The organism is Proteus sp. NMG38-2 (genome assembly GCF_020640995.1).
Classification (GTDB): Bacteria; Pseudomonadota; Gammaproteobacteria; order Enterobacterales; family Enterobacteriaceae; genus Proteus.
Genome location: NZ_CP085481.1, coordinates 1,211,102 through 1,268,772, shown reverse-complemented (window position 1 = coordinate 1,268,772; position 57,671 = coordinate 1,211,102). Strand labels below are relative to the sequence as shown.

56 protein-coding genes, 1 pseudogene and 1 riboswitch (2 of these 58 running past the window's edge) are annotated in these 57,671 nt (G+C 36.0%); of the genes and pseudogenes, 20 read left to right on the top strand and 37 right to left on the bottom strand.

The window, feature by feature from the left end:
• Positions 1 to 995: the 5' portion of an adenylosuccinate lyase gene (gene purB, locus LG402_RS05985; protein WP_166541075.1), read on the bottom strand. 373 nt of this gene lie to the left of the window's left edge; only the first 995 of its 1,368 coding nucleotides appear in the window; it begins with the start codon at positions 993 to 995; its stop codon lies beyond the left edge, outside the window.
• Positions 996 to 1,398: 403 nt separating this feature from the next.
• Between purB and metC the strand changes: the two genes are divergently transcribed.
• The 4 genes from metC to sseA all read left to right on the top strand — a co-directional run bounded on the left by metC (position 1,399) and on the right by sseA (position 5,283).
• Positions 1,399 to 2,574, top strand: coding sequence for a cystathionine beta-lyase (gene metC / locus LG402_RS05980; protein ID WP_166541074.1), 1,176 nt, complete (start codon positions 1,399 to 1,401; stop codon positions 2,572 to 2,574).
• Positions 2,575 to 2,608: 34 nt separating this feature from the next.
• Positions 2,609 to 3,976 (top strand): C4-dicarboxylate transporter DcuC, encoded by a 1,368-nt coding sequence (gene dcuC, locus LG402_RS05975; protein WP_072070545.1) that lies wholly within the window; start codon positions 2,609 to 2,611, stop codon positions 3,974 to 3,976.
• 265 nt (positions 3,977 to 4,241) lie between these two features.
• A complete protein-coding gene (locus LG402_RS05970; RefSeq protein WP_109409697.1) occupies positions 4,242 to 4,427 on the top strand; it encodes a hypothetical protein in 186 nt (61 codons plus the stop codon).
• A gap of 13 nt (positions 4,428 to 4,440) precedes the next feature.
• Entirely contained in the window at positions 4,441 to 5,283 is an 843-nt protein-coding gene (gene sseA, locus LG402_RS05965; protein ID WP_227336599.1) for a 3-mercaptopyruvate sulfurtransferase, read from the top strand.
• Positions 5,284 to 5,359: 76 nt separating this feature from the next.
• Here the strand turns inward: sseA and LG402_RS05960 are convergent, their stop codons facing one another.
• From LG402_RS05960 to rhlE, 3 genes are all read right to left on the bottom strand, one after another.
• The gene (locus LG402_RS05960; protein ID WP_036938310.1) at positions 5,360 to 5,608 is read right to left on the bottom strand and encodes a GlsB/YeaQ/YmgE family stress response membrane protein; all 249 of its coding nucleotides are present in this window, start codon (positions 5,606 to 5,608) and stop codon (positions 5,360 to 5,362) included.
• A gap of 203 nt (positions 5,609 to 5,811) precedes the next feature.
• On the bottom strand, positions 5,812 to 6,744 hold the full coding sequence (gene dusC, locus LG402_RS05955; protein WP_227336598.1) for a tRNA dihydrouridine(16) synthase DusC: 933 nt from the start codon (positions 6,742 to 6,744) through the stop codon (positions 5,812 to 5,814).
• A gap of 9 nt (positions 6,745 to 6,753) precedes the next feature.
• Entirely contained in the window at positions 6,754 to 8,169 is a 1,416-nt protein-coding gene (rhlE, locus tag LG402_RS05950) for an ATP-dependent RNA helicase RhlE (protein WP_227336597.1), read from the bottom strand.
• Between the two features lie 386 nt (positions 8,170 to 8,555).
• Between rhlE and cecR the strand changes: the two genes are divergently transcribed.
• The 6 genes from cecR to LG402_RS05920 are packed head-to-tail and all read left to right on the top strand — an operon-like array spanning position 8,556 to position 14,772.
• Positions 8,556 to 9,254, top strand: a complete 699-nt coding sequence (gene cecR / locus LG402_RS05945) for a transcriptional regulator CecR (RefSeq protein WP_227336596.1) — start codon at positions 8,556 to 8,558, stop codon at positions 9,252 to 9,254.
• Between the two features lie 11 nt (positions 9,255 to 9,265).
• Complete coding sequence (gene hlyD / locus LG402_RS05940; protein WP_109409692.1) at positions 9,266 to 10,252, top strand: secretion protein HlyD; 987 nt, start codon at positions 9,266 to 9,268, stop codon at positions 10,250 to 10,252.
• Positions 10,253 to 10,264: 12 nt separating this feature from the next.
• On the top strand, positions 10,265 to 12,034 hold the full coding sequence (locus tag LG402_RS05935; protein WP_227336595.1) for an ATP-binding cassette domain-containing protein: 1,770 nt from the start codon (positions 10,265 to 10,267) through the stop codon (positions 12,032 to 12,034).
• Entirely contained in the window at positions 12,027 to 13,178 is a 1,152-nt protein-coding gene (locus LG402_RS05930; protein ID WP_166541067.1) for an ABC transporter permease, read from the top strand. The genes LG402_RS05935 and LG402_RS05930 overlap by 8 nt, the downstream gene beginning before the upstream one ends.
• Before the next feature lie 13 nt (positions 13,179 to 13,191).
• Positions 13,192 to 14,301 (top strand): ABC transporter permease, encoded by a 1,110-nt coding sequence (locus LG402_RS05925; protein ID WP_166541066.1) that lies wholly within the window; start codon positions 13,192 to 13,194, stop codon positions 14,299 to 14,301.
• 30 nt (positions 14,302 to 14,331) lie between these two features.
• Complete coding sequence (locus LG402_RS05920) at positions 14,332 to 14,772, top strand: VOC family protein (RefSeq protein ID WP_166541065.1); 441 nt, start codon at positions 14,332 to 14,334, stop codon at positions 14,770 to 14,772.
• Positions 14,773 to 14,910: 138 nt separating this feature from the next.
• Here the strand turns inward: LG402_RS05920 and LG402_RS05915 are convergent, their stop codons facing one another.
• The 5 genes from LG402_RS05915 to moaA all read right to left on the bottom strand — a co-directional run bounded on the left by LG402_RS05915 (position 14,911) and on the right by moaA (position 18,020).
• Complete coding sequence (locus LG402_RS05915) at positions 14,911 to 15,621, bottom strand: Bax inhibitor-1 family protein (protein WP_072070555.1); 711 nt, start codon at positions 15,619 to 15,621, stop codon at positions 14,911 to 14,913.
• A gap of 194 nt (positions 15,622 to 15,815) precedes the next feature.
• Positions 15,816 to 16,277, bottom strand: a complete 462-nt coding sequence (gene moaE, locus LG402_RS05910; RefSeq protein WP_109409684.1) for a molybdopterin synthase catalytic subunit MoaE — start codon at positions 16,275 to 16,277, stop codon at positions 15,816 to 15,818.
• Position 16,278: 1 nt separating this feature from the next.
• Positions 16,279 to 16,524 carry a molybdopterin synthase sulfur carrier subunit gene (gene moaD, locus LG402_RS05905; RefSeq protein WP_109409683.1) on the bottom strand — a complete coding sequence of 82 codons (246 nt, stop codon included), beginning with the start codon at positions 16,522 to 16,524 and terminating at the stop codon, positions 16,279 to 16,281.
• The gene (moaC, locus tag LG402_RS05900; protein ID WP_072062889.1) at positions 16,521 to 17,000 is read right to left on the bottom strand and encodes a cyclic pyranopterin monophosphate synthase MoaC; all 480 of its coding nucleotides are present in this window, start codon (positions 16,998 to 17,000) and stop codon (positions 16,521 to 16,523) included. The genes moaD and moaC overlap by 4 nt, the downstream gene beginning before the upstream one ends.
• A 39-nt stretch (positions 17,001 to 17,039) precedes the next feature.
• Positions 17,040 to 18,020: a GTP 3',8-cyclase MoaA gene (moaA, locus tag LG402_RS05895; protein WP_088493379.1), complete on the bottom strand. Its 981-nt coding sequence runs from the start codon at positions 18,018 to 18,020 to the stop codon at positions 17,040 to 17,042.
• A riboswitch (molybdenum cofactor riboswitch) is annotated at positions 18,010 to 18,152 on the bottom strand. (Overlaps the previous gene by 11 nt.)
• 279 nt (positions 18,153 to 18,431) lie before the next feature.
• Here moaA and yvcK point away from each other — a divergent pair.
• A complete protein-coding gene (gene yvcK, locus LG402_RS05890) occupies positions 18,432 to 19,370 on the top strand; it encodes a uridine diphosphate-N-acetylglucosamine-binding protein YvcK (protein WP_109409682.1) in 939 nt (312 codons plus the stop codon).
• Between the two features lie 119 nt (positions 19,371 to 19,489).
• On the opposite strand, the gene LG402_RS05885 is transcribed toward yvcK, so the two are convergent.
• The 6 genes from LG402_RS05885 to bioB form a co-directional block, all read right to left on the bottom strand.
• Positions 19,490 to 20,440: a DUF1266 domain-containing protein gene (locus LG402_RS05885; RefSeq protein WP_166541064.1), complete on the bottom strand. Its 951-nt coding sequence runs from the start codon at positions 20,438 to 20,440 to the stop codon at positions 19,490 to 19,492.
• A 185-nt stretch (positions 20,441 to 20,625) separates the two neighbouring features.
• Positions 20,626 to 22,635: an excinuclease ABC subunit UvrB gene (gene uvrB / locus LG402_RS05880; protein ID WP_166541063.1), complete on the bottom strand. Its 2,010-nt coding sequence runs from the start codon at positions 22,633 to 22,635 to the stop codon at positions 20,626 to 20,628.
• A gap of 470 nt (positions 22,636 to 23,105) precedes the next feature.
• Positions 23,106 to 23,789: a dethiobiotin synthase gene (gene bioD, locus LG402_RS05875; RefSeq protein WP_227336594.1), complete on the bottom strand. Its 684-nt coding sequence runs from the start codon at positions 23,787 to 23,789 to the stop codon at positions 23,106 to 23,108.
• Positions 23,782 to 24,546, bottom strand: a complete 765-nt coding sequence (bioC, locus tag LG402_RS05870; RefSeq protein WP_210813333.1) for a malonyl-ACP O-methyltransferase BioC — start codon at positions 24,544 to 24,546, stop codon at positions 23,782 to 23,784. Before bioC ends, bioD begins: the two co-directional genes overlap by 8 nt.
• Positions 24,521 to 25,684: an 8-amino-7-oxononanoate synthase gene (gene bioF, locus LG402_RS05865; RefSeq protein WP_227336593.1), complete on the bottom strand. Its 1,164-nt coding sequence runs from the start codon at positions 25,682 to 25,684 to the stop codon at positions 24,521 to 24,523. The genes bioC and bioF overlap by 26 nt, the downstream gene beginning before the upstream one ends.
• Positions 25,684 to 26,721, bottom strand: coding sequence for a biotin synthase BioB (gene bioB / locus LG402_RS05860; RefSeq protein WP_072070563.1), 1,038 nt, complete (start codon positions 26,719 to 26,721; stop codon positions 25,684 to 25,686). The genes bioF and bioB overlap by 1 nt, the downstream gene beginning before the upstream one ends.
• A 103-nt stretch (positions 26,722 to 26,824) precedes the next feature.
• Here bioB and bioA point away from each other — a divergent pair, with 103 nt between their 5' ends.
• Positions 26,825 to 28,099, top strand: a complete 1,275-nt coding sequence (gene bioA, locus LG402_RS05855; RefSeq protein ID WP_227336592.1) for an adenosylmethionine--8-amino-7-oxononanoate transaminase — start codon at positions 26,825 to 26,827, stop codon at positions 28,097 to 28,099.
• 74 nt (positions 28,100 to 28,173) lie between these two features.
• Here bioA and pgl read toward each other — a convergent pair whose 3' ends face one another.
• A complete protein-coding gene (gene pgl / locus LG402_RS05850; RefSeq protein WP_227336591.1) occupies positions 28,174 to 29,163 on the bottom strand; it encodes a 6-phosphogluconolactonase in 990 nt (329 codons plus the stop codon).
• Positions 29,164 to 29,312: 149 nt separating this feature from the next.
• Here pgl and LG402_RS05845 point away from each other — a divergent pair, with 149 nt between their 5' ends.
• A complete protein-coding gene (locus LG402_RS05845; protein WP_166541057.1) occupies positions 29,313 to 30,134 on the top strand; it encodes a pyridoxal phosphatase in 822 nt (273 codons plus the stop codon).
• 78 nt (positions 30,135 to 30,212) lie between these two features.
• Here the strand turns inward: LG402_RS05845 and modC are convergent, their stop codons facing one another.
• The 4 genes from modC to LG402_RS05825 form a co-directional block, all read right to left on the bottom strand.
• The gene (gene modC, locus LG402_RS05840) at positions 30,213 to 31,277 is read right to left on the bottom strand and encodes a molybdenum ABC transporter ATP-binding protein ModC (protein ID WP_088493389.1); all 1,065 of its coding nucleotides are present in this window, start codon (positions 31,275 to 31,277) and stop codon (positions 30,213 to 30,215) included.
• Positions 31,271 to 31,963 (bottom strand): molybdate ABC transporter permease subunit, encoded by a 693-nt coding sequence (gene modB, locus LG402_RS05835; protein WP_036938363.1) that lies wholly within the window; start codon positions 31,961 to 31,963, stop codon positions 31,271 to 31,273. The genes modC and modB overlap by 7 nt, the downstream gene beginning before the upstream one ends.
• A gap of 17 nt (positions 31,964 to 31,980) precedes the next feature.
• Positions 31,981 to 32,751 (bottom strand): molybdate ABC transporter substrate-binding protein, encoded by a 771-nt coding sequence (gene modA, locus LG402_RS05830; protein WP_166541056.1) that lies wholly within the window; start codon positions 32,749 to 32,751, stop codon positions 31,981 to 31,983.
• A gap of 803 nt (positions 32,752 to 33,554) precedes the next feature.
• Positions 33,555 to 33,698 carry an AcrZ family multidrug efflux pump-associated protein gene (locus LG402_RS05825; RefSeq protein WP_071788544.1) on the bottom strand — a complete coding sequence of 48 codons (144 nt, stop codon included), beginning with the start codon at positions 33,696 to 33,698 and terminating at the stop codon, positions 33,555 to 33,557.
• A 159-nt stretch (positions 33,699 to 33,857) separates the two neighbouring features.
• On the opposite strand from LG402_RS05825, the gene modE reads away from it, so the two are divergent.
• Complete coding sequence (gene modE / locus LG402_RS05820) at positions 33,858 to 34,649, top strand: molybdenum-dependent transcriptional regulator (protein WP_087803643.1); 792 nt, start codon at positions 33,858 to 33,860, stop codon at positions 34,647 to 34,649.
• Positions 34,650 to 34,781: 132 nt separating this feature from the next.
• On the opposite strand, the gene LG402_RS05815 is transcribed toward modE, so the two are convergent.
• The 15 genes from LG402_RS05815 to LG402_RS05745 all read right to left on the bottom strand — a co-directional run bounded on the left by LG402_RS05815 (position 34,782) and on the right by LG402_RS05745 (position 51,602).
• A complete protein-coding gene (locus LG402_RS05815; protein ID WP_227336590.1) occupies positions 34,782 to 36,194 on the bottom strand; it encodes a hypothetical protein in 1,413 nt (470 codons plus the stop codon).
• A 127-nt stretch (positions 36,195 to 36,321) separates the two neighbouring features.
• Positions 36,322 to 36,477: a hypothetical protein gene (locus tag LG402_RS05810; protein WP_227336589.1), complete on the bottom strand. Its 156-nt coding sequence runs from the start codon at positions 36,475 to 36,477 to the stop codon at positions 36,322 to 36,324.
• A 20-nt stretch (positions 36,478 to 36,497) separates the two neighbouring features.
• Positions 36,498 to 37,013 (bottom strand): SMI1/KNR4 family protein, encoded by a 516-nt coding sequence (locus LG402_RS05805; protein WP_227336588.1) that lies wholly within the window; start codon positions 37,011 to 37,013, stop codon positions 36,498 to 36,500.
• Positions 37,014 to 37,082: 69 nt separating this feature from the next.
• Positions 37,083 to 37,589, bottom strand: coding sequence for a contact-dependent growth inhibition system immunity protein (locus tag LG402_RS05800; RefSeq protein WP_227336587.1), 507 nt, complete (start codon positions 37,587 to 37,589; stop codon positions 37,083 to 37,085).
• Between the two features lie 3 nt (positions 37,590 to 37,592).
• A complete protein-coding gene (locus LG402_RS05795; RefSeq protein ID WP_413685686.1) occupies positions 37,593 to 37,868 on the bottom strand; it encodes a hypothetical protein in 276 nt (91 codons plus the stop codon).
• Positions 37,869 to 38,158: 290 nt separating this feature from the next.
• Positions 38,159 to 38,353, bottom strand: a complete 195-nt coding sequence (locus tag LG402_RS05790) for a contact-dependent growth inhibition system immunity protein (protein WP_227336585.1) — start codon at positions 38,351 to 38,353, stop codon at positions 38,159 to 38,161.
• A 305-nt stretch (positions 38,354 to 38,658) separates the two neighbouring features.
• Positions 38,659 to 38,991 (bottom strand): zinc ABC transporter substrate-binding protein, encoded by a 333-nt coding sequence (locus LG402_RS05785; protein WP_227336584.1) that lies wholly within the window; start codon positions 38,989 to 38,991, stop codon positions 38,659 to 38,661.
• 60 nt (positions 38,992 to 39,051) lie between these two features.
• A complete protein-coding gene (locus LG402_RS05780) occupies positions 39,052 to 39,555 on the bottom strand; it encodes a contact-dependent growth inhibition system immunity protein (RefSeq protein ID WP_227336583.1) in 504 nt (167 codons plus the stop codon).
• 592 nt (positions 39,556 to 40,147) lie between these two features.
• Positions 40,148 to 40,654 (bottom strand): contact-dependent growth inhibition system immunity protein, encoded by a 507-nt coding sequence (locus LG402_RS05775; RefSeq protein ID WP_036938372.1) that lies wholly within the window; start codon positions 40,652 to 40,654, stop codon positions 40,148 to 40,150.
• Positions 40,654 to 42,354, bottom strand: a complete 1,701-nt coding sequence (locus LG402_RS05770; RefSeq protein ID WP_227336582.1) for a DUF637 domain-containing protein — start codon at positions 42,352 to 42,354, stop codon at positions 40,654 to 40,656. The genes LG402_RS05775 and LG402_RS05770 overlap by 1 nt, the downstream gene beginning before the upstream one ends.
• A 422-nt stretch (positions 42,355 to 42,776) precedes the next feature.
• Complete coding sequence (locus LG402_RS05765; protein WP_227336581.1) at positions 42,777 to 43,145, bottom strand: hypothetical protein; 369 nt, start codon at positions 43,143 to 43,145, stop codon at positions 42,777 to 42,779.
• A gap of 403 nt (positions 43,146 to 43,548) precedes the next feature.
• On the bottom strand, positions 43,549 to 43,842 hold the full coding sequence (locus LG402_RS05760; protein ID WP_227336580.1) for a hypothetical protein: 294 nt from the start codon (positions 43,840 to 43,842) through the stop codon (positions 43,549 to 43,551).
• A gap of 344 nt (positions 43,843 to 44,186) precedes the next feature.
• The gene (locus LG402_RS05755) at positions 44,187 to 44,693 is read right to left on the bottom strand and encodes a contact-dependent growth inhibition system immunity protein (RefSeq protein WP_166541053.1); all 507 of its coding nucleotides are present in this window, start codon (positions 44,691 to 44,693) and stop codon (positions 44,187 to 44,189) included.
• A gap of 3 nt (positions 44,694 to 44,696) precedes the next feature.
• On the bottom strand, positions 44,697 to 50,045 hold the full coding sequence (locus tag LG402_RS05750) for a DUF637 domain-containing protein (RefSeq protein ID WP_227336579.1): 5,349 nt from the start codon (positions 50,043 to 50,045) through the stop codon (positions 44,697 to 44,699).
• Positions 50,046 to 50,060: 15 nt separating this feature from the next.
• Positions 50,061 to 51,602 (bottom strand): ShlB/FhaC/HecB family hemolysin secretion/activation protein, encoded by a 1,542-nt coding sequence (locus LG402_RS05745; protein ID WP_227336578.1) that lies wholly within the window; start codon positions 51,600 to 51,602, stop codon positions 50,061 to 50,063.
• A 193-nt stretch (positions 51,603 to 51,795) separates the two neighbouring features.
• Between LG402_RS05745 and modF the strand changes: the two genes are divergently transcribed.
• The 5 genes from modF to LG402_RS05720 all read left to right on the top strand — a co-directional run bounded on the left by modF (position 51,796) and on the right by LG402_RS05720 (position 55,602).
• Positions 51,796 to 53,262 (top strand): molybdate ABC transporter ATP-binding protein ModF, encoded by a 1,467-nt coding sequence (modF, locus tag LG402_RS05740; protein WP_227336577.1) that lies wholly within the window; start codon positions 51,796 to 51,798, stop codon positions 53,260 to 53,262.
• Positions 53,263 to 53,651: 389 nt separating this feature from the next.
• Positions 53,652 to 54,404, top strand: a complete 753-nt coding sequence (gpmA, locus tag LG402_RS05735) for a 2,3-diphosphoglycerate-dependent phosphoglycerate mutase (protein ID WP_036938379.1) — start codon at positions 53,652 to 53,654, stop codon at positions 54,402 to 54,404.
• Positions 54,405 to 54,683: 279 nt separating this feature from the next.
• The gene (locus LG402_RS05730; protein ID WP_166541046.1) at positions 54,684 to 54,824 is read left to right on the top strand and encodes a hypothetical protein; all 141 of its coding nucleotides are present in this window, start codon (positions 54,684 to 54,686) and stop codon (positions 54,822 to 54,824) included.
• Between the two features lie 20 nt (positions 54,825 to 54,844).
• The gene (locus LG402_RS05725) at positions 54,845 to 55,138 is read left to right on the top strand and encodes a hypothetical protein (protein WP_227336576.1); all 294 of its coding nucleotides are present in this window, start codon (positions 54,845 to 54,847) and stop codon (positions 55,136 to 55,138) included.
• A 236-nt stretch (positions 55,139 to 55,374) separates the two neighbouring features.
• Positions 55,375 to 55,602: a hypothetical protein gene (locus LG402_RS05720; protein ID WP_227336575.1), complete on the top strand. Its 228-nt coding sequence runs from the start codon at positions 55,375 to 55,377 to the stop codon at positions 55,600 to 55,602.
• On the opposite strand, the gene LG402_RS05715 is transcribed toward LG402_RS05720, so the two are convergent.
• On the bottom strand, positions 55,599 to 56,066 hold the full coding sequence (locus tag LG402_RS05715; RefSeq protein WP_227336574.1) for an Hcp family type VI secretion system effector: 468 nt from the start codon (positions 56,064 to 56,066) through the stop codon (positions 55,599 to 55,601). The two genes, LG402_RS05720 and LG402_RS05715, sit on opposite strands and share 4 nt — an antisense overlap.
• An 89-nt stretch (positions 56,067 to 56,155) precedes the next feature.
• Between LG402_RS05715 and LG402_RS05710 the strand changes: the two genes are divergently transcribed.
• Complete coding sequence (locus LG402_RS05710) at positions 56,156 to 56,962, top strand: tetratricopeptide repeat protein (RefSeq protein WP_227336573.1); 807 nt, start codon at positions 56,156 to 56,158, stop codon at positions 56,960 to 56,962.
• A gap of 77 nt (positions 56,963 to 57,039) precedes the next feature.
• Here the strand turns inward: LG402_RS05710 and aroG are convergent.
• Positions 57,040 to 57,671: pseudogene (gene aroG / locus LG402_RS22235) on the bottom strand (3-deoxy-7-phosphoheptulonate synthase AroG) (its annotated part continues 19 nt past the right edge of the window); the annotation flags it as partial.

Below are 57,671 nucleotides of genomic sequence, written 5' to 3'. Positions count from 1 at the left end.
ATTTCTGGCATGATTTTCCATTCCATTTTCCAAATTGCGCCATCACGCTCATGTTGATGTTTCATCATATCCGTTAATACAGACAGATTGGCTTTTAGGGTATTACTTACACAAGCCGCATTTTCCACAATGGCAGGATTACGTTTATGTGGCATAGTCGAAGAGCCTACCTGTCCTTTACTAAACGGCTCAGATAATTCATCAATTTCGTTATGCGCTAATAGTAGGATTTCATTGGCAATTTTACCTAGCGTACCGCTAATTAAGCCGATTAACATGCCATATTCACTGAATCTATCACGCGCAGGTTGCCATGAAATTTCAGGTACACCTAAACCTAAGCGTTGTAATACACGGGCTTCTAATTCATCAGCTTTATCGCTTAAAGAGGCTTTTGTCCCCACAGCACCGACCACACTACCCACAAATAAGCGAGGCTCGATCTCTTTAAGACGTTGATAATGACGTGCTAATTCTGTTAACCAAATTGCAGTTTTATGACCAAATGTAATTGGCAGAGCTTGTAATGCTAATGTACGCCCAACCATTGGTGTGTTGCGATGTTGTTCACTTAATGAAAGCAATGCACGACCTAATACTTTGATATCACGTAAAAAAGTATGATGAGCATCTTTTAGTTGTAATACAAGGCCAGTATCAATTACATCTTGTGTAGTTGGACCAAAATGAACATATTCCCCATAATGTTCTGGACAAGCATGTTCTAAACCACGGATTGTTGGCACTAATGGATGGCGAGTAAGACGCACTTGTTCTAATACATAATCCATATCGAGCTTTTCAAGTTTCGCGGTGTCTGCAATAACTTTTGCTGCCTCTTTCGGGATCAAACCTAATTCAGCTTGTTCAATAGCTAATGCCGCTTCATAATCAAGCCAATTTTGCATTCTTGTTTTATCAGAAAAAATAGTTCTCATCTCTTCTGTTGACCATAAATTCTTTAATAAAACTGAATCAAAAACGCTGGTTCCCATAATTATTTCCCCTGTTAAAAAAATAATAAAAAAATCGTTTTTTTAATCAAACGACTTGTTAGATTGTTATTTTATTTATGCAATATAATCTCAAAAAAAACACTTTGATAATTTTAATCTAATTTCAAATATTTCTTATCAATTAAAAAATAACACTAATTCAATGCGTTATAAATAACTCTTTATTTATTAGTTATAACTTTTGAATCTTAAATAACATTTAAGATTTAATTAGAATAATTAATGCTAAAAAGTTAGAGGAAGATCATCATTTTTAGAAAATAGCTATTTTAAAAATAAATAAGTTTGTTATAAATAATAGAAACAAAATAAGCGCGAACAGTAATTAATCATTTTATTTAATTACCGGGGAACTCTATTTCTATATTCGGAGATATTAATAATGAAACAAAATAAACAAACAAAATTGATACACAGCGGACGTCAAGAAATTAAAACTTCTGGCCCCATTAATCCACCAGTTATGAGAGCCAGCACTATTGTTTTTGACTCAATAAAAAGCTGGCGTGATGTGCGTGATCGTCGTGCAACAGAACGTGTATTGAGTTATGGCGCTCGTGGCACCGAAACCGCTTTTGCATTAGAAGCATTAGTAACTGAATTAGAAGGCGGCCATCGTGCACAGTTATTCCCTACTGGATTGGCAGCTATCGCTGTAACCATCATGGGATATGCGCGCAGTGGTGGACATGTTTTATTTGCAGATTCTGTTTATGAACCTGTGCGTAAAATCGCATCGGCTTTCCTTGAACCCAATAACATTGCTTATAGCTTCTTTAAAACAGATGGTTCAGATTTTGAGCAAAAAATTCAACAAAATACACAGCTTATTTTTGTAGAATCACCAGGATCACTTCTTTATGAAATGCTCGATTTACCTGAGATCTGCCGTATTGCTCATGAAAGGAATATTCCTGTCGGTGTTGATAATACATGGGGCTCTGCGTGGCTTTATAACCCGCTAGAATTAGGCGCTGATGTCTCTGTTATTGCAGCAACTAAATATTTGTGCGGTCACTCTGATGTGATGATGGGCATTATGGTTGCGAATGAAAAAGCATGGGAAAAAATTGGTGCATTACCTGAAGCATTAGGCCAAGCCAGTAGCCCTGATGATGCAGCACTCGTACTTCGCGGAATGAGAACATTAGGTCAACGTATTGCTGCTCATGGTAAATCAGCTTTGACTATCGCACAGTGGCTAGAAACTCGTCCTGAAGTTGAAAAAGTATGGTTCCCTGAATTACCTAATCACCCTCGTCATGATTTATGGAAACGTGACTGCAAAGGCAGCAATGGTCTATTAACCATTGAATTTAAACAAGAGTTTACCGCAAAACAATCAGAGCAATTTATTGATGCACTTGAACTATTTGGTATTGGTGCATCTTGGGGCGGATTTGAAAGCCTTGCATTACCCGCCAATGTCGTTGGCGCAAGAACAGCATCTAATTGGCGTGAAGGTCATGGTCCTTTTGTCCGTTTACATGTTGGCCTTGAAGCAACGGATGATCTTATTGCAGATATTACACAAGCTTTTTCAGCATTAAACCAATAACAAAAAATATTGCATCATTACCGGGGAATTCTCTATGACAGGTTTAATCATTGCCGCGCTGGTAACTGCGTTGGTGGTTTATTTACTGGCGCGAGGTTATAAACCTCAACCAGTATTATTACTCGGGGGCTTGTTGTTATTGCTCCTAACTGCTTCTCTCGACCTTAATCCGTTATTACCTGAAAATAAGACAACTCAATTTAAGTATTTTGATGTCTTTCAAATTTTCACGGATATTATGAGTTCTCGTCTTGCTGGCCTTGGTTTAACGTTAATGGCTATTGCGGGTTTCTCTCGTTATATGGAACACGTAGGCGCAAGCCGTGCTTTATTTGCGATTTTTGAAAAACCATTAAAAGCCATAAAATCACCTTACTTATTATTAGTGATTTCATTTCTAGTCACCCAAATCTTGGTTATTTTTATTCCTAGCCATGCTGGTTTAGGTATGCTGTTAATGGTCACTATGTATCCGATATTAATTCGTTCTGGTATTAGTCCACTTTCCGCTTTAGCCGTTATTGGGTGTTGCCAGTTTATCGACCATGGTCCTGGCTCTGGTAATGTGATTATGGCTGCAAAAACAGCGGATATTGAACCTGCCGTCTATTTTGTTCAGCACCAGTTACCCGTTACTATTCCTATTATTATTGCGGTTGCTATCACTCACTTTTTTATTCAACGCTGGTGGGATAAACGTGAAGGATTTGTTTTTGACCCAACAACCATTGATGTTGTAAAAGAAGAAGGTAATAAAATTCCACTGTCTTATGCTCTATTACCAGTGATCCCTTTAATTCTGATTATCGGTTTCAGTCCTTTGCTACACCCTTATATTAAATTAGAAGTTACCACGGCAATGATTATTAGTACCGTAATTGCACTTCTTTTCGAATATGTTCGCTTACGTGATGCAAAAGCAGTGATGAATAGCTTTATGCTGTTCTTTGAAGGGATGGGTAAGCAATTTGTCTTAGTGGTCTCATTAATTGTGTCTGGTGAGTTCTTTGCTAATGGTTTACTTAAAAGTGGTGCCGTCGATACGCTAATTAGTTCTGCTCAAGATGCAGGTTTCGGCATTGCCGCAATGATCATTGTAATGAGTGCCATTCTTGCATTAGCGGCCTTTTTAATGGGATCTGGTAATGCAGCATTCTTTTCATTTGCAGCTTTAACACCAAAAATTGCCGCTTTCTTAAAAGTAGATGTCATTACCTTAATTTTACCAATGCAAATAATGACTAGCTTTGGTCGTACTGTTTCACCAATTACCGCCGCCATTGTTGCCATTGCAGGTATTGCAAATGTCTCACCATTCCAAATAGTTAAACGTACTGCCATTCCTATGGCTGTCGCAGCTATTGTGAACTTAGCAATGACATTCTGGTTTTTATATTCCTAATTAAGTTGTGTTACCCCTTGCCCTTAAACTCATTTACTCCTGAGTTTAAGGGGTTTTTTCTTATCATTGACTGTAACCTTTGATTGAAATAATTAACGCCAACACCAACTTTACTCAGGCTATTTATAAAAAATAAATAGCCTGTTTATTTATCTATTCATCTCTTTTTTAACCACTATCATTTGTCGATTAAACTGACTTAGCACTTGTTTCAACTTCATATCTAGATATACTTTTGCGCAACATTCATCTGCAAATGAACATTATGAAAAAAATAATTATTGTTATAATCGCACTACTTGCCTTCGGTTCTATCGGTGGTGTTTTCCTTGCGGGCTTAAATATCTATACACGCTCCACAACCCCCATAGAAACAGAACAAACTCAACCTGAAACATCACCTGCACAGCAATTTCCAGCTATCCCAGACAGCTCACCTTCTGCTAAATAAATGAGGTCGCACCGTGGAATACGATTACTTTGTTACACCCAAATGGCTATTTGAACATCAACATAATACTGATGTTGTGATCCTTGATGTCAGCGCACCTATGCCAACTCAACAGATTGACTATCAAGCACTTTACCTTGAACGTCATATTCCACATGCTTATTTTTTTAATCTCGATGAAATCGCAGATAAAACGACAACATTGCCACATATGTTGCCATCTGATGCGCTCTTTTCAGAAACGCTAACGCAATTAGGTATCTCTAATACCACAACTGTTATTCTTTACGATCAAGGCAACTTATTTTCCGCACCTAGAGGTTGGTGGACATTAACAACTCTAGGTTGTCATAATGTGCGCATTCTTGCTGGCGGTCTGCAAGCATGGGTTGATGCTGGATTTGCTATAGAACAAGGTGATGCTATCAAGACACCAGCACAATCTCCATTTGTAGTTGAACGTCACGCCCAGCGTTATGCCAATAAACAACAACTTCTTGATAATCTAGCGACAACGCAAAAACAGATGGTTGATGCACGTTCTGCAGATCGCTTTTATGGTAGAGCACCAGAACCCCGCCCAGGTTTGCGCAGTGGACATATCCCCGGCAGTAAAAATGTGCCTTGGAATGAATTAGTTATAGATGGGCAATTAAAAGATAAAACTGAATTAAAGCAAATATTTGAACAGGCCGGTGTTGATTTATCACAACCCATTATTGTTACCTGTGGCTCAGGTATGACTGCAGCAATTTTATTTTTAGCATTAACCGTATTAGGTTGCCAATCCATCGCACTTTATGACGGCTCTTGGGCCCAATGGGGTGCTGAAAGTGCCCTTCCCTGTGAATGCTGATTTGATCAATCCTCGCTTTAAAAAGTAAACCCGCATTACGCGGGTTTATTATCAATATCTATTTGGTGTGAAGGCATTAACTTGCAAATATTTTTGCAAGATAGAGCACTACAATGGCACCAATCACAGCGACAACAAAGCTACCGAAATTAAAGCCATCCACTTTACCTTTGCCAAAGAAGCTACTAATTGCACCACCGACAACCGCACCTACAATACCAAGAATACAAGTCCATATCAGACCAATATCATAAGAGCCTGGCATTAAGAATTTCGCCAAAATACCTGCGATTAAACCAAAGATAATCCAAGCAAGAATTCCCATATTTCCCCCTAAAATAGTCATGATATAAACAACATACCTAAAAAATGTCACTTATTGAGTGTAAGTCGAAAAAGTGATTTTTTCCAATTATTAGAAATAAATTACACAATATTTAGGATAAATAGATGGATTATTTCTTAATGAATAAAAAAATAGCGCTGATTAATTAGCGCTATTTTTTATTGGATAAGATTATTTTTAAACTACAGAGCCTCTATTGCCACTGCAATTTCTGGCGATGTTTTTAATGTTCTAATTTGTCTAAATAACTCATCAGCTTCTGGATACTCTTTGCGTAAATAACTAAACCACTGTTTAATGCGTGATGCATGATAAATTGTCGTATCACCACGCTTTTCTAAGCGAACATAGCGCTTTAATAATTCAATCACCTCAGACCAAGGCATCCTTGTCTCTATGCCTTTAACAACACGGCTTAAGTTAGGTGTATTCATTGCACCACGGCCAATCATTATCGCATCACAACCTGTTGTGGCTAAACAGGCCAATGCATCTTCACGGTTCCAAATTTCACCATTGGCAATCACAGGTATTGAGAGCCTTTGGCGAATATCACCAATGGCCTGCCAATTGATTTTTTCAGCATTATAGCCATCTTCTTTTGTTCTGCCATGTACTGTGATTTCTGTTGCACCACCTTGTGCTACGGCATCAGCAATTTCATAACTATATGCAGAAGAATCCCAACCAAGTCTGACTTTTACTGATACGGGCAATTCTAAAGGTACTGCATTACGCATTGCTTTTGTCGCTTGATAAATAGTTTCTGGCTGTTTTAAAAGTGAAGCACCACCACCACTACCATTAACCGTTTTTGAAGGGCAACCACAGTTTAAATCAACACCCCAAGAGCCTAACGATACGGCTCTAAACGCATTTTCAGCCAACCATTGTGGGTGTTGTCCTAATAATTGTACTCGCATTAATGTTCCGCTTTTAGTGCGACTTTCTGTATGTAATTCAGGACATAAGCGATAAAAAGCTTTTGTTGGCAGTAATGAATCAACAACACGCACAAACTCTGTAATACAGAGATCGTAATCGTTAATCGAGGTGAGTAACTCTCTCACAAGGGGGTCTAAAACCCCCTCCATTGGCGCTAATAGAACTCGCACTTTTTAACCTCAAAACTCTTTTCTAGCTTTTGACCAAGGGTTTTGATTATCACTACCTTCATCACTTTTACGTGAACGACGAGGCCCTAATTTACCAGTACGTGAGCCATCTTTATTACGGTAGTTTTCTTTACTTTTATTGCGTCCAGACTCTTTACCTTCACTATCGCTGTCTTTACGACTATTGTTGCGATTGTCTTTACCACGAATATCTGCACGACCACCACTTCTACGCGGGGCATTATTCTTTGGTTTTTTATGCAAAGGCGCGGCTTTAATTGAAGGGTCAGGATCGTAACCATCTAACGCTAAACGTGGAATTTCACGTTTTAATAGACGCTCAATATCAGCTAATAATCCATGCTCATCAACACAAACCAATGAAATAGCTTTACCGGTTGCGGCTGCTCGACCTGTTCGACCAATACGGTGAACATAATCTTCTGCCACTTGCGGTAATTCAAAATTGACAACATAAGGCAGTTGGTCAATATCAAGGCCACGAGCCGCAATATCGGTTGCCACCAGCGCTTTTAATTTACCATCTTTAAAGTCAGCTAAAGCACGAGTTCTCGCACCTTGACTTTTATTGCCATGAATAGCTGCTGATTTGATACCATCAGCATTTAAATGTTCAGCAAGCTTATTAGCACCGTGCTTTGTACGTGTAAAAATAAGCACTTGTGACCAGTTTTCTAAGCCAATTAAATGTGACAACAACTCTGTTTTACGTTTTTTATCCACTAAATGGACATATTGATCAACAGATTCAGCCGCTGAATTTTTTGGTGCAACAGAAATACTCACAGGATTATTTAACAGCGAGTTGGCAAGTCCTGTGATCTCTTTAGAGAATGTTGCAGAGAACAATAAATTTTGACGTTTTTTAGGTAATTTATTGATCACACGGCGAATATCATGAATAAAGCCCATATCTAACATACGATCAGCTTCATCAAGCACTAAGACTTCAACACGAGAAAGATCAACCGCATTTTGATGTTCAAGGTCGAGTAAACGTCCTGGCGTTGCTATCAATACATCAACACCACCGCGCAATTTCATCATTTGAGGGTTAATACTCACACCACCAAAAACCACAAGTGAACGGATTGGCAAGTAACGGCTATAAGCTTTCACATTCTCAGCAATCTGCGCAGCGAGTTCACGGGTTGGCGTTAAAATTAGCGCTTTAACTGGTTGACGGCCTTTAGTTTTTTCTGCAGATTGAGCTAACTTTTCCAAGATCGGCAATGTAAACGCCGCCGTTTTTCCGGTCCCTGTTTGCGCACTGGCTAATACGTCTTTACCCGCCAAAATCGGCTCAATCGCCTGTTGTTGAATAGGGGTTGGGGTTTTATACCCTTGTTCATCAATAGCGCGGAGAAGCGCCTCACTTAAACCAAGCGATGTAAAATCGGTCAAAACAGTAGTCTCCTACAACCAGAACGTATAACACGGTGATTGAAATTAAAAATGACGGGCTTTCATGCTGTCAATCTATAGGTATTATTACTCTATAGGTACTACCATTTAGTCGGTAAGACAGTGATGAAAGAGAATGAACCTTGCTAGGTTAACCTAATAACCCCTATTTTAACAGTTTTTGCTATATTCAGAATACAAAAATAATTTTCAATAATAGATAGCGTTTTTTTTTATTACAAAACATATTACAAAACACCTTTATTTGATTATTTATTACAAAATTTCCCTATTGTTCAATATCATCTAATATAATACTCCTTGTTATCGCTGTTTTTAATATCATTGGTTTTGTTACATTTTACTTAAGTAAGGTATCTTCTATTATGTCAGAAACCCATCAGAAGACGACTCGTGGTGAACTAGCAAAACGACAATTATTGGAAGCGGCATGTGAGATCTTTGGTAAAAATGGCCCTGATGCCGCCACCACACGCCAAATTGCACAAGCTGCTCAACAAAATATTGCCGCTATCGCTTATTATTTTGGTTCTAAAGAAGGGTTGTATCTCGCCGTTGCACAACATATTGCTGATCTTATCCGTCTTGATTTTGAACCAACCGTTGCCATTCTTGACGAATTTCTTGAACGACCCAACCCCACAGAGCATTTACCATTGCTACAAACGCTGATCACAGATAGCTTTTTACAATATGCTCAACTGGTACTTGATAAAGCCAATATTCATATTAGTCGTATCATGGCAAGAGAACAGCTTGTTCCTACCGAAGCGTATTCCCTTATCCACCAGCAAGCATTATCACCACTTTTAACTCGTGTGAATAAATTATTAGCTATCTATATTGGTTTAGATCCCACACTTCCGACGACAATGCTACACACTCACGCTATTTTAGGAGAAGTGCTATCATTTCGTTTAGTGAGAGAAACCATTCTAAGACAAACAGGATGGGATAGAATTGGTAAGAATGAATATAAAATTATCTCTAATACTTTAAAAACACATATTACGTTATTACTCAATGGATTAAGAGAGATTTATACTCACCCACATCATGCATAAATAGAGTTATTATGAAAACTAAAAAAATCAGTTTCTTTATCATCTTAATGATTATTATCGGTGTTATTGCAGGTATCTATTATTACGAAGAAAACAAAGAGTCTGAATTAGTACTCTATGGTAATGTCGATATACGTACTGTTAACCTGAGTTTTCGTGTTGCAGGGAAATTAGATTCATTACTCGTTGATGAAGGTGCCCCAGTCAAACAAGGGCAATTGTTAGGAAAGCTTGATGATGCCCCCTATCGTAATGCACTAAATAAAGCTTATGGTGAGCGTGATAGTGCTATTGCTGCATTAGCGTTAATGGAAGCCGGTTATCGCAGTGAAGAAATTGCACAAGCCCAATCTGACGTGTCATTAAAACAAGCAGCTTGGCAATATGCCGACAACTTTTATAAACGCCAGCAAGATTTGGCTAACCGAAAGGTAATTTCAGCCAATGATTTAGATAGCGCGAGAAATAATCGCAATCAAGCAGCCGCGGCCTTAAAAGCAGCCCAAGATAAATTAAATCAATATCAAAATGGTTATCGAAAAGAAGATATTGATGCTGCTAAAGGGCAAGTTATGCAGGCAAAAGCCGCCGTTGCTCAAGCAGAGTTAAACCTTCAAGACACACAGTTAGTCTCACCTTCACAAGGTACAGTATTAACAAGGGCCGTTGAACCAGGCACTATTTTATCTGCTGGTAATCCCGTATTTACAGTGTCTTTGACTAACCCTGTTTGGGTTAGAGCGTATATTAGTGAAACCCACTTAAGTGAAGCAATCCCTAATAGAGAAGTCTATCTCTACACTGATGGGCGCAAAGATAAGCCTTATCATGGCACTATCGGTTTTATTTCACCGACAGCAGAATTTACGCCAAAGAGTGTCGAAACACCGGAATTAAGAACTGACTTAGTTTATCGACTCCGCGTTGTTGTGACGGATGCTGACGATGCATTACGCCAAGGAATGCCCGTGACTTTAAAATTTGCACCCACTCATTAAGTGGGAGGCGAAATGGAACACACTGATTACACTATCGAACTACAAGGCGTTGAAAAACGCTTTACCGGTCTAGAATGCCCGGCGGTTTCTGCATTAACAGCCACCATAACGGGTGGCTCTGTCACAGGTTTAGTCGGCCCAGATGGTGCGGGTAAAACCACATTAATTCGTATGCTTGCTGGGCTATTAAAACCAGATGCAGGTGATATTCGTATTTTAGGAATGGATCCGCAAAAACAAAGCGTGGATGTCCGAGCTATTCTTGGCTATATGCCTCAAAAATTTGGTCTCTATGAAGATTTAACGGTGTTAGAAAACCTTAATCTTTATGCCGATTTAAAAAATGTTATCGGTGAAGAGCGCAAAAAAGTTTATCAACAATTGCTCTCTTTTACCGATCTCACACGCTTTACCTCTCGCCTTGCAGGTAATCTTTCAGGAGGTATGAAACAGAAACTGGGGCTAGCTTGTACTTTGTTAGGTAGCCCTAAAGTCTTGCTACTTGATGAGCCAGGCGTCGGCGTTGATCCCATTGCACGCCGTGAGCTTTGGCAAATGGTACATGCCTTAGCCAGTGATGGTATGTTGATACTGTGGAGTACCTCTTATCTTGATGAAGCAGAACAATGTAAAAATATTCTCTTACTTAATAAAGGAGAGTTACTTTATAGTGGTATTCCACAAGACTTAACAGCGAAAATGGCAGGCCGTTCTTTTCTACTTGATGTTGAAGGCCATCAGCGAAGAAAAGTATTACAACAAGCTATTATTCAACCCCAAGTGACAGATGGTGTTATTCAAGGACAATCGGTTCGTTTGATATTGAAAAAACAAAGTAATCAATCCGAATTACTCAATGCCTTGGGTAAACCTGATGCTAAACTTATTCCAGCAACACCGCGCTTTGAAGATGCTTTTATTGATTTATTAGGAGGTGGTCCTTCTCATAAATCTGAATTAGCTGAAATTATGCCTCAAATTCCTCCCGCCCCCAATGAAACCGTTATTGAAGCACAGCAACTAACCAAAATGTTTGGTCAATTTGCGGCAACCGATCACGTTGATTTTCAAGTTAAACGAGGTGAAATTTTTGGGTTATTGGGGCCTAATGGTGCAGGAAAATCGACAACCTTTAAAATGATGTGTGGTTTATTAGTTCCCACCAGCGGTAAAGCGCTGGTATTAGGTATGGACTTAAAAGAGAGCTCGGGTAAAGCTCGCCAACATTTAGGTTATATGGCACAAAAATTCTCACTTTATGGCAACCTTAAAGTGGGACAAAACTTGAAATTCTTCTCTGGTGTTTATGGCTTACACGGCAAACAACAGCGAGATAAAATCAACGATATGATAACTGCCTTTGGTTTACAACCGATGGTAAATCAAATCACTGAAACCTTACCTTTAGGTTATAAGCAGCGCCTTGCTCTTGCATGCTCATTGATGCATGAACCCGATATTCTCTTTTTAGATGAACCCACATCAGGTGTAGATCCCTTAACACGTCGAGAATTTTGGCTACATATTAATGGCATGGTTGATAAAGGAGTAACCGTAATGGTGACCACTCACTTTATGGACGAAGCAGAATATTGTGATCGTATTGGTTTAGTTTATCGCGGAAAAATTATTGCTGCAGGAGAACCAGATTCTCTCAAAAAAATGGTTGCCAGCGACGATAATCCAACACCTTCAATGGAAGATGCGTTTATAGGTTTAGTGTTGGATTACGATAAAAAACTTGAACGTGAAAATGATAAAGGGAGCGAAAAACATGCGTAATTCAGCTCAATCCTCTCATGCCCGTTTTTCTTGGCGACGTTTGTTCGCGTTATGTTTAAAAGAAACAAAACAGATCACCCGTGATCCCAGTAGCGCCCTCATCGCTTTTGTGATCCCCCTCACTTTGTTGTTTATTTTTGGCTACGGTATTAACTTGGATTCGAGTAAGTTAAATATTGGCATTTTGACTAATCAACAAAGCCAACCTGCACAAGAGCTCGTTTACACTTTTACCAATTCACAGTATATCAACGCAACTATTAGCGATAATCGACAATTATTGATCGATAAGATGCAAGCAGGACAAATTCGGGGCATTGTGGTTATTCCTGTGAACTTTGCTGAATTACTGACCCGACAAGATACCCAAGCACCCATTCAGGTGATCACCGATGGTAGTGAGCCTAACACTGCAAACTTTGTACAAGCCTATACCAAAGGGGTTTGGCAAATCTGGCTACAACAACAAGCTATCAGCAAGGGGATTGATACTACACCACTAATTGAAGTAGAACCGCGCTATTGGTTTAACCCTGCGGCAATTAGTCAGCACTATATTATTCCGGGTGCCGTTACTATTATTATTACCGTTGTCGGCGCAATTCTCACTTCGTTAGTAATAGCTCGTGAATGGGAACGTGGCACAATGGAAGCCTTACTTTCAACCCAAATCACACGTACCGAGCTCTTACTTTCAAAACTTATTCCTTACCAAGTTTTAGGCAGTTTTGTCATGGTACTGTGCATGGTGGTAACCGTCTTTGTGTTAGGGGTACCTTATCGAGGATCACTTTGGATTTTAGGGGGGATCACCTCGCTCTTTTTAGCCACTGCCTTAGGTATGGGATTACTCATTTCAACACTGACTCGCAATCAATTTAATGCCGCCATGATCGCCCTAAATGCTGCTTTTTTACCTGCGATTATGTTGTCGGGTTTTGTGTTTGAAATTGATAGCATGCCATTTTTTATTCAGGTGGTGACTTATTTCATTCCTGCACGTTATTTTGTCAGTAGCTTGCAAACGCTATTTTTAGCAGGCGATATTCCATTGATATTAATATTAGATATGTGGTTGCTGATCGTTTCTGCCCTATTTTTTATTGGCTTAACTGCATTAACAACACGACGTCGATTAGATTAAAGGGAGAGTATTTATGTTTTATCGTCTTCTCACCCTAATAATGAAAGAGCTACAGTCATTATTACAAGAGCCTCAGACTCGTATTATTTTGATAATGCCTGTTATCTTTCAAATGATCTTATTTCCTTTTGCCGCAACATTAGATGTTACCAATGCCTCTATCGCAATTTTTGATGAGGATAATGGTAAACAATCTATTGAGTTAACCCAACGTATTGCCAAAGCGAGTGCATTTTCTCAAACATTATTACTGAAAAATGAACATGAAATAAAAGAGACCATTGATAATCGTAAAGCTCTTTTATTGGTTCGGTTTCCACAAAACTTTAGTGCTAATTTAGAAAGCCAAATCCCTGTTAAATTGCAATTAATCTTAGATGGACGAAATTCTAACAGTGCGCAAATTGCAGCTAGTTATGTACAACAAATCGTACAAAATTATCAAACTGAATTAGCAGGGCATACACCGTCTTTACTGAATAAAACAGAACTTGTTGTTCGTAATTGGTATAACCCAAATTTAAATTATAAATGGTTTATTGTGCCCTCATTAGTAGCATTGATTATCACCATTGGCGTGATGATAGTCACTTCACTTTCTGTTGCTAGAGAGCGAGAGCAAGGTACCTTGGATCAACTACTAGTTTCCCCTCTGTCAACATGGCAAATTTTTGTGGGTAAAGCGGTTCCGGCAATGGTTGTTGCCGCCATTCAAGGCTCTATTGTATTGATTATAGGCATATTTTGTTATCAAATACCCTTTTCAGGTTCATTATTATTGTTTTACTTTACCATGCTAATTTATGGTTTATCGCTGGTGGGTTTTGGATTATTAATATCAGCATTAAGTTCGACACAACAACAGGCTTTTATTGGCGTTTTTGTGTTTATGATGCCAGCCGTTTTATTATCAGGTTATATTTCTCCCGTAGAAAACATGCCAGTTTGGCTACAACATGCCACATGGATAAACCCAATTCGTCATTTCACCGATATTACAAAACAGATTTACCTTAAAAATGCAGATATCACAGTAATATGGCACAGTTTATGGCCTTTATTAGTGATTACAGCAGGCACAGGCTCCTTTGCGTATTATCTTTTTCAAAGGAAGATTGTTTAAAACAATGGTAATTACTTTAGAGGAACTTTTATGACTCCTTTTATTTCTGGTATTAACATTCTCTTTGTTGCGGGTTTTGGCCCAATTACTTGCGATAATGCACAAAGCCAAACATTTTATAAAGATGTGCTTAATCTGCCGTTAAAACCAATGGAAGGTAACAGTGACTATTTATCGATATCAGAAAGTGAATTAAAAGGCGTTCAACATTTTGCACTGTGGCCTTTAGAGCAGGCAGCTATGTCTTGCTTTGGCCAAAATAAATGGGCTGACTCTCTGCCAGTGCCACAATACTGGGTTGAATTTGAGGTGGAGGATATTGATAGTGCAACTCAAACTTTAAAACAAAAAGGCTATCAATTGTTAGTTGATAATCGTGTTGAACCTTGGGGACAAACAGTTACTCGCTTATTGAGTCCTGAAGGCGCTTTAATCGGTTTAACTATTACACCTTGGTTGCGAGATAATTAAACTTTATTCTATTTAAATTGTGTGCAACAGAAAAATTCTCTTAACAAAAACACAAAAAAAATCCCACAACTTATAAAGTTATGGGATTTATTTTTTATGCTGTTTTTAAACTACGTTTATCCACAGATACCGTTAAAATTAACGACGATCGCCTAAAATACGCAGTAACATTAAGAACAGATTGATGAAATCTAAATAAAGCGTTAATGCACCCATAATTGAGTAGCGGCGCATATTTTCTTTATCTTCTTGGTTAATCTCATTACCCATGTCTTTTAATTTTTGTGTGTCGTAAGCCGTTAAACCTGCGAAAATTAACACACCTGCGTAAGAGATAACCATGCTCATCATTGAGCTTTGCATAAAGATATTAACGATAGATGCAATAATGATACCGATAAGCCCCATAAACAGGAAGCTACCCATACCCGTTAAGCTACGCTTAGTGGTGTAACCGTAAATGCTTAATGCACCAAACATTGCCGCACAAATAAAGAATGTGCTCGCAATTGAAGATGCAGTATAAAGCAGTAATACACTTGAGATAGTCACACCCGTTAGCACGGAATAGAGCATAAATAATGAGGTTGCCATTGCACCACTCATTTTATGGACCATACCTGATAACACGAAAACTAACCCTAATTGAGCAATGATCAGACCAAAGAAGACGATCTTGCTTGAGAAAATCATTGATAATAATGCTTCGCTTGATGCAACGTAGAATGCAACAAACGCAGTTAATAGCAGACCTACAGTCATCCAACCATAAACCTGAGCCATAAAGGTTTGTAGGCCAGAACCTGTGCGCTGTACGATTGAATCATTTGAACGTGAAAATCGATCCATGATGATTACCCTTTAATCATAGTGATAACGTTAGGTTTAACGATAACGTTTATTTCAGTAAAGAGCCCATTATGGACTCATTAGAATTTAATTTTATCACACTGATTTTACATTTCCATGAAATAAACCGTATGAAATGTCATCACAAAATAAATTTAGGTAAAGTAATGTAGCGATTAATTGAGCGTAATGATTTATTCCCAACGCTCCGCTGAATCATAATCACTTTGGCGCGCATCGACCCATCTATTTTTATTTTCAGAGAGCCCTTCTTTTTTCCAAAATGGCGCGCGTGTTTTTAAGAAATCCATAATAAATTCAGCAGATTCAAACGCGCTATTACGATGGGAACTAGTGACACCCACAAACACTATTTCTTCACCAATATTCAATGTGCCCACTCGGTGAATAACACTGACTCGTTGTAAAGGCCAACGACCTCGTGCTTCATTAACAATGTCATTAAGCGCCTTTTCAGTCATACCTGGATAATGTTCAAGTGTGAGCGTACTTACTTCATCCCCTAAATTGTGATTACGCACTTTCCCTGTAAAGGTCACAACTGCGCCATCACTGTCACACTCAGAAAGCCATTGGTATTCATCACCAACACTAAAATTTTCGGTTTGTACTGAAATACGAGTTGATGCGCTCATTTTATCCTCCTGTAACAGGTGGGAAAAAGGCGATTTCATCACCATCATTAATAATGTGAGAACCTTGAACAAAGGATTGGTTTACTGCCGAGAGTAACTTGCCATCTTCTAACGCCAGTAACCAACGTTCACCTTTGGTAATTAATGCCTTACGCAAATCGTCTACTGTGTGGTATTCACAATCTAATTCAAGAGAATCAACACCGACTAACTCACGGACTTGAGCAAAAAAGAGAACTTTAATCATGCTTCCACCTTAAAGTGACCAGATTTGCCACCTGTTTTTTCTAATAAACGTACAGGCCCTATCACCATATCTTTTTGAACCGCTTTACACATATCATAAATCGTTAACGCAGCTACCGATGCCGCAGTTAATGCTTCCATCTCAACCCCTGTTTTACCGGTTAAACGACAAACAGATTCAATGCGTACACGATTAGATTCAGTGAGTGCTTCTAAACGCACTTCAACTTTAGTTAATAACAGCGGATGACATAACGGGATTAATTCCCATGTTCTTTTTGCTGCTTGAATACCTGCAATTCTTGCTGTCGCAAATACATCACCTTTATGGTGTTTACCTTCGGTGATCATACTTAATGTTTCTGCTGACATTTCAACAAAGGCTTCAGCACGCGCTTCTCGCACTGTTTCAGCTTTAGCGCTAACATCTACCATGTGAGCTTCACCGGCAGCATTAATATGAGTTAGTTGAGACATGCACAACTCCTGAAATTAACGAAATAACAGAGCGAAAAACTACCCACCAATAACAGATAAGTTCGGTGTAATACCGCTATCACCTTGATGAAGAAAATGGGTTTCTCGTTTATGAAGAAGACCACCCTGAATACGCTGTTGTAATGCTTCTTGTTGACTATCGTCAGCAAGCAAGTCGCGTAAAGGAATACCATTTTCACCAAATAGGCAAAGATGGAGATTACCAATAGCTGAAACACGTAAACGGTTACAGGTTAGGCAAAAGTCTTTCTCATAAGGCATGATCAGACCAATTTCACCTTGATAATCAGGATGGGTAAATACTTGAGCAGGCCCGTCACTACGGGCGCGAGGAATTTGTAACCAACCTTCATTGAGTAAGCGCTGGCGAATAACTTCACCAGACAAATGAAAGCGGTTGAAAATATCACTACCGTCACCAGTTTCCATTAATTCAATAAAGCGCAGCTGAATAGGCCTGTCTTTGATCCAATTAAGAAAATCAGGAAGATTTTTATCATTCACATTGCGCATCAACACAACGTTAACTTTGACTTTTTCGAACCCTGCGGTAAATGCAGCATCAATACCTTCCATCACTTGGCTAAATTTATCTTGTCCAGTAATAGCGTGGAATTGACGAGGATCGAGACTATCAACGCTCACATTAATCGCACTCAAACCCGCGTCACGCCATTGTGCAACATCTCGTGATAAACGATAACCATTGGTTGTCACTGCGATTTTTTTAATTGCGGCATTATCTTTGATTGTCGCGATAATATCAGTAAAATCGCGGCGCATTGTCGGTTCACCACCCGTTAAGCGGATTTTTTCTGTCCCTAATGCGGCAAAAGATTGTGTCAGTCTGCTGATTTCATCTAATGAAAGAAATGATTTATGACCGTTAGGCTTATAACCATTAGGTAGGCAATAAGTACAACGGAAATTACACACGTCTGTAATTGAAAGACGTAAATAGAAAAACTTGCGGGAAAACGCATCAACGAGTTGTTGCATAATAACACCTTTCCAAATCGGGAGATGCTGGCATTTCTACCTTGCACCCTGGTGACTTGTTTCGTCACGGCCAGAACATCATATCTTGTCAATACACGACTTAGACGTTAAGGCTAGGAGTTTATCTTTACCTGTTTTTCACAGGTTTCTAATACCTATATATTTATTGTGGATTCTACCTGCTAATTATGTAAAAAGCGAATAATGTTTTCGCTATATAATTTATAATACAACGACTTACAACACTTTAGTCACGCTAATAACATAAACAAAAACACTTTCATTGGTTAAATATTAGCCTATCAAAAGTGAAATTAAACTAGGAATGTGATGAAATCACGTCGTGATCATAGGCTTAAAATTTAATTGTGATAAATTAGCGGCAAATTTTTAAAGATGAGTAGAACAAATATGCGAAATCGCACGCTAAGTGATTTAGATCGTGTTGTTGCCCTTGGTGGTGGTCATGGCCTTGGACGTGTGCTTTCAGCACTCTCCTACTTAGGCTCTCGCCTTACTGGTATTGTCACAACAACAGACAATGGCGGTTCTACTGGCCGTATTCGTCAAGAAGAAGGCGGCATTGCGTGGGGTGATATGCGCAATTGTATTAATCAGTTAATTACTGAGCCTTCTGTTGCTTCTGCAATGTTTGAATACCGTTTTTCTGGTACAGGTGAACTGGCTGGACACAATTTAGGAAATTTAATGCTAAAAGCGTTAGATAACTTAAGTGTTCGGCCTTTAGAAGCGATTAATCTTATTCGTGGATTATTAAGAGTCAATGCGCATCTTATTCCTATGTCTGAACAAGCCGTTGACCTAATGGCAATAGACGACCAAGGTAATGAGATTTATGGTGAAGTTAACGTTGATATTTTGCCTAAGATCCCACAAAAACTTGATCTTTATCCTAAAGTACCAACGACGAGAGAAGCCATTGAGGCCATTGAGCAAGCAGATCTTATCTTAATTGGCCCTGGTAGTTTTTTTACCAGTTTAATGCCTTTGTTATTATTGCCAGAGCTTGCACAAGCATTACGCCGCAGCAGTGCAACAACAATTTACATTGGTAATTTAGGCAAAGAACTAAGCCCTGCTGCTGCCAGTATGACGATGTCTGATAAAATTGCCATGATGGAGAATTATATTGGTTTACAAACAATAGATGCGGTGATTATTAGCCCTGAAACACAATATGAATCGATGAAAGGTCGATTAATTGTACAAGCTCAATTGGAAGCCAAAGATATTCCTTATCGTCACGATCGCCACTTATTAGGTAAAGCTATTGAGTTAACACTGCAGCAATTAGGGCAACGTAACACATCAGCTCAAGCCGTTAAATAAAATTCAACCACCTAACTTAACAGCCTAATTTCATAAAACAAACCGCATCTGTAATAAACAGAAAATGCGGTTTGTTTGTTGATAAAAACGTAATATTACTATTGGTTTTCAACGTATTATTAACTATTAAGGTGTTTTAACGTAATACGTTGGCTGATGGTTTCTTCAATTTCAGAAAGTGTCATTGGCATATCATTTTTCATTAAACCGAGGCCAGCCACAGTTCGAGAGAAAGATGTTAAATCCAATGGCGGTAAATCCATTATCCAATTTTCTTCTGTTGCCAACGTATCTTCTGCATTAAGAATATTTTGTATAACATCCGTAAAAGCTTGATGAGAAGAAACCCAATCTTGATCGCCACTCGCCCAAAACCAACGCGCCGCAATAAAGTTTTTCCACATATCTTCCCAGCCATCGTAAATTCGACGTAACATTGAGGCACTCATTAGTGACCATGTTTGTGCTTCTTGCTGGGTAATATAACCTTGCTGACACCCTTCTAAACAGAGCTTGTTAAAACGGCAGAGATCCCAAATAAGATATTTCACATTTTGAATATTCATACGATTAGTGCTCATCATATCGATTTGCCATAAACGCTCGTTTTTATCATGTTCCGTTAACTCTGAAAGCAAAATATCATTTTTTAACGATTGAATATCTTCCTCTTTACCTTCTAAAATCTGATCGCGCAGTTGGTAAAAATCATTGGTATGGCCTTGGGTGAGTAACCAAAACAGTTGATAGACTAAATCCCAACGATCGTTAATTCCCCAGCCTGCAGATAATCCACCATCATCTTTGCCTTGGTCATACTCGTTATATGCCCATTCATTCATCACAGCGTAAGGTGCTGCTACATATAATCCCCATTCATGAGGTAATAATTGATCTGTTGTATTTTCTACTTCAGATAAAATGGGCTCCTGCCCTGCTGTTGATGGTTTTGATAATTCACTATCTTGTACAGCAAATTTGCGTAACCATTTAAAAAGCAAAATAAGAAGAATAACACCAATAATGACCCCTGCAGAGCCGGGAAACCCTGCATAAACATAACCACTCATTCACTGTCCTTAATATCTTTTTTATCTTTGTAAATAATTGACGCTTGTTTGTGGTGATATTTAAACAGTTGAACGCCATTAAGGGAATATAAAACTAGGGAAAAAGTGAAAGATAAAAGGGAAAAAGGGATAATCCGGAGTAAATATACAGATATCCCTTTATTGTGCTGGTTTAAATTCTATTATTAAGAGTTCGCAATAAATTGAGCACGCAACGCTTGTAGTTTATCTCGCGTACTTGCGGCTTTTTCAAACTCAAGATCTTTGGCATGTTGGTACATTTCAGCTTCTAAACGCTGGATCTCTTTTTCCAATTCAGCAGTCGATAATAATGGGTAATTTTCATGAATATCTTTTGCTTTATGCCCTTTCTTGTTACGACCTTGAGAAGGTTGACCAATCTTAAGAATATCCCCGACTTTCTTGTTTAACCCTTTAGGTACAATGCCATGTTCAAGGTTAAATTGTTGCTGTTTCTCACGACGACGTTCAGTTTCACCAATTGCTTTCGCCATTGAGTCCGTAATTCTATCGCCATATAAAATTGCTTTACCTTCAAGGTTACGAGCCGCACGACCGATAGTCTGAATTAATGAACGCTCTGAACGCAAGAAACCTTCTTTATCTGCATCCAAAATGGCCACCAAAGAGACCTCTGGCATATCCAACCCCTCTCGGAGTAAGTTGATACCGACTAATACATCAAACTCACCAAGGCGCAAATCACGAATAATTTCAACACGTTCAACAGTATCGATATCAGAGTGTAAATAGCGAACTCGCTCACCATGCTCTTCTAAATATTCTGTTAAATCTTCTGCCATCCGTTTTGTTAATGTGGTAACCAATACACGTTCATTTTTCTCAGCACGAATACGAATTTCAGAAAGCAAATCATCAACTTGTGTCGTAACAGGTCGCACTTCAATAATCGGATCAAGTAAACCTGTTGGTCTTACAACTTGTTCGACAATTTCATCACCTGATTTTTCAAGCTCATATTTACCTGGTGTTGCTGAAACATAAATCGTTTGTGGTGCTAACGCCTCAAATTCTTCGAAACGCAATGGACGGTTATCAAGCGCAGAAGGTAAACGGAAGCCATATTCAACTAAGGTTTCTTTACGCGAGCGGTCACCTTTATACATTCCACCAATTTGAGGAATAGTAACGTGTGATTCATCAATCACTAATAAACCGTTAGCAGGAAGGTAATCAAACAGGGTTGGAGGTGGCTCACCGGGGCCTCTACCCGATAAATAACGTGAATAGTTCTCGATACCGGAGCAATACCCCAACTCATTCATCATTTCGAGATCAAATTGAGTACGCTGTGTTACGCGTTGCTCTTCAACAAGTTTATCGTTAGCTAAAAGTACTTTACGTCTCTCTGCGAGTTCTTTTTTGATTTCTTCCATCGCTTCAAGTATTCGTTCACGCGGGGTGACATAGTGCGTTTTAGGATAAACGGTAAAACGAGGCACATTATAGTGAATTTGCCCAGTTAAAGGATCAAACAGTGAAAGACGTTCGACTTCTTCATCAAAGAGCTCAACACGTAATGCATAATCATCAGATTCAGCAGGAAAGATATCAATCACTTCACCACGGACACGAAATGTCCCGCGCTGAAAAGCTTGATCATTACGAGTATATTGTAGATCAGCGAGACGACGCAAAATTGCACGTTGGTCGATTATCATGCCGTTTGTAAGGTGAAGCATCATTTTTAAATAGCTATCAGGATCACCTAAACCATAAATCGCAGAAACGGATGACACCACAATCACGTCTTTACGCTCTAATAGGGCTTTAGTGGCAGACAGACGCATTTGTTCAATATGTTCGTTAACAGAAGCATCTTTTTCAATAAAGGTGTCAGAACTTGGTACATAGGCTTCTGGCTGATAATAATCGTAATAAGAAACAAAGTATTCCACTGCATTTTCAGGAAAGAATTCTTTCATTTCACTGTAAAGCTGCGCTGCTAAGGTTTTATTTGGCGCAAGCACCATCGTAGGCCGATTTAAGTTGGCTATCACATTAGCAATAGTAAAAGTTTTACCTGAACCAGTTACCCCTAAAAGGGTTTGATGTGCAAGCCCATCGTCTAATCCTTCACAAAGTGAAGCTATAGCCGTAGGTTGATCACCAGCAGGCTTAAATTCAGAATGCAGTTTAAAAGCTTTGCTCATATTTTCTTCTCCTCGCTGACACTCCTTATGATACTGGATAAAAATCCAGCTTCAATCTCTATCTACTAAAATTTATCTGAATAATTAGCATAAGTTATCCCCAGTTTTAGAACTGGGATTTTTTCAAAAAGCAAGCCCCTATTTTGTGAATTATTCAAAGAGACACGTCAACAACATTCGCTCTATTGATTTTATTTAATTAATTGATATATAAGAATTAAAAATAAAAGTTGAGAATAACGCCAATCTTTAGCAATGCCTTGTATTCTCTCTATTCAGAGTATTTTTATAATGGTAATACACAAGGTTATCCACAGGAATAGTGGATAACTACACAAAGTTGTTATCTCTCGGTAGGTTACGTCTTTTTTTCCAGCTTAAAATATCCTTCAAAATTGGCAAAATTTATTTTTTTTATTTTTTTATTGGCATAAAAAATAGACTTTTATCATTTACCCAATAATGGCTTATCAACCTAGTTTTAAACAAGAAAGATCGAGGTAAGGCGTAAAATTATGCTCTTTTACTTCATTTAAATAGGGTATTTTGCCTAAGAACGGTGCTTTAATATGCTGCTTTAATGTTGCCAGATATTCCTTCTGATATCGCCCTGCGGGTTCAACCTCATTGGCAACCCAACCCGCCAATGTTAAACCAGATTGAATAATTGCTTGTTGCGTTAATAACGCATGATTAATACAACCCAATTTAACACCTACCGTTAAAATAACAGGAAGCTGTTCATTAATAACCCAATCAGAAAAAAATTGTTTTTCTGATAGTGGCGTAAACCAACCACCAGCCCCTTCAACTAAAATCCAATCAGCCTGCTGTTTTAAATACGATAAACCTTCTGACATTACATTAAAATCAATAGGCTGATTCATTTCATCGCTGACAATATGAGGCGATGTAGGTGTTTCAAAACAGTAAGGATTAACACGGTGATAATCTAACTTTACCGTACTGAATTTTTGCAATGTAAGTGCATCTGAATTACGTAAACCTTCATTTAGCCACTCACTTCCTGAAGCAACTGGTTTATAGCCCGTGGTTTGATATCCTTGATGCGCAGCACATTGTAACAGTGCACTACTTACCACGGTTTTACCTACTTCTGTATCTGTACCTGTTAAAAACCATGTCTTAGTCATGTGATATTTTTCCTATAACAATTTGATAAGTAAGTAAATATTTACCTAATTCTGTTTTCCACACCTTTTCTAGTGCACGAAATTTCTGTCGTGTCATTAACCCTTTTTGTCGATCACCCTGCACAAAATTGGCACCAACGCCCTTCAAAGAAGCAAAGAGCGCATGTAATGAGTCATATTGTTCTGTGACAGTTTCAATAGAAAATTGACAATGAAAACCACGACACGCTTTCTCAATATCGTGAAGCGATAAAAAAGGATTAACATGGGGATGTTTATCAAGAGATTGCCAAGCATCTCTGACTTCTTGCAGTGTCAATGTAGTGAGTGTTGAGAAATAAAGTGCACCTTTTTTATTTACTGCTTTCATGAGTGAGTTAATCGCAACGGATAAATCATCACACCATTGCATCGCTAAATTACTAAACACGATATCCACACTTTGTGACGTAATTGCACAATGTTCTATATCACTTTGTAGATAACCATCTGCCCGTTGTTGTTGTTTTGCCACTTGTAGCATCCGATGTGATAAATCAAGTGCAATAACAAACTTGCCTTGCTGTTTCCATTTTTGGCTGAAATACCCTGTTCCACATCCTGCATCTAACACAATATTGCCACTATCATGACGTGCTAAATCCATTAATTTATTACCACTGTAGCGCTGAATATTAGCGTGATTATCGTAATGAACAGCGGCTTTACCAAAGGTTTGAGCTATACGTTGTTTATCTGTTTTGACTAAAGAATGCATGAAGCGTCTCGATTAACAGCTTAATATCTGAAAGGTGATGGCGAGTGGTTAACGTTATTCGTAAACGTGCACTATGAGGTGGAACTGTAGGTGGAAAGATAGCTTTTACCCAAAGCCCTTTAGATTGCAGATAATCTGAAAGCGTTTGGCATAATTGCTCATCACCAATAATTACTGGCTGAATAGCGGTTTGTGAAGACAATAATTTAATAGGAAGTGAAATAACGCCTTGCCGAAAGGTATCAATTAATTGTTGAAGATATTCCCGTTCATTATTCGCTTGCTTAATAACATTCAAAGCAGAGTTTAAGGCTATAGCTTGTGCCGGTGGCATTGATGTACTGTAAATAAGATGACGAGCATATTGTTCAAAAAACTCTGCGGTTGGCTTATTACAAAGTACAGCCGCCCCACTGACACCAAAAGCCTTACCAAAAGTCACCACTAATAGCTCAGGTTTGATACCCGCTTCATCACAACTACCTCGACCTTCTTTACCTAAAACACCAATACCGTGTGCGTCATCGACCATTAACCATGCATCATGTTGTTGGCTTATTGTTGCTATTTCTGTTAATGGTGCTTGATCTCCATCCATGCTAAATACCCCTTCTGTAACCACCAAGGTTTTACTAGCCGACGTTTTGTTAAGTCGTTGAGATAAAGAGTCAGAAGAGTTGTGTAAAAAACGCCATAATGTGGCGGGTGATAATACGGCGGCTTCCATTAACGAGGCATGGCATAGTTTATCCGCAATGATAGCATCGTCTTTTTCAAGTAATGCTGAAATAACACCTTGGTTAGCGCTATAGCCAGATGAAAATAACAATGCATTATCGTAACCCAGCCAATCTGCTAGATGCTGTTCTAATTGCGCATGAGCTTGTGTAAATCCAGTGATATGCCCTGATCCACCGCTACCTACACCGTACTCATCAGCACCTTGTTGCCATGCTTTAATAACGTCTGCATGCTGGCTAATGCCTAAATAATCATTGCCGGAAAAATTAAGGTATTTTTCACCGGATGTGGTGATCAAAAAGCGTCCCTCCGCCTGTTTGATCACTTTGCGTTTTCGCCATAATGGCGTATTTCTACGCCCATTAAGTTGTTTATCTAAATAGGTTTGCCAACTCATTACAGTGCCGCGTTATAAAATTGTTCAGTGTCTTTATTGGCAACAGCTTGTATCAAAGCTTCTTCTTGCTGATTGTCGCCCATAGATACTGCTAATCGTTCAGGATTTAAGCCTAATTTACGGAATAATTGGTGATCTTTATCTTCGGTTGGATTGGTTGTTGTTAATAATTTGCAACCATAGAAAATAGAGTTCGCCCCAGCCATAAAGCAGAATGCTTGTGTTTGTTCACTCATTTGCTCACGACCGGCAGAAAGACGTACATAAGAGCGTGGCATCATGATACGAGCAACGGCGATAGTACGAATAAAATCAAAAGGATCGACATCTTCATTATCAGCTAATGGCGTACCTTTGATTTTGGCTAACATATTAATCGGCACACTTTCAGGAGGCTGTGGCAAATTGGCTAATTGCACTAACATTGCGGCACGATCTTTCACTTCCTCGCCTAACCCTAAAATTCCCCCCGAACACACTTTAATACCGGCATTGCGCACTTTATCAAGTGTATCTAAGCGATCTTGATATGTTCGCGTTGTCACGATACTGCCATAAAATTCAGGTGAGGTATCAAGGTTGTGGTTATAAAAATCCAGTCCTGCATCTGCTAATCGGTTAGCTTGTGAATCATCTAACTTGCCCAAAGTCATACAAGTTTCCATACCTAATGCTTTGACTTCTTTCACCATCTGTTCAAGATAAGGCATGTCACGTTCATGAGGATTTTTCCAAGCGGCTCCCATACAAAAACGCGTTGAACCTGCTGCTTTCGCTTTTTTTGCCGATTCAATCACTTGCTGCACTTCCATTAAACGCTCTTTTTCTAATCCCGTTTTATAGCGCGCACTTTGAGCACAATATTTACAATCTTCAGGACAAGCCCCTGTTTTAATAGAAAGCAAAGTACTCACTTGGATCTGTGAAGGGTCAAAATGTTGACGATGCACTTGTTGTGCTTGAAAAACCAAATCTAAAAATGGCATATCAAACAATGCTCTGGCTTCTTTTAATGTCCAGCGTTTTAGTGTGCTCACAATACAATCTCCTGTTTAAAAGTGATTGCCAGTTTAAATAATAGGGTTATCATGTCAACTAAAATTGATCACCATTGGTTTACATGATTAAGTGAAAAATAGAATGACACCTGAAGATATCGCTTTCGATTTACGCCACATTTGGCATCCATACACCTCAATGAGTAATCCGTTACCTGCTTACCCTATCGTCAGTGCAAAAGGCGTTGAATTAGTCTTAGCTGATGGTAGAAAACTGATTGATGGAATGTCTTCATGGTGGGCGGCAATTCATGGATATAATCATCCTGAACTTAATAATGCGGTTACCACACAACTAAACAATATGTCTCATGTTATGTTTGGTGGCATTACTCATCCCCCTGCAGTATCACTTTGTCGAAAATTATTAGCGATAACACCAGAGCCTCTTGAATGCATATTTCTAGCAGATTCAGGTTCGGTTGCCGTTGAAGTTGCTCTGAAAATGGCCTTGCAATATTGGCAGGCTAAAGGTGAAAAACGTCAACGTATTGTGGCGTTAAAACAGGGTTATCATGGCGATACCTTTGGCGCGATGTCAGTGTGTGATCCAGATAACTCCATGCACAGTCTGTACAAAGGTTACTTACCTAATCATCTCTTTGTAGATGCACCTAAAACAGGCTTTTATGAAGAGTGGGAGCCAGCTGATATTAACTCATTACGCTCAACACTAGAGCAACATCATCAAGAAATTGCCGCCGTTATGCTTGAACCAATTGTCCAAGGTGCGGGCGGAATGCGAATTTATCATCCTGAATATTTAAAACACGCAAGAGCCCTGTGTAATGAATTTGATGTGTTATTAATTGCAGATGAAATTGCCACTGGTTTTGGTCGAACAGGTAAGCTATTTGCCTGTGAACATGCTGAAATATCGCCAGATATTATGTGTGTAGGTAAAGCATTAACAGGTGGATATATGACTTTATCAGCCACTTTAACTACACGTCATATCGCAGAAACTATCAGCCAAGGTGATGCAGGATGCTTTATGCATGGCCCTACTTATATGGGAAATCCTTTGGCTTGTGCTGTTGCTGATGCCAGTTTATCTCTATTAGCAAAAGGCGATTGGATAAACCAAGTTGCAGAAATTGAAAAACAGCTAAAACGCGAGCTATTACCGTTAAAACAGACTAAAAGTGTCAAAGATGTGCGGGTTTTAGGGGCGATTGGCGTGGTCGAAATGAACGAGCCCGTTAATATGGCAAAATTACAAAAAATCTTTGTAGAGGAAGGGGTTTGGATCAGGCCTTTTGGCAAACTGATTTATATTATGCCACCATTTATTATGCCACCAGCAAGCCTCGCTAAACTCACTCAAGCTATTGAAAAAGTGGTTAATCTTTCATAAATCTTTCATCAAAATAAACCTCTAGCAAGGTAATGTTTTGCTAGAGGTTCACAGTGTTTTTTATACTGTGACAGTTATTTTGTCACAACGGTAACCCACATTGCGCCTTTACCTACTGGGTAACAAGCTAATTCAGTTAATACGCCGGTGTGTTTATCAATACGAGAAACAGAAGCAAAATCTGATTTTTGACCACAAGAAATCAGATAATTGCCTGTATTATCAAGATTAAAACCACGAGGCTGTGTCTGTGTTGAGTAATGCCCCACAGGTTGTAAATAGTCGCCCGCTTCTGAAATTGCCATCGCACAGATAAAGCTTTCAGAGCGTTCGCTGGCATAAAGAAAACGGCCATCAGGTGTGATATGAATATCTGATGCCCAACGAGTACTGTTAAATGTTTCAGGGACAATATCGACCGTTTGCATTAAACGATATAAATCCCCCATACGACGATATACATTGATTGTCGCATCTAATTCATTAAGGCAATAGAACACATCCCCATTAGGATGAAACGCCATATGACGAGGGCCTGCATTTTGTGCTGTTGTCAGCTCTTCAGTTCCCGCCTCGGTTAAACGACCGTCTTCTGATAAATTAAATAAACGAATATGATCTTCACCTAAGCAAGGAACAATCAGTTGTTTATTATTCCAATCGATATTAGATGAGTGAGGCTTATTTAATCCGTCAATAATTTGAATAGGTGATTGAGGGACCCCCATCTCATTAATAGGCAAAACAGCCAAATTGCCTTGATGATAAGAAGGTACAAATAAGAAACGCCCAGTTTTATCTAAGCATAAATGAACAGGAGTACTTGGAATGGAAGTGATAGCCTTTTGTTCTAACTGACCATCGGCTGCTATCGCAAATGTCACTACACTAAAATGAGGACGAATACCTACATAAAGGTATTTTCCATCCGCACTTGCAATCATCGGTTGTACTTGCCCTGCAACCTCAACAACCTGCAATAAATCCATTTCACCTTCAGTATTTAATGAATAAACATGGATTTGCTGACTCTCTGGACTTGCTACGTAGACTAGCTGTTTCATCCCTTCTCCTTAAAACAGATTACCCATTGATTTATAAAGAATAATAGAAAAACTAACGTTTGGTTGTCACGATTAAGCTAGTTTATCTTTTATTAGTTAACGTGTACCATCAGCAACATTGCATCTTAATACTATCAAGGGGCTTATTTATGTCATATCGCGTTATTGCTTTGGATCTTGATGGCACACTGCTTGATGACCAAAAACGTATCCTGCCAGAATCTTTAGAAGCACTCAATCTTGCAAGAAAAGCAGGTGTTAAAGTCTTAATTGTAACAGGTCGCCATCATGTTGCTATTCATCCATTCTATCAAGCACTCGATCTTGATACCCCTGCGATCTGCTGTAATGGGACTTACCTTTATGACTATATTGGTAAAAAGGTACTGGAATCCGATCCATTAACTACCCAAGAAACCAGCGCAGTATTAGATCTCGTTAAACAAACAGATGTACATCACTTAGTTTATGCTGATGATGCAATGATGTATGACCAACTATCAGCCCCAGTACAACGTACTTTAAAATGGTCAGAAACATTGCCTACCGCACAGCGTCCAAATTTAATCAAAGTCGATGATTTTTATAAAGCCATGCATGATGTTAATGCTATTTGGAAAATTGCGACAACAACGCCTGATCATGATGAATTACGCACTTTAGTTGAAAAAATTGAGCAACAAGTCGGTTTAGAATGCGAATGGTCTTGGGTTGATCAAGTTGATATCGCCAAAAAAGGCAACAGTAAAGGTCGCCGTTTACAACGCTGGGTTGAAGCAAATGGCATGAATATGAGTGATGTTATTGCTTTTGGTGATAACTTTAATGACCTTAGCATGTTAGAACATGTGGGCTTAGGTGTTGCAATGGGTAATGCTTCAGATGAAGTGAAAGCTCGCGCTAAAATGGTCACAAAGGTGAATTCACAGCCGGGTATTGCTGAGACTATTCATAAATATATTCTGTCTTAGTCCTATTTTTATGTCGCCCAAAAGAAAAAGACCTCACTTAAAATAAGGTCTTTTTTATCGACAAATGTAACTGATAACTCAAAGATGACGACTTAGCGAAATACTCTTGATTTGCGCATAAAGCCATTGCCCTTCTTGAATATTCAATTCATCTTTTGCCCAAGGCGTGATCCTCGCCCATAAATAATTACCATCATTGACAAGTTTCACATCAACTTGGCCATCATTTTTAATGGTTTCAACCACTTTCATATGCAAAATATTACGAATACTGCTATTTGATGGACGAGTCGTTGTTAATGACACATCAGAAGCATCAATACGGACACGCACATCACGACCAATTTTAGTCTCGATTTGAGGCAGCCACAACACTTGGTTACCAAAAGCCGTTGCGGTCATATCGTAATGGCTATGGTGTTCTACAACCATTACATTGGCGATACTGCTTAATGTCTCTTTTTGTAACCACGGACGTAATGCACTGCTTGCCCATACATCTTCAAGTTTGCCTGTCGCCTTAATTTTTCCTGCATCCATCACAATGACGTTATCTGCAAGTCGAATAATTTCATCAAGACTATGGCTCACATACAAAATAGGAATTTGTACATCTTGTGAGAGCTTTTCTAAATATGGCAGTAGCTCACGTTTACGCGGTAAATCAAGCGATGCTAAAGGCTCATCCATTAGCATAATATCAGGTGCTGTTAACAACGCTCGCCCTATGGCAACACGCTGTTTTTCACCACCTGATAAGGTGATCGGAAAACGAGAGAGTAAATGACCAATCCCTAACAAATGAATAATGCGATCAAACTGCACTTTCATTGTCGGCGACATACCGTAAAGCAGATTTCCTTTTACAGTGTAATGAGGAAACAGCCGCGCATCTTGGAATACATAACCCACTTTACGTTTTTCAGGTGGCAGATAAATTTTCTTTTCAGTATCAACCAGTGTGTGATTGTTTAATACAATCCGCCCTGAATCTGGTTTTGTTAAGCCGCCAATCACATTAATCAGTGAGGTTTTGCCCGCTCCGGATAAACCAAAAACGGCGGTAATACTTTCTGTTGGTAGTTCAGTATTGACTTCCAGACGCAGTGATCCTAGCGTCTGTTTAAAATTCATCTCTAGCATACGCCCCCCAATCTTTTACGACCCCAACGAGTTAGCCACTCTGAAGCCATTAAAGAGACGAGCGCCAAAATAATTGCAATAACACATAAACGGGCGGCATCCATTTCCGCTCCCGGTGTTTCAATCAAGGTATACATTGCCAGAGGAATAGTTCTTGTTTCCCCCGGAATATTGGAGACGAAAGTGATTGTTGCGCCAAATTCTCCCAATGAGCGCGCAAATGCCAACACAATTCCTGCGATGATCCCTGGCATAGACAAAGGTAATGTTATGGTAAAAAAGACGCGTATCGGTGAAGCCCCTAAGGTTCTCGCCGCTTGTTCCATACGTTGATCGACAGCTTCTAATGCTAATCTGATCGCTCTTACCATCAGTGGAAATGCAACGACTGCGGATGCAAGTGCTGCGCCTCGCCAACTAAAGGTAAAGCTAAAACCAAACCAGTCATACAGCCATTCACCAATAAATCCACGTCTCCCCATACTGATCAGTAAAAGATAACCGACCACAACAGGAGGTAGAACTAAAGGTAAATGGATAATGCTATCAAGCAATGATTTACCGGGAAAACGTACCCTAACTAAAAGCCAAGCCATAAAAATACCAAAAGGTAGACTAATAATAACTGCTACAGTCGATACCTTAAGGCTTAGTATAATGGCTTGCCATTCGTATTCACTTAACATCTCCAAAAGTATAATTCCTACAGTGGGCTAAAGCCGTATTTCTTAAAGATTTCTGCGGCTTGAGGTGTTTTCAGATAGTCATAAAAATCACGAACTGCTTTATTGTCCTGACCTTTTACAACTGCCATTGGATACTCAACAGGTTTGTGGCTATCAGCTGGGAATACGCCGACCACTTTCACTTTATCACTCGCAACCGCATCAGAACCGTATACGATACCTAATGGTGCTTCATCACGTTCAACCAGCGCCATACCGCTACGTACGTTATTAGTACGCGCCATATCTGGGCTTACTGTATCCCATGCACCTAAATATTCTAATGATTCTTTTGCATAGATACCAACAGGCACATGGTCAGGATCGCCAACGGCTAGTTTTCCGCCATTAAGTAAGGATTTCCATTTAGTTTCCTTATTAATAACAACGTCATTTAATTTACTATCTTTAGGGGCAATGAGTACTAAATCATTACCTAATAGTGTATGACGTGAATCTGCAACCATTAAATTTTTATCGATTGCGTAGTCCATCCACTGCTGGTCTGCTGAAATAAACAGATTTGCAGGTGCGCCCTGTTCAATTTGGCGAGCCAGCGTTGAAGAAGATGCATAAGACGCAACAACTTCAGCTTGTTTCTCTTGCTTATATTGTGCCGAAATTTCATTAAGAGCATTGGTAAGAGAAGCGGCAGCAAATACCGTTACTTTTTCCGATGCAAAACTTTGGCTTACTAAAGCAAAAGAGATAACTGCGCCAGCAAGTAACTTGCCTGATAATTTTTTCATGTTCTAATTCCACTTAAATTAAAGGATGACACGCTGTATATACCAAGATACAGCGTAAAATGAAAGGATTAGATGTTAGAAACTGGTTATATATCAATAAATATAACCATTAAAAAGAAACAGAAAATGAAGATAGATAAACTTATATACTCTAAATAATTCAAGTCACAGCTAGGCGACAAGTGAATGAGTCACTAGGAGCATATAACCTGTGACCAAAAATAAAATTTATTAACAAGTTAATATATAACACGTCGATACTCTAAATAATTCAAGTCACAGCTAGGCGACAAGTGAATGAGTCACTAGGAGCATATAACCTGTGACCAAAAATAAAATTTATTAATAAATCAATTCATAACAAGTCGATACTCTAAATAATTCAAGTCACAACTAGGCGGCAAGTGAATGAGTCGCTAGGAGCATATAACCTGTGACCAAAAATAAAATTTATTAATAAATCAATGCATAACAAGTCGATACTCTAAATAATTCAAGTCACAGCTAGGCGACAAGTGAATGAGTCACTAGGAGCATACACAAGTATGTGACTAGTGCGAATGAACGCAGTCAACAACGCTGTGGCTTGAAGTATGACGAGTATCATGAGTATGTGGCTAGTGCAAATGAGAACACAGTCAACAACGCTGTGGCTTGAAGTATGACGAGTATCATGAGTATGTGGCTAGTGCGAATGAGAACACAGTCAACAACGCTGTGGCTTGAAGTATGACGAGTATCATGAGTATAAAAAAACAGCCCTCTACAAAATAAAGGGCTGTTCTAAATCAGGAAGGGAGAAATTATGATTTTTTGTCTGCTTTTGGCTGACTTGGTGAAATCAAGTTAAACACTTCACCTAAACCATAAATGATGCCCATAATCAGTACCATAACAACAGGTACCATCAAGAGAGCAAACCCTAAACTTTTCAATAATTCAAGCATGATAACCTCTTTATCATGGTATATTCGGAAAGCCAGAGTTGGCATTTCTTCACGAATGACGAATAATAACGCTATAGATGTATATATTCTAGAGAATTATCGCTTTGTGTCGGCACAAAAAATGCGATAAATACACAAAAAAAGAAGAAGCCTATCATTATGCAAGCAGAAATATTATTAACTCTTAAACTTCAAGATAAGCTCTTTGCCGATCCTCGTCGCGTTGCATTGTTAAAACAGATCAAGGCGACAGGTTCAATTAGCCAAGGGGCAAAAATGGCGGGCATTAGTTATAAAAGTGCTTGGGATGCCATTAATGAAATGAATCAACTCGCGGACGAACTTCTTGTTGATAGAGCAACAGGTGGTAAAGGTGGCGGTGGCGCAACTCTCACACATTATTGTGAGCGCTTACTTCAACTTTACGATCTGCTCGGTCAAATTCAGCAAAAAGCCTTTGATGTATTGAAAGATGATTCACTCCCTCTGGATAGTCTTTTAGCCGCTATTTCTCGTTTTTCACTACAAACCAGTGCTAGAAACCAATTCTTTGGTACGATTATTGAGCGTGATAACCTACAAGTTCAACAACATGTTAATGTGCAACTTGCAGATAGAAAAACGATCATTCGTGCTGCTTTAACAGAGAAAAGCGCTGATCGCCTAGGGCTTAAAAAAGGTAAAGAAGTACTGATTTTAATTAAGGCACCTTGGGTCAATATTGAAAAAGGAACTTCTTTAACACAGCAATATGACAATGCGCTTTCAGGCACACTCACTCAGATTGAGACAGGTAGTGAAAACAGCGAATTAGTGGTGACATTAGAAGGTGGACAAGAAGTTTGTGCCACATGTTCTAATCAGCATGTTAAAGAGCAAAAACTACATATTAATGACAGCGTAACGGCTTTATTTAATGCTGATCAGGTGATTGTCGCAACACTGTGTTAATCATTAATATGATTACTTTTAAATAAAAAATAAAACCATCACTTAGTTATTATTTTAACAATAATATTAAGTGATGGTTTTTAATTAGGAATAACATTTACATAAATCAATTTTATTCTAATAAGCTTCTAATTAACGTATGATGCTAACGTTTTCCAGCTTGACTGAACTTTCAGGTCTATCGCCTAATTGTATGATAACAGGAACAAAAACATTAAAGTCTTGTAACCAAGCTTGTTTGCTACTGATTTTCAATTGTCCTTGATGAGTTTCGTGACACTCAACTAACAGATATTTTCCACTAAACTCAGATGCAATGCTACGCGCATCTCCTTCGCTTATCACATTACAACGTATTGATGAAGCTATTACTTCTTTTTTGGAATCAATGCTTTCCCACTGTGCTTGATATTGCTGACCAACTACTAATGGGAATCTCAAATCTGTCTGTAACTTACGGAGCACTGAAATATCGTGGCTAATAGACATGGCAAACTTTAATTGTAATTGATTAGCCAGTGTTAAACGTTGCACTGTCCAGATACCATAATCTTCTAGCTTACGTATATAGCCATCTGGTTGTGCAACCAGTTGTACATTAATCTTAGCGTACTCGTTTACTATGGTATAACTGATCTGTTTAAAATGAGGAAGAGCCAATGGTTTTACCAATGATTGAGTTTTATTATTAATTGCCTTAGAAAGTGGAAATTTATTAAGCCAGTACGGGTTATTATTACTTAAATCAGGCATTGTTAGCCTCATCAATGTTGATGCAGGCTTATTAATAGCAGGTACAAAGTGTCCTTCAGCAGTAAACTTTTTTCCTTCTGGTAACTGACATAATTGATTGAAAAGTTGCCTCATTTTAAGATCTATTTTGAAACTATCTTTACGACGAATAATATCATCAGTGATCAGCGAATCAGTAACGTACCCTTCACGATCTAAGTTCATTGCAACTATAGCGTCGCCCTGATGAGTTTTACAATTATATAAATAGTGCTCAATCTTTAGCTCAAGAGGTGCATCATAAGGAGGTTCCCAGATGGTTTCTGCAAAATCATATCCTGTACGTACTGATAATATGTCGCCAATATGCTGAATACTATTAATATCAACAAGATCCGTTATACCGCTCATAGATGTGTCAGATAATTTTTCCCATAGCGCTTCTTTTATTGGAAATTGACAAATCATACGAATATTCTCTGATGCCATCAGCTTATTATCTTGAGCTGGTGCATAGCGAAAATAACTATTACCGCAATAACGAGCTTTGGTTAGCCCATCTTCATTCAATACATCCTTATATAAAAACTGAGCCTTGTTCTGCTTACAATCAACAGAATGCCAATGTTGAGTTTTTTCTCCATTATTATCTGTTAATGACACCATGTAATTCACACGATCATGGTTCCTAACTATAGACAATGGATTAATTTCATTATTTATTAATAATAGCTTATCCGTTGCATAGACAAAAGAAAATAGCAAATAAGGTAGAAATAAAAATAAAATAATTAAAAAACGCAGGCTGTGCATATATATCCCTTCACTGATTGATTATTTTTTATATTTAATATGGCAGAAAATTACTATGTATATTGCTAATACTAATTAGTTCTATTTCTTAGAGTAATTATTTAGTAATATCAGTAGAATAATAAATTTAAACTTTCCGACTAATACAACGCGTAAATGCTTCTTTTATTGAGGCACCTAAAACCTCATCACTACAATTGCTTTTTAATGTAATAATTGCACTATCAGGTATTCCCTCGCCGACCCAATGATCCATACGTAAGATGTTATTTGTGATTTGCACTCAATATCAAAGCTAATTGTTTATAATCTCAACAAATCACCTGAAAAATAAACTGGTGTAGGAGTTATAAAGCTTTCGTTATAAGAGCTAATTATATGTCCTAGATATTCATTAAAATTCTTATCTAATGCTCTTACCTTATCTTCATTTTCATCATAATGATAAACTAAGTTAGGCTGATCTGAGTATGTTAATAGAAAATAATATTGAGTTTCTGATTCTATTGAAATAAAAAATGGCTTTTGCTCTAACATATCCCACAACTCCAGATTATATAACTCCTCTCTTAAGCCGTATTGGAATAAAACATGCCCTCGTATAAACCATTCTTTGTAAAAAATGAGAGGATCATCCCCAAAAAAACCTCCACTACAACGCCCCATACAACTTAGAAAATCATATAGTTGATCAGTTACTTTAATATCATAAAGACGTTCAATTTTTTTTATCTCATTATCAGAATACCCCTTTATTTTATTTATAGGAAACTTTGGATATATAGCGTGTAAATCATTTATTAATCGATTATTTTTCATAGATACATCCATACAATGAAAAATCACCTTACCCATAATTAGCATAAGGTAATTTTATTTAGTATCCATTTAAATTTTACGACTAATACAACGCGTAAAAGCTTCTTTTATTGAGGCACCTAAAACCTCATCACTACAATTGCTTTTTAACGTAATAATTGCACTATCAGGTATTCCTTCACCGACCCAATGATCCATACGTAAATGGTTTAGAGGACTAATAGTAATTTCATCATCTGTAAGCTCTAAGCCACATCGATTCATATTATTAAAAAGTGCTGTTTTATTTTTATAATCATACTCTTTAATTATTTTTTTTATCCAATCTTGATAAGATTTTTTATCCTTATACATTTGATTAAATTTATCTGAACTTCCTTTAATTTGTTCACTTTTAATCAGAGCGAGTTTTGCATAACAACCTAATTCTTCATCAAGAATATCATTAGGTAAAACTTTATAACCTTTTTTTAGATCCATTATATAGATAGAATAGCCAGAAAAAGTTAATAAAATATAATGAGCGTCATTATAATAAACACTTGCTCTTAATTTATTATTTTTTAATTTAAACATTAATTATTCCTCAATAATCGTAATATTAACTTTTATATTTTTTGAAGATGCATTTTTGATAGAGTCATTAATAGCATCCCATTGTTCTTTAGTGGTTTTTTCTGGAACTCCTAATTCTAATGTTTTTAATTTTACATCTTTTTTAGAAATTTCTGTAGTTCCACGTCCATCGCCACTATATTTATCCATAGTTGAGATATATGTATTTAATGTATTTTCTATTGATTGTGGATTTTTAAGTCTTGAGGCTGTTTGGGTATTTAATGTCTTTACACTAATATATTCACCTGTATTAGCATCATAATGAGAGGATCATCCCCAAAAAAACCTCCACTACAACGCCCTATATAATTCAAAAAATCATAAAGTTGATCAGTTACTTTAATATCATAAAGACGTTCAATTTTTTTATCTCATTATCAGAATACCCCTTTATTTTATTTATAGGAAACTCTGGATATATAGCGTGTAAATCATTTATTAATTGATTATTTTTCATAGAAAAATTCATATAATAAAAAAATCACCTTACCCATAATTAGCATAAGGTAATTTTATTTAGTATCCATTTAAATTTTACGACTAATACAACGCATAAAAGCTTCTTTTATTGAGGCACCTAAAACCTCATCATTACAATTGCTTTTTAACGTAATAATTGCACTATCAGGTATTCCCTCGCCGACCCAATGATCCATACGTAAATGGTTTTGAGGCTTAATAATAATTTCATTACCTACAATACTTAAACCGCATAGGCTCATATTCTAAAATAGAAGATGGATTAATATTAAGCATTAGTTAAATCTAATTTGATACTATTCAAAATAGTCATAAAATCATCTAAAGTAAATTTATACTTTACATCTTCACTTAAAAATCGGCTATCATTAAAAATTCAATTTCTATTTTATCGATTCCACTATCTTTATTTAATTGACAAAGTATTTATTTTTTTATGAAATTTCGATAGTAATATTCTCATATTTATTGTTACTTACAAAGTCGATTTTAAAGTTAGAATCTATCATCTTTCCCCTTTAATTTATGAATAACATTATAAAAAATTCTAGATAACAGGTCCATCCCATCGTAATTGGTTACGTAATTCATTAGGAACCAAATCAAATAACATTTTTATATACTTTACATTGCCATCATACAATATACTTATTTTTGAACTACATTTCTCAGTATATGTTTTAGCTTGAAAATTTAAAAATGAAATATCACTTTCATCAAAATCTTGATTAAGTATTTTTTTAGGTAAATTATGAATTAACTGTAATTCATAATAACAAGATTTATCTTTTGCTTTTGCTATCACTCCTCTAGATTGAATATTTCTTAATTGGGGTAAAATCCAATACATCATATCTATGTATATTTCATTTTTAGTCATTAACACTTAACTCCTTAATACAGAAGCAATATAAATTATTATGATTTTAATCCTAAAAAATTATAATTTCCGACTAATACAACGCGTAAACGCCTCTTTTATTGAGGCACCTAAAACCTCATCACTACAATTGCTTTTTAATGTAATAATTGCACTATCAGGTATTCCCTCGCCGACCCAATGATCCATACGTAAATGGTTTTGAGGCTTAATAATTTCATTACCTATAAAGCTTAAACCACATAAGTTCATATTTTCAAATAGAGCTGTTTTATTTTTATAACTATATTCTTTAATTATTTTTTTTACCCACTCTGAATAATATTTTTTATCATTATACATCTCATTAAATTCTTGTGAGTTACTTTCTATTTTTCTACTATTACTTAAAGAAATTTTTGAATAATAACCTAACTTATCATCAGTGATATTCTTAGATAAAACGTTATATCCATTTTTCAAATCCATAAAGTGGATATAGTACCCCGAGATAGTTACTATAATATAGTAATCATAATTAAAGTAAATATCTGTATATAAATTATAGCCCTTCGATATAATCATTAACTATTCCTCAATTACAGTAATATTAAACCTAATATTCTTTGAAGATGCATTTTTGATAGAATTGTTAATTATTTTCCATTGATTAATTTCTGTCATTCAGTAATTTATAATCATCTTTACTTCCCTTTTTATAAACAACTTAGATAATTATCGTTAAATAAAAAACCATCACCTAATTGTCATATTAAGCAATAGTTTTTGGATTAAATAATTTTCTCATTAAAATTTAGTAACTAAAATTATTTTGAGTACATACGAGTAAAATAATCATTAATCTTATTATTATCGAGTAATCTATCTTTAGTAAAATCAATATTATCAGAGACTACAACATATTTTCTTAAATCTTCAGGAATATCTTCAATCGAAGCATAAATACTAGGGACAATAAAACGAAAATAATCACCAATTTTATTTTCTCCTTCATACCCTACTGGGCGGTACTCATATAATTCATTAAAAACTCAAAAAAGAAAAATCCCTATCAATTCAATTAAAAAATCAAATTAAAAACATTTAATTATTTATTGCCTAATAATTCACATATATATTATATTTCAATTATACAAAAATACTCACTTTCATTAAGTTAAAATCTCTTCGTAGTACACCGACTAAATGCAAGCCGAATACCCAAACCTATCTCATCAGATGAGCTATCTAGCGATAAAATAACCTTATGGGATGCCCCTATTCCTTCCCATCCTTCAAGACTTGAATGGTGAGAAGGTGAAATTAATATTTTGTTATTAGAAAGATAAACAGAACAATTTAGCATATTAGCTAAAAGTTGACGTTTTGAGCGATAGTTATATTTATACTGTAATAATTCTAGCCATGAATCCCAGTTTTTTTTTATATTTTCCTTTTTAAAGAGTTTGTCATATTCCTCATCTTTGAGCTGAGTTCGACTATTCTCTAAAACTTTAATTAAACTTTCGCCAAGCTCCTTATTTGAACATGTTAAAGAAAGTATAATTGATGAAAAATTAGGATCGAGTGTCATTAGCCCATAGCCAGATTCCGTATTTAAGCAAAAAAATTTATCTGTCATTACTATCAAAGCACAATACTCATTATCGTTAATAAACGTCATCATTTTACCTGCGTTATTTTTACTTCAATATTCATACTTTCTCCATAAGCTACCGCACGATTAATTTCAATCCATTGGGCCTTTGTTGTCGATTGTGGTACAGCAAGCCAAATTTCTCGTTTTGCTATCATTTCTGAATGTAAATTAACTCCTGACAATCTATAACCTTCAAATTTTGCAGCATCATCTATATTACCTTTAATTGTATTATAAATTTGTTTTGGTCGATTAAGTTTACTCATCGTTTGAGTATCTAGGCTTTTTGCACTTATTGCTACTTTATCTTTAGCAATATAAAAATCAAATGTTTTAAAATTTTTTGGCAATCTAGTGTGAACAGGTAAGCTTTTCGCAATAGAGTTTTCCCATGACATTCCTTGTGTATTTATATTTCCTCCCCCAGAAGACCATTTCATACCAATTTCAGAAGCAGAAATTGTTTTACTTGCTGAATTTCTACCAAAATATCTAATAGCAAAATCGCTTAATTCTTTAACTAAAAAACCAGCACTAACAAGAAAAAACTGGTTATCTGGCTCTGAGATCCACGATGAAAACTTTAACCAAGAAGGAGTGTTTACATCTATTTTATCTAAATCTTGCGAATTCCAATATTGAACATATTGTTTAGCTATCTCAGTTTGCATTGTATCAGCACCAAGATAGCTAGCCCAATATGGTCTTTTAGTTAATTCAAGTGCATTTTCAATTCTTTTTTTCTTGATCTCTATAACTGCTAACGGATTAGTATTTAATTCAACATCTAGTTTTAAACTATTTTCATTGCTAAAAACTGTATATTTGTCGATTATCTTTGATAGGCATTCAGCATTAGACCCACATTTATGTATTTCTCGATCGAAATCCATCGAAATATCATGAAATAAATGGTTGAAACGGAATATATTCTCAGCTGAACTAGCACCACTATATACACCACCTGGCTCACCAGTAAAAACACCGCCGGCAATACCACCAAATAATCTAACAAATTGCGCTTGTGATTCTGATTTTCTCTGCCATTCCTCAGCCTTAATAGTGTTATCACCCAATGAAATAGCCGCAATTTCAGCAGCTAAGCTACCTATAACTGCACCATTAATATTTCCTCCACTAATTTGGGCAGATAAACCAGATAATGTTGCATGGCTTAAAACCTTTCCTGCATGCCCTAATACCGCGCCATTATCACCAATTAAATTGGCGCCTTCGGCATGAAGCTGACTACCAATATTGCTTAATAGCGCCGTTTTAAAATTATCAATAAAACTGCCACCTTGAATGGCAGTGCCCAATGTTGAACTAACGACTGAATGAGAGGCAACGCGTTGTGCAACTTGATTCCATGTTGCGCTATCGGTCGCAAGTAACTTGCCTGTTGAAGGTAATGTTCCACCTTGGATTGCCTGATCCCAACCCATAAATTGGTCAAGACCCTGAAGTGCCCCCGCAACCACCATACTCGTCACCACAGACTTGACCGTGTCGCTACGCCCCAGTGATTCAAGTGTTTTAGAGATATTGCCTTGGTTTTCAGCTAAAGAGACCGCCGCTTGCGAAACTAAAGAGGCAAAACCTGCTTGTGCTGCAACCGATGCTGTTGAAGCCACGCTTGCTGAAGCCCCCACCGCAATGGTTGCTTTACTTGCCATTCCACCAATAGTCGCCGCGGTTGCTGTACCGTAAGTGGCAACTCCCACTGCAATAGCGATAACCGCACCAACAACAGGATTTAATTGTTTTGTTTTATCATCCCAATCAGAATAGGTATCCTTAACTAAATTCCAATTGACGTTTTGATGATGTTGAAGATCTTTAAGCCATGCATATTCTGGAGTGTTACTTAAAACTGTTAATGCTTGTTCTAATGATTGTCCTTTTTGAACTTTAATATCAGCAGATATTCCTTTTAGGATGATTAATTGTTAACTTTCCGCCAATATAAAGTTCAGGTAATTACTACTATCCTTTATTAATTATTAACATAATTAGTTTTATTAAAAATAAAACCAGATAATATAATTATATTTTTATTTAGACATATGATAAAAAATCACCTTACCCACAATTAGAATAAGGTGATTTTATTTAGCACCCATTTAAACCATATAATTTCATATCATTAAATTTCAATCAATTCACCAATAAAATCATATTTTAAAATGTTATTTATATTCTTTTTTGTTAATTTATCAATTAAATATTTTAGATAACCATTAAAATCCCAATGAGTATTTTTTATCACTTCTTCATTTTCATCATACTGATAGACTTTATTTGGATTATCTGAATAAGTTAATAAAAATAGATGTTGCGTTTCTGACTCTATCGAAAAAAAGAAAGGTTTCTTATTTAATAAATCGTGTTTTTGTATGCCACAAAGTTCAGAACAACTACCTATTTGAAACTGCACATGATCTCTGACAGAAAAACTATTACGGTAAAATAACAAAGAAGAATCACCAAAGAAACCGCCACTGCAACGCCCCATACAACTTAGAAAATCATATAGTTGTTCTGTTACGTTAATACGATATAATCGTTCAATTTTTTTATCTCATCATCAGAAAACCCCTTTATTTTATGAATATTGATAGGGAGCTCTGGATAGACAGTATGTAAATAATTTATTAATTGATTATTATTCATAGATAAATTCATATAATGAAAAATCACCTTACACATAATTAGCATAAGGTAATTTTATTTAGCATCCATTTAAACTTTTCGACTAATACAACGTGTAAATGCTTCTTTTATTGAGGCACCTAAAACCTCATCACTACAATTGCTTTTTAATATAATAATTGCACTATCAGGTATTCCTTCGCCGACCCAATGATCCATACGTAAGATGTTATTTGTGGTTTACACTCAATATCAAAGCTAATTTTTTATAGTCTCAACAAATCACCTGAAAAATAAACTGGTGTAGGAGTTATAAAGCTCTCGTTATAAGAGCTAATTATATGTCCTAGATATTCATTAAAATTTTTATCTAATGCTCTTACCTTATCTTCATTTTCATTTTCATTTTCATTTTCATTTTCATTTTCATTTTCATTTTCATTTTCATTTTCATTTTCATCATAATGATAAACTAAGTTAGGCTGATCTGAGTACGTTAACAGAAAATAATATTGAGTTTCTGATTCTATTGAAATAAAAAATGGCTTTTGCTCTAACATATCCCACAACTCCAGATTATATAACTCCTCTCTTAAGCCGTATTGGAATAGAACATGCCCTCGTATAAACCATTCTTTGTAAAAAATGAGAGGATCATCCCCAAAAAAACCACCACTACAACGCCCAATACAATTCAAAAAATCATAAAGTTGATCAGTTGCTTTAATATCATAAAGACGTTCAATTTTTTTATCTCATCATCAGAATACCCCTTTATTTTATGAATATTGATAGGAAGCTCTGGATAGACAGAATGTAAATAATTTATTAATTGATTATTATTCATATAATGAAAAATCACCTTACTCATAATTATCATAAGATTATTTTATTTAGCATCCATTTAAACTTTTCGACTAATACAACGTGTAAATGCTTCTTTTATTGAGGCACCTAAAACCTCATCATTACAATTGCTTTTTAACGTAATAATTGCGTTGTTAGGTATGCTTTTACCAATCCAATTATCCAATCGTAAGTGATCATAAGGAATAATAGATATGATACCATCAGTCACATTTACACTACATAAGTTCATATTTTTGAATAGTGTCGTTTTATTTTTATAATCATACTCTTTAATTATTTTCTTTATCCATTCAGAATATGATTTTTCATCATTACGCATTTCATGATATTCAGATGAATTAGCATCTAATATTTCGCTTTGGATTAATGCATTTCTTGTAAAAAAACCCAAATCAGCATCAAGTGGATCTTTGGATAAAACCTTATAACCTTTTTTAAAATCCATCAAATAAATACCACTTTTTGAAAGGGTTATTATAATATAATAATCATTGTTAAAATAGACATTTGCTCTTGAATTATTTTTTTTTGATATAGACACTATTTACTCCTCAACTATTGTAATATTAATCTTAATATTTTTTGAAGATGCATTTTTGATAGAATTATTTATTGCATCCCATTGTTCTTTGGTTGTTCTTGCAGGAACACCTAGTTCTAGAGTTTTTGATTTAACATCACTTGGTAAAATCTCAGCTCTTCCCTTTCTTTCTCCCGAATATTTATCTATAATTGAAATATATGTATTTAATGTGTTTTCTATTGATTTTGGATTTTTAATCCTTGAGGCTGTTTGGGTATTTAATGTCTTTACACTAATGTATTCATCTGTCCTATCATCATAATAGTCGAAAGTTTTAGCATTAAGATGTAATCGTGTAAGCCGTTTATTTGATAGACCAATGTAATTCTCAAATGTCATTCCTTGCTCTACTATTGTACCTTGATACATCCATTTCATTGTTATTTTATTTCCTGATTTGTCAATAAAATAAATATCATTTATTGGTATAAACTGCGTTTTATTGGCATTAAAACTTATAGGACCATAAATTCTATTACCATTACGCCTAGTTATTGACGCACCTATTGCAATTACTGAAGTTAAGTTTTCAAGTGTTTTTTTATCCCATCCAGTAAACTTACTCGCATTTTCAATCCATTGATTTCTTGAAAATGTTTCACTATCTGTTAATTTATCGGCTTCAGTGTAAGTAAATAATTTAATTTTTTCATAACCACTAAATAGTGGGTAGTTCCCACCTATTCTTGTTCTCTCTTTTGTAATCCAATAATCTGAAAGTAATGAATCTTCTACATGTGTATATGGGTATTTTTTCATTAATGATTCATAATAATTCCTTTCAGATGAATCTAATGATTCCTGAGCAATGCAATAAACTTTTCGGCAAGAAGAAGCTAATAAGCGCTCTAATTTATTTTTATCTCCATTTGCTAATTTATTAATTGCTTTTGTTTCTTCTAAATGAAGTTGTCGATTATAACGTTCTACTAACTCTGCTGAATTAGCAGCACTAATCACCCCCTCCGCTTTACCTGTTGCTAGTAAGCCAGCAAAAGCACCAACTAGACGACTTCTTTGAGCTTGCTGTTCTCTCCACTGTTCTGTCTTAACTAAATTATCGTTGAGCGATATCGCTGCTATCTCTGCCGCCAATGCACCAGCAACTGCACCTGTAACACTACCTCCTGCAATTTCTGCACTAACACCTGCTACTACCGAATGACTTAAAACCTTTCCTGCATGCCCTAATACCGCGCCATTATCACCAATTAAATTGGCGCCTTCGGCATGAAGCTGACTACCAATATTGCTTAATAGCGCCGTTTTAAAATTATCAATAAAACTGCCACCTTGAATGGCAGTGCCCAATGTTGAACTAACGACTGAATGAGAGGCAACGCGTTGTGCAACTTGATTCCATGTTGCGCTATCGGTCGCAAGTAACTTGCCTGTTGAAGGTAATGTTCCACCTTGGATTGCCTGATCCCAACCCATAAATTGGTCAAGACCCTGAAGTGCCCCCGCAACCACCATACTCGTCACCACAGACTTGACCGTGTCGCTACGCCCCAGTGATTCAAGTGTTTTAGAGATGTTGCCTTGGTTTTCAGCTAAAGAGACCGCCGCTTGCGAAACTAAAGAGGCAAAACCTGCTTGTGCTGCAACCGATGCCGTTGAAGCCACGCTTGCTGAAGCACCCGCCGCAATGGTTGCTTTACTTGCCATTCCACCAATAGTTGCCGCGGTTGCTGTACCGTAAGTGGCAACTCCCACTGCAATAGCGATAACCGCACCAACAACAGGATTTAATTGTTTTGTTTTCTCATCCCAATCAGAATAGGTATCCTTAACTAAATTCCAATTGACGTTTTGATGATGTTGAAGATCTTTAAGCCATGCATATTCTGGAGTGTTACTTAAAACTGTTAATGCTTGTTCTAATGATTGTCCTTTTTGAACTTTAATATCAGCAGATATTCCTTTAGGCGCATCAATAGTCAGTTTTCCACCAATATAAAGTGTTGGTAATGCCCAACTCTCTTTGATATAACCCTGATTGCGCTGAGTAATATAAATATCTTTTGAATTAGTAATAACTTGCTTAAATGCTGTATTTTTAACTGCTTTAAAATTAACTTTTCCTGTTTTACTGGTTAATTTTGCATTCTTCGCTGTTTCTAGTTTGCTCGCTTCTAAGGTAATATCATCTTTAGCAAATAAATTAATATCGCCATTAGCGATAAACTCGGTAACTTTATTATTTGTATTATGACGTTTTTTCGTGTATTTCTTTTTGGTAGTACATAAAGTCCACGGATTACATTTTTTCTTCTCCTCTTCGTAATAACTCGATTCCTCCATCGCTTGTGCGTAAAGAAATCCACCTTTAGCAGCAATATCTATCTCTTTATTGGCAATCAATTTTGATGCCTGAAATAAAATACTGCCTTCAGATAATAGAGTTAAATTATTACCACTATTAATTTCAGTACTGACTTGTTTGCGAAGTTCTTCTAACTTAGAACCCGACTCTTTACGAAAATATGTTTTTACCGATCCTAATTGAATATTACCACCACTGGATATCGTAATGTTACCGTCTGATTTGAGTGAGCTACCTTCTGTTATTAACGCACCTGATGACGCAATAGAAATGCCTTTATTTCCTGTAATAGCCGATGTGCTATACTGAATATCTTGAGAATCTTCGTGGGGATCTTTGATGGCGGAATAAGCATTTGCACCCAGCTTTATATTCCTACCAGCTAATACAATGACTTTATCTTTTGAATTTAATACTGTTGAACTTAAATCAACATCACGCGCTGCATTTAAGATAAGGTTATCATCTGAAAATAACTTAGATTGTAATTGAGGATAATAAATATCACTAAAGAAAGGATCGGCTTCTTTTATTGATTTTGAGGCAAGGAAAATATCCTGCCCTGCATTAAAGGTTATAGCTTTATCGCTGTGATATTTTATTCCTTGACTAATAATATCTTTACCAGCCGTAAATGTAATATCACCTCGCGTTTTCCAGCTTTCCGTTTTTGATAATGCAGACTCTTTATTATACAAATGAAAATATGGTAATATCTTAAAAAGTTCCGATTCATTTCTCTGAATTTTTATATCACCTTGTGAAATTAAGCTTAAGAAGTTAGCATTATTAATTTCAATATTATTAAAAGTTATATCTTTTCCAGATTGAAATAAAATAGAATCAGAGACATTAATAGCCGGTGGAGTTAGAACATTATTTTCATTAAATGCAGAAATGGGATTTAATGTATAATCAATGTTTCCATTCTTAGCAAAAACAACACCGTCTTTTGCTGTTAGATCTACTTGGTTAAGCTCTATATTTTTATTTGAAATTAAGCTTAATGATTTTTTAGATGAGAGGTGTGAATCTTTTACAATAATATCTCCACTAGAGATAACAGATAGTTCATTATTTGAATTTATATTTGACGATATATTAATAGAATTAGAATTAATCAATATGTTATTAGCTAAAAAATTATAACCTGAGTGTAACTTGTTTATTGATTTTTTTATTGGTAAATACTTAGATGGGGGATTTGCTTCTATATTGATACTATTTTTAAAATCTAAAACCAAATTACCTTTCGATAATATCGTAGAAAAACTTTTTCTATCAGGTGACCAAGAATAAAACTTATTAAGTAGTTCAAATTTCAACGGCTCCCTTACATAAAGAATATCATAATTACCATCGTCATCCTCTTCATCTACATATACACCGAGATCTTTATATGAAGTCTTATACCTATACCATAAATTTAACTCTCCAGGCATTAAATTTGAAATAACAGCATTACTTCCTGTCAAAATAGTATTTTCATTACTATGTATCACACCTAGGTTATTAATCAATTCATTAGCATTAATGTAAATGTTTTTTCCTGAATCAATATGTCCTATAAAATCACTATAATTATATTTATATCTTTCTGTATTAATAATATCTGTACTTGTTAAATCTAGGTAACCAAACCATTTTTCATATGGAAAATTTTCCAACACAGGATAATATGTATTTATAGAAACAACGCCTTGGCTATTTCCCCAATATGATGCAACAAAACTTTTTCTAGCAGTAGAGTTTGCTTCGACATTTAAAAAAGTTGGTAATTCATTTAAAGATGTATTAACCAATTTCTTAGTTCTAATAATCAAATCACCCTTTTCTGTTTTTATCGTGGCTGATTGATTTTCAATTAAAGTGCTTGGATCACCCTGCGCATTTCTCTGTATCCATAAATTATCTTTCGCTTGAATAAGTGCCTTTTCACCTTTGTTAGTGAGTTTATCTGCAAATAAACGCATATCTTTCTCTGAGATAACTTCACTATGATTAATCAGCGTATTAGTTGCTAAAGTAATATCTCTTTTTGCTTTTAACTTTGTATTACTATTAATTTGTAGTTCTTTACTACTAACATTAATATCTTGTTCAGATTGAATATTGCCATTAAAGGTAATTTTTCCATCAACAGTTATATTCACACTGTTTTGATTTGTCTGAATATTACTTAAATTAACACCAATACCTTTTTCTGTACTGACTAGACGGATTTGATTGGCATACATTCCACCTAGCGCTTTAGTATCAATAGAAAGTATGGGTTTAACACCTTCACCATTAATGCTATTTACTGTACCTTTATCAAAATCGATACGGTTATTTCCTTGCATTAAAGAAAGGTTTTTAGCGTTAATTTTTCCATTTAACTCAATACTACGGCTGATAATGTCGGCATAATCCTGAGCTTGGAGATCTATACCTTGCGTGCCAATAACAACACCGCCTTTTTTCACTTCTATTGCCGAATAGGCGCCTTGAGGATTAAAAAGAGGTTTTCCTGTTGTGAGCGTAATTGCTGGGGTATTTATAAACGAACAACCATCACACGTAATACCATTTGGATTAGCAATAACAACTTTCGCTTGTTCTCCCGCAACTTCTAATTTTCCTTGTAATTGTGAGCGCCCATTTCCTACCACTTCATTAATAATTAAATGAGCAGCACTTCCTTTTAAATTAGTATTGGCATTCACTTGTTTGGCTAATTGTGTATTAACAGAAGTTGTCGCATTATTAATTACAACACCTTGCTTGCTAACATTGAACGAATGAAACTTATTATGAGAAATACCAAGATCATTAGGTGCTACAATATTAATAATAGGAACAGTATTTTGCTGATTGACTTTAATCGTTTTATCGGAGGGCGTAATTGCTAAACTCCAAGCTGGATGTAATGGATAAATAGCAATTACATAAGCTATGCTATAACTTATTAAACGTTGTTTCCAAGAAATATCCTTTTCACACATAAAAACTCCTAACATTTAAATAGCAAGAGAAATGGACCAATATAAAGACCAGCAATCTGGCTTTAATGATTTGGGATAAAACACAGGTTTATTAATTAAAATTTGAGAAGAAAAAGTGGAATGATAAAAAGAAGCACCTATTGCACTTCCAATTATTTTATTCTTTTCTGTTTCATATTGATCTGAATGGGCGACACCATAATCAAGTGCAAAAATAAAATTCCATTTACTTAAAAACGAAGTTATTGGTGATATATTTATTTCATTGCGCCAATAAAACCCACTATTAGCATTAAAATTTATTTCTTTATATCCACGAACAGCTTTTATTCCATCTATTGCTATTTTTTCCGAACCATAAAGATTATCAGGCGTATATTGACTATGAAATGAAGTAAGATAGGAAAACTGATCAGTGAATAAATATTGATAGCTTAAATTTAAACTTAGTTTTCGATAATGACTACGAGGTGAATTGTCAGCAATATAATCAGGTGTCGCGCCAAAAAGAGAGATCCCAAACTCAGCAGTTGGATTAATGATTAAATATCCATTATGTAAACTTAAAGTATATTCAGGGCTAAATGATAAAGAAGTCAATGTGGGACTATTTATTAATAATTTTTGTTGTGCTAACTGCGTTTTTGCTTTCTTATGCTTTAACGTTCCCTTTAGTGTTACTCGTTGTTTATTATCTCGATAGACTAAACGACTAATATCAAATTGCTGATCTTTATTTTTGTTTTTATAAATATATTTGTGATTATTTTGGAAGGAATAAGATGAACTACTATCAGATAACTGGTATTGATAAAACCAATAACCATAAGGGATATTAACACTTGCAGTATAAGCACGAGAATAGTGAGCATGAGGGAAATCTGTATTTGTTTTTAGTGAAAAAATCCACTGCTCACCCAAGCCAAACAAAGAATCTATTGTTGTTGTATTAGTAAGTAAGATCTTTCCTGTTGTTTCTGTTCCCGAATTATCAATTGTTAATCGATTCTTTAAAGGAAGTTTTTTAGCTTTTCGATTAATGGTTACAGATGAATATCCCACACTATCGCTTGGTTGAATATCCAATGTATATTGCGTTGTTGTTAATCGATTAAGCTGTTCTAATCCATGTTCTAAATCTCGTAGATTTAAAATTTTTTCTTTAAAGGAAGGAAAAATAATATCAATTAATCTAGATGAAACACCATTGATAGAAATATCTTTTATTCTACCTTCAATAATCTTTATTACTAACTTATGATTAGAAAGATCTTGCTCTGGAATAATAGCTTGTGAGGTAACATAACCTTTTTCAATATAATTATTAGTAATTGATTTAGCGACCTCATGCATATCATTTAATGTTAGACATTGTTGTAGATACGGTGAAATTACTTTAGATTTCTGTCTATCATCTAATAAAGTATTTTCTGTAAGATCAACTTTATTAATAAGAAAGCATTTATTATTTACATTTTCATCATTCAAAGAAAAACTATTTTTGCTAACGAGTAAAAATATAAAGAAGAATAAGTTTATTTTTTTAAATTTATGCATATATAAGTCATCCTTAAAGAGATGTTTATATATTTACATAGGAAACGCATTTTAAAGGTTATCATTAAATAGTAGGTGTATAAGACTTTTGGAAAAAGTTCTTTCAGCAAATATTGACAAGTTTCTATTAACCCTATATTGCTAGATACTTAACTTGCACTTAGCTTACATTAAAAAAATAAGGCTAATAATAATGAAACACTTACAACTCAACAAAACACAATTCCGCTTAAGCGATAAACTTTGTTTACAAATTGACAATTTAGCCATAAATGAAGGTGAGAGTTGGGCATTTGTAGGCAGTAATGGAAGCGGCAAAACCGCCTTAGCAAATGCATTATGCCAAGAAGGTATTTTGCTCTCTGGTGAATTTATCAGCACATTTTCTCGTCCAATTAGTCTCTCTTTTGAAAAACTGCAAAAAATGATTGAAGAAGAGTGGCGTCTGAATAACACAGATTTATTAAGTGAAGGTGAAGAAGATACTGGCTTAACTGTTGCTCAAGTTATTCAAATGCAGGTAAAAGATGATGACAGATGCTTTTTATTAGCAAAGCAATTTGGTGTTGAATACCTTTTATCAAGACGTTTTAAATATCTATCTACAGGTGAATCTCGAAAAATATTGCTTATTCAACTTTTAATGAATAAACCTGATTTAATCATTTTAGATGAGCCTTTTGATGGGTTAGATGTTGATTCTCGCCGTGCTTTAAATGAATTGTTAACACTATTACATCAACAAAATCTGACTATCGTACTCATTCTAAATCGTTTTAATGATATTCCTGATTTTATTCAGTATGCAGGTCTACTCATTAATTGCGAACTAGTCGCCAACGGTGAGAAAGAACAGGTTTTATCTGACTCTGTTATTGGGCAATTATCTCACAGTGAAACTCTTGAAAATCTCACATTACCTGAACAAGATTCGCCTGATGCCATTCCTCAATTATCACCGACACTTTCCCCTATCGTGCTAAAAGATGGAGTAGTGAGCTATAACGATAAACCTGTTCTTCACCATTTAAGCTGGGAGGTAAAACCTCAGCAACATTGGCAGATTTTAGGCCCTAATGGTGCAGGAAAATCGACATTATTAAGTTTAATTACGGGCGATCACCCTCAAGGCTACAGCAATGACTTAACGCTATTTGGTCGTAAAAGAGGAAGTGGTGAAACAGTATGGGAAATTAAACGCCATATTGGTTATGTCAGTAATGCCTTACATCAGAGTTACCGTGTTTCTTCAACGGTAAAAAATGTCATTATTTCAGGTTTCCATGACTCTATTGGCATTTATCAAGCGATTACAGATAAACAGCTAAAACTTGCTGATGAATGGTTAGCGTTAATTGGTTTAACTGCACATGCTAATCATCCATTTCATGCCTTATCTTGGGGTCAGCAACGCTTAGTGTTAATTGTTAGAGCATTAGTTAAACACCCTACCTTACTTATTCTTGATGAGCCATTGCAAGGATTAGACACAACGAACCGGCTCTTAGTACAGCGTTTTATTGATATCATGATAAGCCACAGTAATACGCAACTTTTGTTTGTGAGCCACCATCAAGAAGATGCGCCATCGTGTATTACTCATCGATTGACTTTTATTAAAGAAGGCGAAATTTATCGTTACCAGCAAGAAATTTGTTAAATGTTCATTTTTACTGTCATAATCAGGGCAATGATTTTAGAAATTAACGCTAAACTTAGGTCTGAATTTTTATTTAAATCGACATTTTCTTGCTTATTATTTGAACAATAATAAATAAAGAATGTGTCGTTTTTACAGGCGCTATTTTCGTCTATTTTTTATACAAAACGGATATTTTGTTTTTTTACGCCGATCCCGCTAGATTAATAGCTTGAACGATTAAGCAAAAGGTGTGACAACTGTGCAATAATTCATCGAACAAACGACATTTTTGACTTAATCCCCCTTGTTTTGTCACTTATGTTTGGCGTTCTTGTCGATGATCCATATAATGATTGAAGTGCTAATTTTAAACTTATATTAAGAAAGTAATTATAGGAGTCTAAACTATGGCAGTAACTAAGCTTGTGCTAGTTCGACACGGTGAAAGTGTATGGAACAAAGAAAACCGTTTTACAGGCTGGACTGACGTTGAGCTGTCCGAAAAAGGCCGTAATGAAGCGCAAGAAGCAGGTAAACTGCTGAAAGCTGAAGGTTTCGTTTTTGACTATGCATATACTTCTGTTCTGAAACGCGCAATTCACACCCTGTGGAACATTCTTGATCAAGTTGATCAACAATGGCTGCCAGTTGAAAAATGCTGGAAATTAAACGAACGTCATTACGGTGCTCTGCAAGGCTTAAACAAAGCTGAAACTGCTGAAAAATACGGTGACGAGCAAGTTAAACAATGGCGTCGTGGTTTTGCTATCACTCCACCAGAATTAACTAAAGACGATGAACGTTTCCCAGGTAAAGATCCTCGTTATGCATCTTTAACTGCGGCAGAACTGCCATTAACAGAAAGTCTAGCATTAACTATCGACCGTGTAACACCATACTGGGAAGAAGTTATCAAACCACGTGTTGCTTCTGGTGAGAAAGTTATTATTGCAGCTCACGGTAACTCACTGCGTGCTCTGGTTAAATACCTAGACAACATGAGCGAAGACGAAATTCTTGAGCTGAATATCCCAACAGCTGTACCTTTAGTTTACGAATTTGATGAAAACATGAAACCAATCAAACGTTACTACTTAGGTAATGCTGACGAAATCGCAGCAAAAGCAGCCGCTGTTGCTAACCAAGGTAAAGCGAAGTAATTTTGCTTTAAATCTATTAATTTAGGTTTATATGATAAATACCGCTAGAAATAGCGGTATTTTTTTATATTAAATTTCTAAATTTCAATTTTTTCATATTATTTTTTATTTTATATAAAAAATATAATATTTAACTCGATAGCCTTAATTAAAAAATATTAAATTATCACTTACAGTTATTAAATATTTAATATATTATCACCATTGGATTTTAAGTCATTTAATTATTTATAAATATAAAACGCTTATAACAAACGCATATTAAAATAGGGATATTTTATGTCTGAGTGTAATTATAACTCTTATGGAGCTTGGTGGTATTGTTCTCCAGAAGGACGAATTTTAGAACTTCATGAACAACCTTTTTATACAGAAAGGCAGCACTATCTCGCTCACTCAGAAAAGGGTATGAAAATCTAAAAAATAAATCATTAGAAGAAATGGCTGAGGCTATTTCAGATCAAGCCGTATCAGGTACTCTCGGCCTAATTGAAACAACAGCACTAGGTCTAGATAGATTATCTGATGTTTATCTTTATCACCATTTATTACGAGCACCTCCCTCAAAAAATCTCGTTTTTGATAGAGATGTCGAAGCAATACATCTTTTAGTTTATGCTAAAAACCCTTCTGAAGTTGTAAATATTGCAGGAACTATTATTGGTGAGTATATTTATGAAAATTTAGACGAACAACAAAAAAATGAATTAAATAAAATACTAAATACAAGATAATTATCCATTGATACAGGTGCAACCAAATATAAAGTTAATGAACTTGCATACTATAATGGATTTAACGAAGTACCATCCTTTATAGAAAATACCGTAGTAAGAAAATTACTATTATCCATAATTATTTATCTAATTACCAGAAGTGCAATTTTAAGATTAAACATATTTAAATCGAAAGCAAGTTTAAAAAACAAAAAAAATTATCAAAAGGATGGATAGATATTACAGTTGTTTTAGTGAGCTCTTATGGTTTTATAGAAAAATTAGATAGAGCATCTAAACGATTACGTACTCTTAGCCCAGAGTTATATTATAGATTAGATAATAAACAACTATCTCTAACTTATCTTTTTTTTGAAGAGGATATTAGCCCTATTTTAAATATAATAGAGAATAAAAACTCGCATGATACATACGAGCTTTTACAAGCTTATGTTGCTTTATTAAATTCAAAAAATAATTAATCTGCGATACTATATCCTGATGTTCCTGCAATATGGTGACTACAAGTTATGTCCCTATATTGCACAAGAACAGACTCTTCCGGTTGGGAACTATTACTATTTATACTATGTGGGTAACGAGTAGAATAATCGACAATAGAAGCTTGATTTAATACGATAGTATAATATTTTTCATTTTTACCGTGCTGTGAAGTTCTATAAAAATCAAATGTTAATTTAAGAACTTCATTATTAGAAATGGCAACTAATAACAAAGGTGATGATTTATCAATATTTTTAATAAACTCTATTGGATGATGGGATACATTTTGATTTCTTGTTATCGTGCTACTATATTCAATAATAATAATTTCATCTTCCTTTCCTTCTTGGCATTTATTTCCAATAGAGTCAATTGTTCCACATCCTCTTGAAATTAATCCTTGCTGTTTTCCTTCAATTGTTAAATAAATTAAGTTTCCCATTTTATTTTTTTAATCCTTTAATTATAATAACCTCAAATATACTACTATAATAAAACATTAAAAATCAAATAAAGAATAGAGATATTAATATGAAATTAAAAATAGCTACCATTCTATTTATTATTATTATGTTTATAATAATGTTTGTTTTATTCCCGTTTAAGGAGGATAAAATAAATGATCCTTCTCCCTCTCTATTTAAACAAAGCCTTTCACATTATCAGCTTTACTTAGGCGATATTTATTTTGATAAGAATGATAAAAATAAAGCCCGCAAGTTTTATTTATTATCTGCTTATAACGAGAATGCGGAGGCTCAAGCAAAAATAGGTTTTTTCTACATGAAAGGAGATCTTTTTTTTCCAAAAGATTATGAAATAGCAATAGAATGGTTATTAAAATCAGCAGATAAAAATAACCCTCGAGCACAAACATATATTGCTTATCTGTATAGTAAAGGTCTTGGTGTAGAAAAAAACATTAAAATATCTATGAGCTGGTATTTAAAATCTGCTGCTCAAGGATTTGGGATGGCTCAAAATAATCTTGGTGTTCTATATTTTGAAGGAAATGGTGTTATTCAAGATTATCAACAAGCAATGGAATGGTATTTAAAAGCAACTAGTAATGGATACATTAAAGCAAACAATAATATTGCTTATTCATATCAACATGGCTTAGGAGTTGATCAGGATTATCAGAAGGCAATGACCTTCTATTTAAAGGCGGCTGAAGATAATGATCCCTCAGCTATTTATAATATCGGTTATTTATATGAAAAAGGATTGGGTGTCATTGCTGACAAAGAAAAAGCATGTGAATGGTATCAAAAGTCATATGAGCTTGGGTTTAAACCCGCTAAATTCAGACTTGATCTATTAAAGATGCATGACTAACTTACTTTCTTTTCCATAAAAAATACCGTTGATTAATTATCAACGGTATTACAGTTTATGTATTAAGATAATATCAGTTAACCGCGACGAGCAACAACCGCATCTGCTAGTTGGCGTAACAGTATTTCAGTATCATCCCAACCAATACAAGCATCGGTGATACTTTTACCATAAACCAATGGTTCACTGCTTTCTAATGACTGGCAACCTTCCACTAAATGACTCTCAATCATAACGCCGATTAATGCTTTTTCACCTGAGCTAATTTGTTGGCAAATATCAGCACCAACTTCCATTTGTTTCTCAAATTTCTTGCAACTATTGGCGTGACTGAAGTCAACCATCACGTTTTGTGGTAAACCTGCTTTTTTAAGCCCTTCTTTTACCGCTGCTACATGTTCAGCGCTGTAATTTGGTTCTTTACCACCACGTAAAATAATGTGGCAATCACCATTACCTGCAGTACGTACAATGGCTGAATGACCCCATTTAGTGACAGAAAGAAAACAGTGTGGCGATCCCGCAGCATTGATTGCATCAATAGCAACTTTAATAGTTCCATCTGTGCCATTTTTAAAACCAACAGGACAAGACAAACCAGACGAAAGCTCACGGTGTACTTGAGATTCTGTAGTACGAGCACCAATTGCACCCCAACTCATTAAATCAGCAACATATTGAGGCGTTATCATATCTAAAAACTCGCCTG

Bases quoted from the DNA above. Each gene is read 5' to 3' on its own strand.
- yvcK (WP_109409682.1), top strand. From the start codon at position 18,432: ATGCGAAATCGCACGCTAAGTGATTTAGATCGTGTTGTTGCCCTTGGT.
- bioC (WP_210813333.1), bottom strand. From the start codon at position 24,546: ATGCATTCTTTAGTCAAAACAGATAAACAACGTATAGCTCAAACCTTT.
- dcuC (WP_072070545.1), top strand. From the start codon at position 2,609: ATGACAGGTTTAATCATTGCCGCGCTGGTAACTGCGTTGGTGGTTTAT.
- moaA (WP_088493379.1), bottom strand. From the start codon at position 18,020: ATGCAACAACTCGTTGATGCGTTTTCCCGCAAGTTTTTCTATTTACGT.
- LG402_RS05935 (WP_227336595.1), top strand. From the start codon at position 10,265: ATGGAACACACTGATTACACTATCGAACTACAAGGCGTTGAAAAACGC.
- LG402_RS05745 (WP_227336578.1), bottom strand. From the start codon at position 51,602: ATGCATAAATTTAAAAAAATAAACTTATTCTTCTTTATATTTTTACTC.
- moaE (WP_109409684.1), bottom strand. From the start codon at position 16,277: ATGAGCGCATCAACTCGTATTTCAGTACAAACCGAAAATTTTAGTGTT.
- LG402_RS05730 (WP_166541046.1), top strand. From the start codon at position 54,684: ATGTCTGAGTGTAATTATAACTCTTATGGAGCTTGGTGGTATTGTTCT.
- LG402_RS05930 (WP_166541067.1), top strand. From the start codon at position 12,027: ATGCGTAATTCAGCTCAATCCTCTCATGCCCGTTTTTCTTGGCGACGT.
- LG402_RS05725 (WP_227336576.1), top strand. From the start codon at position 54,845: ATGGCTGAGGCTATTTCAGATCAAGCCGTATCAGGTACTCTCGGCCTA.
- modB (WP_036938363.1), bottom strand. From the start codon at position 31,963: ATGTTAAGTGAATACGAATGGCAAGCCATTATACTAAGCCTTAAGGTA.
- LG402_RS05920 (WP_166541065.1), top strand. From the start codon at position 14,332: ATGACTCCTTTTATTTCTGGTATTAACATTCTCTTTGTTGCGGGTTTT.
- LG402_RS05775 (WP_036938372.1), bottom strand. From the start codon at position 40,654: ATGACGTTTATTAACGATAATGAGTATTGTGCTTTGATAGTAATGACA.
- LG402_RS05915 (WP_072070555.1), bottom strand. From the start codon at position 15,621: ATGGATCGATTTTCACGTTCAAATGATTCAATCGTACAGCGCACAGGT.
- bioD (WP_227336594.1), bottom strand. From the start codon at position 23,789: ATGACTAAGACATGGTTTTTAACAGGTACAGATACAGAAGTAGGTAAA.
- LG402_RS05760 (WP_227336580.1), bottom strand. From the start codon at position 43,842: ATGTTAGAGCAAAAGCCATTTTTTATTTCAATAGAATCAGAAACTCAA.
- bioA (WP_227336592.1), top strand. From the start codon at position 26,825: ATGACACCTGAAGATATCGCTTTCGATTTACGCCACATTTGGCATCCA.
- LG402_RS05825 (WP_071788544.1), bottom strand. From the start codon at position 33,698: ATGCTTGAATTATTGAAAAGTTTAGGGTTTGCTCTCTTGATGGTACCT.
- LG402_RS05715 (WP_227336574.1), bottom strand. From the start codon at position 56,066: ATGGGAAACTTAATTTATTTAACAATTGAAGGAAAACAGCAAGGATTA.
- moaD (WP_109409683.1), bottom strand. From the start codon at position 16,524: ATGATTAAAGTTCTCTTTTTTGCTCAAGTCCGTGAGTTAGTCGGTGTT.
- LG402_RS05765 (WP_227336581.1), bottom strand. From the start codon at position 43,145: ATGGGGCGTTGCAGTGGCGGTTTCTTTGGTGATTCTTCTTTGTTATTT.
- LG402_RS05925 (WP_166541066.1), top strand. From the start codon at position 13,192: ATGTTTTATCGTCTTCTCACCCTAATAATGAAAGAGCTACAGTCATTA.
- LG402_RS05790 (WP_227336585.1), bottom strand. From the start codon at position 38,353: ATGAGCCTATGCGGTTTAAGTATTGTAGGTAATGAAATTATTATTAAG.
- LG402_RS05970 (WP_109409697.1), top strand. From the start codon at position 4,242: ATGAAAAAAATAATTATTGTTATAATCGCACTACTTGCCTTCGGTTCT.
- LG402_RS05785 (WP_227336584.1), bottom strand. From the start codon at position 38,991: ATGACTAAAAATGAAATATACATAGATATGATGTATTGGATTTTACCC.
- modA (WP_166541056.1), bottom strand. From the start codon at position 32,751: ATGAAAAAATTATCAGGCAAGTTACTTGCTGGCGCAGTTATCTCTTTT.
- LG402_RS05805 (WP_227336588.1), bottom strand. From the start codon at position 37,013: ATGAAAAATAATCGATTAATAAATGATTTACACGCTATATATCCAAAG.
- LG402_RS05800 (WP_227336587.1), bottom strand. From the start codon at position 37,589: ATGTTTAAATTAAAAAATAATAAATTAAGAGCAAGTGTTTATTATAAT.
- LG402_RS05780 (WP_227336583.1), bottom strand. From the start codon at position 39,555: ATGATTATATCGAAGGGCTATAATTTATATACAGATATTTACTTTAAT.
- LG402_RS05710 (WP_227336573.1), top strand. From the start codon at position 56,156: ATGAAATTAAAAATAGCTACCATTCTATTTATTATTATTATGTTTATA.
- pgl (WP_227336591.1), bottom strand. From the start codon at position 29,163: ATGAAACAGCTAGTCTACGTAGCAAGTCCAGAGAGTCAGCAAATCCAT.
- modF (WP_227336577.1), top strand. From the start codon at position 51,796: ATGAAACACTTACAACTCAACAAAACACAATTCCGCTTAAGCGATAAA.
- moaC (WP_072062889.1), bottom strand. From the start codon at position 17,000: ATGTCTCAACTAACTCATATTAATGCTGCCGGTGAAGCTCACATGGTA.
- modC (WP_088493389.1), bottom strand. From the start codon at position 31,277: ATGCTAGAGATGAATTTTAAACAGACGCTAGGATCACTGCGTCTGGAA.
- LG402_RS05750 (WP_227336579.1), bottom strand. From the start codon at position 50,045: ATGTGTGAAAAGGATATTTCTTGGAAACAACGTTTAATAAGTTATAGC.
- hlyD (WP_109409692.1), top strand. From the start codon at position 9,266: ATGAAAACTAAAAAAATCAGTTTCTTTATCATCTTAATGATTATTATC.
- LG402_RS05960 (WP_036938310.1), bottom strand. From the start codon at position 5,608: ATGGGAATTCTTGCTTGGATTATCTTTGGTTTAATCGCAGGTATTTTG.
- LG402_RS05885 (WP_166541064.1), bottom strand. From the start codon at position 20,440: ATGAGTGGTTATGTTTATGCAGGGTTTCCCGGCTCTGCAGGGGTCATT.
- modE (WP_087803643.1), top strand. From the start codon at position 33,858: ATGCAAGCAGAAATATTATTAACTCTTAAACTTCAAGATAAGCTCTTT.
- cecR (WP_227336596.1), top strand. From the start codon at position 8,556: ATGTCAGAAACCCATCAGAAGACGACTCGTGGTGAACTAGCAAAACGA.
- uvrB (WP_166541063.1), bottom strand. From the start codon at position 22,635: ATGAGCAAAGCTTTTAAACTGCATTCTGAATTTAAGCCTGCTGGTGAT.
- LG402_RS05815 (WP_227336590.1), bottom strand. From the start codon at position 36,194: ATGCACAGCCTGCGTTTTTTAATTATTTTATTTTTATTTCTACCTTAT.
- metC (WP_166541074.1), top strand. From the start codon at position 1,399: ATGAAACAAAATAAACAAACAAAATTGATACACAGCGGACGTCAAGAA.
- gpmA (WP_036938379.1), top strand. From the start codon at position 53,652: ATGGCAGTAACTAAGCTTGTGCTAGTTCGACACGGTGAAAGTGTATGG.
- bioF (WP_227336593.1), bottom strand. From the start codon at position 25,684: ATGAGTTGGCAAACCTATTTAGATAAACAACTTAATGGGCGTAGAAAT.
- LG402_RS05845 (WP_166541057.1), top strand. From the start codon at position 29,313: ATGTCATATCGCGTTATTGCTTTGGATCTTGATGGCACACTGCTTGAT.